Origin of the sequence: Leptotrichia sp. HMT-225 (assembly GCF_030644325.1) — a bacterium.
GTDB lineage: Bacteria > Fusobacteriota > Fusobacteriia > Fusobacteriales > Leptotrichiaceae > Leptotrichia > Leptotrichia massiliensis.
In genome coordinates this window covers 346,029-403,699 of record NZ_CP130323.1, presented here as the reverse complement: position 1 = coordinate 403,699, position 57,671 = coordinate 346,029, and the positions used below count along the sequence as shown (strand labels likewise).

45 protein-coding genes, 9 tRNA genes and 3 rRNA genes (1 of these 57 only partly in view) are annotated in these 57,671 nt (G+C 31.3%); 15 read left to right on the top strand and 42 right to left on the bottom strand.

The window, feature by feature from the left end; translation table 11 throughout:
- Positions 1–97: 97 nt before the first annotated feature.
- From guaA to QU666_RS01965, 3 genes are all read left to right on the top strand, one after another.
- Positions 98–1,642 (top strand): glutamine-hydrolyzing GMP synthase, encoded by a 1,545-nt coding sequence (guaA, locus tag QU666_RS01975; RefSeq protein WP_021768641.1) that lies wholly within the window; start codon positions 98–100, stop codon positions 1,640–1,642.
- 178 nt (positions 1,643–1,820) lie between these two features.
- Complete coding sequence (locus tag QU666_RS01970) at positions 1,821–3,404, top strand: RNA-directed DNA polymerase (protein WP_021768642.1); 1,584 nt, start codon at positions 1,821–1,823, stop codon at positions 3,402–3,404.
- 50 nt (positions 3,405–3,454) lie between these two features.
- Positions 3,455–4,111 carry a hypothetical protein gene (locus tag QU666_RS01965; protein ID WP_021768643.1) on the top strand — a complete coding sequence of 219 codons (657 nt, stop codon included), beginning with the start codon at positions 3,455–3,457 and terminating at the stop codon, positions 4,109–4,111.
- Positions 4,112–4,623: 512 nt separating this feature from the next.
- Here QU666_RS01965 and QU666_RS01960 read toward each other — a convergent pair.
- Positions 4,624–5,031 carry a hypothetical protein gene (locus tag QU666_RS01960; protein WP_232218486.1) on the bottom strand — a complete coding sequence of 136 codons (408 nt, stop codon included), beginning with the start codon at positions 5,029–5,031 and terminating at the stop codon, positions 4,624–4,626.
- A 271-nt stretch (positions 5,032–5,302) separates the two neighbouring features.
- On the opposite strand from QU666_RS01960, the gene QU666_RS01955 reads away from it, so the two are divergent.
- From QU666_RS01955 to cobK, 5 genes are all read left to right on the top strand, one after another.
- The gene (locus QU666_RS01955; protein ID WP_021770132.1) at positions 5,303–5,830 is read left to right on the top strand and encodes a hypothetical protein; all 528 of its coding nucleotides are present in this window, start codon (positions 5,303–5,305) and stop codon (positions 5,828–5,830) included.
- Positions 5,831–5,986: 156 nt separating this feature from the next.
- Positions 5,987–6,637, top strand: a complete 651-nt coding sequence (locus QU666_RS01950; protein WP_021770131.1) for a hypothetical protein — start codon at positions 5,987–5,989, stop codon at positions 6,635–6,637.
- A 132-nt stretch (positions 6,638–6,769) separates the two neighbouring features.
- Positions 6,770–8,611, top strand: coding sequence for an acyltransferase family protein (locus QU666_RS01945; RefSeq protein ID WP_021770130.1), 1,842 nt, complete (start codon positions 6,770–6,772; stop codon positions 8,609–8,611).
- Between the two features lie 1,045 nt (positions 8,612–9,656).
- The gene (locus QU666_RS01940) at positions 9,657–10,283 is read left to right on the top strand and encodes a histidine phosphatase family protein (RefSeq protein WP_021769352.1); all 627 of its coding nucleotides are present in this window, start codon (positions 9,657–9,659) and stop codon (positions 10,281–10,283) included.
- Between the two features lie 214 nt (positions 10,284–10,497).
- Positions 10,498–11,292 (top strand): precorrin-6A reductase, encoded by a 795-nt coding sequence (gene cobK / locus QU666_RS01935; RefSeq protein ID WP_021769351.1) that lies wholly within the window; start codon positions 10,498–10,500, stop codon positions 11,290–11,292.
- A 144-nt stretch (positions 11,293–11,436) separates the two neighbouring features.
- Here cobK and smpB read toward each other — a convergent pair whose 3' ends face one another.
- From smpB to recG, 17 genes are all read right to left on the bottom strand, one after another.
- The gene (smpB, locus tag QU666_RS01930; RefSeq protein ID WP_021769350.1) at positions 11,437–11,886 is read right to left on the bottom strand and encodes an SsrA-binding protein SmpB; all 450 of its coding nucleotides are present in this window, start codon (positions 11,884–11,886) and stop codon (positions 11,437–11,439) included.
- Between the two features lie 26 nt (positions 11,887–11,912).
- A complete protein-coding gene (rnr, locus tag QU666_RS01925) occupies positions 11,913–14,189 on the bottom strand; it encodes a ribonuclease R (protein ID WP_021769349.1) in 2,277 nt (758 codons plus the stop codon).
- Positions 14,190–14,446: 257 nt separating this feature from the next.
- Positions 14,447–15,025 (bottom strand): bis(5'-nucleosyl)-tetraphosphatase (symmetrical) YqeK, encoded by a 579-nt coding sequence (yqeK, locus tag QU666_RS01920; protein ID WP_232218447.1) that lies wholly within the window; start codon positions 15,023–15,025, stop codon positions 14,447–14,449.
- Between the two features lie 432 nt (positions 15,026–15,457).
- Positions 15,458–15,534: transfer RNA gene (locus tag QU666_RS01915), tRNA-Asn, on the bottom strand.
- 15 nt (positions 15,535–15,549) lie between these two features.
- Positions 15,550–15,662 (bottom strand): 5S ribosomal RNA (rrf, locus tag QU666_RS01910).
- A gap of 61 nt (positions 15,663–15,723) precedes the next feature.
- Positions 15,724–18,629, bottom strand: a 23S ribosomal RNA gene (locus QU666_RS01905).
- A 115-nt stretch (positions 18,630–18,744) separates the two neighbouring features.
- Positions 18,745–20,256, bottom strand: a 16S ribosomal RNA gene (locus QU666_RS01900).
- The 16S, 23S and 5S rRNA genes sit together here with 1 tRNA gene alongside, the layout of an rRNA operon.
- 681 nt (positions 20,257–20,937) lie before the next feature.
- Positions 20,938–21,468 carry an adenine phosphoribosyltransferase gene (locus QU666_RS01895; protein WP_036070020.1) on the bottom strand — a complete coding sequence of 177 codons (531 nt, stop codon included), beginning with the start codon at positions 21,466–21,468 and terminating at the stop codon, positions 20,938–20,940.
- Positions 21,469–21,644: 176 nt separating this feature from the next.
- Positions 21,645–22,097 (bottom strand): NUDIX hydrolase, encoded by a 453-nt coding sequence (locus QU666_RS01890; RefSeq protein WP_021768489.1) that lies wholly within the window; start codon positions 22,095–22,097, stop codon positions 21,645–21,647.
- 9 nt (positions 22,098–22,106) lie between these two features.
- On the bottom strand, positions 22,107–23,357 hold the full coding sequence (locus QU666_RS01885; protein ID WP_304984855.1) for a hemolysin family protein: 1,251 nt from the start codon (positions 23,355–23,357) through the stop codon (positions 22,107–22,109).
- 93 nt (positions 23,358–23,450) lie between these two features.
- Positions 23,451–23,924, bottom strand: a complete 474-nt coding sequence (accB, locus tag QU666_RS01880; RefSeq protein WP_021768487.1) for an acetyl-CoA carboxylase biotin carboxyl carrier protein — start codon at positions 23,922–23,924, stop codon at positions 23,451–23,453.
- Positions 23,925–23,964: 40 nt separating this feature from the next.
- Positions 23,965–24,855: a bifunctional methylenetetrahydrofolate dehydrogenase/methenyltetrahydrofolate cyclohydrolase FolD gene (folD, locus tag QU666_RS01875; RefSeq protein WP_021768486.1), complete on the bottom strand. Its 891-nt coding sequence runs from the start codon at positions 24,853–24,855 to the stop codon at positions 23,965–23,967.
- 11 nt (positions 24,856–24,866) lie between these two features.
- On the bottom strand, positions 24,867–25,523 hold the full coding sequence (locus QU666_RS01870) for a redox-sensing transcriptional repressor Rex (RefSeq protein WP_036070016.1): 657 nt from the start codon (positions 25,521–25,523) through the stop codon (positions 24,867–24,869).
- Between the two features lie 46 nt (positions 25,524–25,569).
- Positions 25,570–26,529, bottom strand: coding sequence for a methionyl-tRNA formyltransferase (fmt, locus tag QU666_RS01865; protein WP_021768484.1), 960 nt, complete (start codon positions 26,527–26,529; stop codon positions 25,570–25,572).
- A gap of 25 nt (positions 26,530–26,554) precedes the next feature.
- The gene (def, locus tag QU666_RS01860) at positions 26,555–27,070 is read right to left on the bottom strand and encodes a peptide deformylase (protein ID WP_036070014.1); all 516 of its coding nucleotides are present in this window, start codon (positions 27,068–27,070) and stop codon (positions 26,555–26,557) included.
- Between the two features lie 100 nt (positions 27,071–27,170).
- Positions 27,171–28,055: a DMT family transporter gene (locus QU666_RS01855; protein ID WP_036070013.1), complete on the bottom strand. Its 885-nt coding sequence runs from the start codon at positions 28,053–28,055 to the stop codon at positions 27,171–27,173.
- 108 nt (positions 28,056–28,163) lie between these two features.
- On the bottom strand, positions 28,164–30,233 hold the full coding sequence (gene recG, locus QU666_RS01850; protein ID WP_084410111.1) for an ATP-dependent DNA helicase RecG: 2,070 nt from the start codon (positions 30,231–30,233) through the stop codon (positions 28,164–28,166).
- A gap of 333 nt (positions 30,234–30,566) precedes the next feature.
- On the opposite strand from recG, the gene QU666_RS01845 reads away from it, so the two are divergent.
- The 3 genes from QU666_RS01845 (at position 30,567) to QU666_RS01835 (ending at position 33,576) form a co-directional block, all read left to right on the top strand.
- Positions 30,567–31,457, top strand: a complete 891-nt coding sequence (locus QU666_RS01845) for an alpha/beta fold hydrolase (RefSeq protein WP_021768480.1) — start codon at positions 30,567–30,569, stop codon at positions 31,455–31,457.
- A 95-nt stretch (positions 31,458–31,552) separates the two neighbouring features.
- Complete coding sequence (locus QU666_RS01840) at positions 31,553–32,584, top strand: rod shape-determining protein (protein ID WP_021768479.1); 1,032 nt, start codon at positions 31,553–31,555, stop codon at positions 32,582–32,584.
- A gap of 38 nt (positions 32,585–32,622) precedes the next feature.
- Complete coding sequence (locus tag QU666_RS01835; RefSeq protein WP_021768478.1) at positions 32,623–33,576, top strand: hypothetical protein; 954 nt, start codon at positions 32,623–32,625, stop codon at positions 33,574–33,576.
- Between the two features lie 1,001 nt (positions 33,577–34,577).
- On the opposite strand, the gene QU666_RS01830 is transcribed toward QU666_RS01835, so the two are convergent.
- Positions 34,578–35,444, bottom strand: coding sequence for an AraC family transcriptional regulator (locus QU666_RS01830; RefSeq protein WP_021769777.1), 867 nt, complete (start codon positions 35,442–35,444; stop codon positions 34,578–34,580).
- 79 nt (positions 35,445–35,523) lie between these two features.
- On the bottom strand, positions 35,524–36,342 hold the full coding sequence (locus QU666_RS01825; RefSeq protein WP_021769778.1) for a Cof-type HAD-IIB family hydrolase: 819 nt from the start codon (positions 36,340–36,342) through the stop codon (positions 35,524–35,526).
- A 677-nt stretch (positions 36,343–37,019) separates the two neighbouring features.
- Here QU666_RS01825 and QU666_RS01820 point away from each other — a divergent pair.
- Positions 37,020–37,208 (top strand): hypothetical protein, encoded by a 189-nt coding sequence (locus tag QU666_RS01820; RefSeq protein ID WP_021769780.1) that lies wholly within the window; start codon positions 37,020–37,022, stop codon positions 37,206–37,208.
- Positions 37,209–37,402: 194 nt separating this feature from the next.
- Here the strand turns inward: QU666_RS01820 and QU666_RS01815 are convergent, their stop codons facing one another.
- The 18 genes from QU666_RS01815 to QU666_RS01730 all read right to left on the bottom strand — a co-directional run bounded on the left by QU666_RS01815 (position 37,403) and on the right by QU666_RS01730 (position 50,206).
- A complete protein-coding gene (locus tag QU666_RS01815) occupies positions 37,403–38,110 on the bottom strand; it encodes an ABC transporter ATP-binding protein (protein ID WP_328586155.1) in 708 nt (235 codons plus the stop codon).
- Between the two features lie 49 nt (positions 38,111–38,159).
- Entirely contained in the window at positions 38,160–38,918 is a 759-nt protein-coding gene (locus QU666_RS01810) for an ABC transporter ATP-binding protein (RefSeq protein ID WP_021769783.1), read from the bottom strand.
- Positions 38,919–38,964: 46 nt separating this feature from the next.
- A complete protein-coding gene (locus QU666_RS01805) occupies positions 38,965–40,095 on the bottom strand; it encodes a branched-chain amino acid ABC transporter permease (RefSeq protein ID WP_036071480.1) in 1,131 nt (376 codons plus the stop codon).
- Positions 40,096–40,119: 24 nt separating this feature from the next.
- On the bottom strand, positions 40,120–41,016 hold the full coding sequence (locus QU666_RS01800; protein ID WP_021769785.1) for a branched-chain amino acid ABC transporter permease: 897 nt from the start codon (positions 41,014–41,016) through the stop codon (positions 40,120–40,122).
- 251 nt (positions 41,017–41,267) lie between these two features.
- On the bottom strand, positions 41,268–42,383 hold the full coding sequence (locus QU666_RS01795; RefSeq protein ID WP_021769786.1) for an ABC transporter substrate-binding protein: 1,116 nt from the start codon (positions 42,381–42,383) through the stop codon (positions 41,268–41,270).
- A gap of 56 nt (positions 42,384–42,439) precedes the next feature.
- Positions 42,440–43,552 (bottom strand): ABC transporter substrate-binding protein, encoded by a 1,113-nt coding sequence (locus QU666_RS01790; RefSeq protein WP_021769787.1) that lies wholly within the window; start codon positions 43,550–43,552, stop codon positions 42,440–42,442.
- Positions 43,553–43,788: 236 nt separating this feature from the next.
- The gene (locus QU666_RS01785) at positions 43,789–44,385 is read right to left on the bottom strand and encodes an outer membrane beta-barrel protein (RefSeq protein WP_021769788.1); all 597 of its coding nucleotides are present in this window, start codon (positions 44,383–44,385) and stop codon (positions 43,789–43,791) included.
- Positions 44,386–44,627: 242 nt separating this feature from the next.
- A tRNA-Phe gene (locus tag QU666_RS01780) sits at positions 44,628–44,703 on the bottom strand.
- Between the two features lie 10 nt (positions 44,704–44,713).
- Positions 44,714–44,800 (bottom strand) — tRNA-Ser (locus tag QU666_RS01775).
- Between the two features lie 77 nt (positions 44,801–44,877).
- A tRNA-Glu gene (locus QU666_RS01770) sits at positions 44,878–44,952 on the bottom strand.
- Positions 44,953–44,965: 13 nt separating this feature from the next.
- A tRNA-Ile gene (locus QU666_RS01765) sits at positions 44,966–45,042 on the bottom strand.
- A gap of 3 nt (positions 45,043–45,045) precedes the next feature.
- Positions 45,046–45,122 (bottom strand) — tRNA-Arg (locus QU666_RS01760).
- 16 nt (positions 45,123–45,138) lie between these two features.
- A tRNA-Lys gene (locus QU666_RS01755) sits at positions 45,139–45,214 on the bottom strand.
- A 6-nt stretch (positions 45,215–45,220) separates the two neighbouring features.
- Positions 45,221–45,296: transfer RNA gene (locus tag QU666_RS01750), tRNA-Gly, on the bottom strand.
- A 13-nt stretch (positions 45,297–45,309) separates the two neighbouring features.
- A tRNA-Leu gene (locus tag QU666_RS01745) sits at positions 45,310–45,397 on the bottom strand.
- A 331-nt stretch (positions 45,398–45,728) separates the two neighbouring features.
- Positions 45,729–48,209 (bottom strand): AMP-binding protein, encoded by a 2,481-nt coding sequence (locus QU666_RS01740; RefSeq protein ID WP_036069980.1) that lies wholly within the window; start codon positions 48,207–48,209, stop codon positions 45,729–45,731.
- Between the two features lie 263 nt (positions 48,210–48,472).
- The gene (locus tag QU666_RS01735; protein ID WP_021768430.1) at positions 48,473–48,769 is read right to left on the bottom strand and encodes a YciI family protein; all 297 of its coding nucleotides are present in this window, start codon (positions 48,767–48,769) and stop codon (positions 48,473–48,475) included.
- 183 nt (positions 48,770–48,952) lie between these two features.
- Complete coding sequence (locus QU666_RS01730; RefSeq protein ID WP_021768431.1) at positions 48,953–50,206, bottom strand: Glu/Leu/Phe/Val dehydrogenase; 1,254 nt, start codon at positions 50,204–50,206, stop codon at positions 48,953–48,955.
- Between the two features lie 322 nt (positions 50,207–50,528).
- Here QU666_RS01730 and QU666_RS01725 point away from each other — a divergent pair, with 322 nt between their 5' ends.
- Positions 50,529–50,708 carry a hypothetical protein gene (locus QU666_RS01725; protein WP_021768087.1) on the top strand — a complete coding sequence of 60 codons (180 nt, stop codon included), beginning with the start codon at positions 50,529–50,531 and terminating at the stop codon, positions 50,706–50,708.
- Positions 50,709–51,055: 347 nt separating this feature from the next.
- Here the strand turns inward: QU666_RS01725 and QU666_RS01720 are convergent, their stop codons facing one another.
- From QU666_RS01720 to QU666_RS01705, 4 genes are all read right to left on the bottom strand, one after another.
- The gene (locus QU666_RS01720) at positions 51,056–52,654 is read right to left on the bottom strand and encodes a prolyl oligopeptidase family serine peptidase (protein ID WP_021768086.1); all 1,599 of its coding nucleotides are present in this window, start codon (positions 52,652–52,654) and stop codon (positions 51,056–51,058) included.
- Between the two features lie 71 nt (positions 52,655–52,725).
- On the bottom strand, positions 52,726–54,120 hold the full coding sequence (locus QU666_RS01715) for a sucrose-specific PTS transporter subunit IIBC (RefSeq protein WP_036069708.1): 1,395 nt from the start codon (positions 54,118–54,120) through the stop codon (positions 52,726–52,728).
- A 211-nt stretch (positions 54,121–54,331) separates the two neighbouring features.
- Positions 54,332–55,393 (bottom strand): SIMPL domain-containing protein, encoded by a 1,062-nt coding sequence (locus QU666_RS01710; RefSeq protein ID WP_021768084.1) that lies wholly within the window; start codon positions 55,391–55,393, stop codon positions 54,332–54,334.
- A 77-nt stretch (positions 55,394–55,470) separates the two neighbouring features.
- Entirely contained in the window at positions 55,471–56,604 is a 1,134-nt protein-coding gene (locus tag QU666_RS01705) for an SIMPL domain-containing protein (RefSeq protein ID WP_036069707.1), read from the bottom strand.
- Between the two features lie 332 nt (positions 56,605–56,936).
- Here QU666_RS01705 and QU666_RS01700 point away from each other — a divergent pair, with 332 nt between their 5' ends.
- Complete coding sequence (locus QU666_RS01700) at positions 56,937–57,080, top strand: hypothetical protein (protein ID WP_369750575.1); 144 nt, start codon at positions 56,937–56,939, stop codon at positions 57,078–57,080.
- A gap of 546 nt (positions 57,081–57,626) precedes the next feature.
- Positions 57,627–57,671, top strand: partial view of a PASTA domain-containing protein gene (locus QU666_RS01695; RefSeq protein ID WP_021768080.1) — the beginning only. 909 nt of this gene lie beyond the right edge of the window; only the first 45 of its 954 coding nucleotides appear in the window; its start codon is at positions 57,627–57,629; its stop codon lies beyond the right edge, outside the window.

The following is a 57,671-nucleotide window of genomic DNA, read 5'->3' as shown; positions in this document are numbered from 1 at the left end:
ATTTTATAAAAATATATAGAAAAAACTTAAAAATAATGCTAAAATATTTACATAAAATTATGTTTTATGAAAAAAATTTAATAGATAGAGGTGGAAAGTGAAAGAGAAAATTATTATTATCGATTTTGGTTCACAGTATAGCCAATTAATTGCCCGAAGAATTAGGGAAATGGAAGTTTATTGCGAAATTGTACCTTTAATTGATGTTGAAAAAATAAAAAATGGAGAAGAAAAGGTAAAAGGTATCATCTTTTCAGGAGGCCCTGCTTCAGTTTATGAAAAAGGCGCTCCAACTGTAAATCCTGAAGTATTTAACTTAAATCTTCCTATTTTGGGAATTTGCTACGGAATGCAATTAATTACACACTTAAATGGCGGAAAAGTTGAAAAAGCTGATTCAAGGGAGTTTGGAAAAGCTGTATTAGAAGTAGAAAATAACAATAATCCTTTGTTTACAGGGGTAAAAAAATCTTCTAACATCTGGATGAGCCACAACGATCACATCACAGAATTGCCAACAGGCTTTGAAATAATCGCAAAAACAGATTCATCAATCGCTGCAATTACAAATAACAATGGAATTTACGCACTTCAATTCCATCCAGAAGTAGTACATTCTGAATGTGGAACACAAATTTTGGAAAATTTTGTATTTAACATCTGTAAATGCGAAAGAAACTGGAAAATTTCAAGTTTTATTACTGAAAAAACAAAATCCATCAAGGAAACTGTTGGAGATGAACACGTGCTGCTTGCCCTTTCTGGTGGAGTAGATTCATCAGTTGCCGCAGTTCTGATTAACAATGCAATCGGACACCAGCTTACTTGTATGTTTGTAGATACCGGTCTTCTAAGAAAAGATGAAGGAAAAAAAGTTTTAGAATATTACAAGGAGCATTTTGACTTAAACATTGTTTTTGTTGATGCAAAAGACAGATTTTTAAATAAATTAAAAGGCGTAGATGAGCCTGAAGCCAAGAGAAAAATCATTGGAAACGAATTTATCGAAGTATTTAACGAAGAAATCAGAAAACTTAAAGGACAGGAAGGTGCAAAATTCCTAGCACAAGGAACAATTTACCCAGATGTAATTGAATCTCAGTCTATAAAAGGTCCTTCCCACACAATAAAATCTCACCATAACGTAGGAGGATTGCCAGAAGATTTGCAATTTGAATTACTTGAACCTTTAAAAGAGCTATTTAAAGACGAAGTACGAAAAGTAGGACATGAACTTGGACTACCTGACACAATTATAAAAAGACACCCATTCCCAGGTCCAGGACTTGGAATCAGAGTTATCGGAGAAGTAACCCCTGACAAAGTAAAAATCCTTCAAGAAGCCGACGACATCTTCATCACAGAACTAATGGAAAAAGGACTTTACGACAAAGTAGATCAGGCATTCGTAACATTACTACCTGTAAAAACTGTTGGAGTAATGGGCGATCAAAGAACTTATGAATACGTAGCAGCTATTCGTTCAGTAAATACAATCGATTTTATGACTGCCACATGGTCAAAACTGCCTTACGAATTCCTTGAGGAAGTGTCAAACAAGATTATAAACAAAGTAAACGGAATAAATAGAATTGTGTATGATATTTCTTCTAAGCCGCCAGGAACTATTGAGTGGGAGTAAAGTCTTCATTACTTAAATGAATGAGTATATAACTAATTTAGAAAAGAGCTTTAATATTAGAAAAATAAAAAAAGAAAACAAAAATATTAATATTTAAATTGATAATAAGTTTTAAAATTTTTATACTATTTACAAAAGTAGAACATAGCATTATTTTTAAGGAGATATTTTAAAATTTATGTTAAAAAAAGAGACATTAAGAAAAGCTTGTTTTAGAGCCATAGACAATATATTATATGAAGGAACTACAGATGTAGAATTGTTTAATCGGGCTTTTGAAATTGACTATTTAAAGATTGATAAAGTAAAAAAGGAAATTTGTAGCGAAATTTGTTCCGCTATTCAAGAAAATCATTTTTCACAACTGAAAATCCATAAATTAGGACATGTATTAGTACCTAAAAAAAATTTAGCAGATTATAGAAAATGCGCTTTAATTGATATTTATGATGAAATCGTATATTTAACATTAGTAATTAGTATTGCCAGTGAAATTGAAAAAATGCGAGTAAATAAACGTAGAAGTAGAGTTTTTTCTTATAGATTTGAAAATTTTAAGGGTAAGGGTAGACTTTTTAATAAAAATTTCCACTACACTGCTTTTAAACAAAAAATTTTAGAGAAAAGTACACTTCCTAAGAATAAAATTGTTGTAGAATGTGATATATCAAATTTTTATGATAGATTAAATATCCATAGAATTGAATCTATTTTAAGGTCAAATCCAAAAATTGATGAAAGTATAATTTCTCTTATTAATGAATTATTATTATATTGGGCAAATAGAGATTCTTATGGTCTGCCTGTTGACTCTAATGCTTCACGAATACCTGCAGAAGTTGCACTAATAGAAGTTGATAACTATCTTATATCAAAAAAAATCAACTTCTGTAGATTTGTAGATGATTATAGAATTTTTGCAAAAAATTCATTTGAAGCTCATAATAATCTTGCGCTATTAACACTAAAACTAAGTAAAGAAGGAATGTTTTTAAATACACAAAAAACTAAAATTAAAGATATTTCTAATATCAATAAACAAAAAAATAAAAGTGATGAAAATAATTTTAACTTGAATGGAGATAAAAATTCCAATTTCCCAAAAATAATAAGGGGTTATTCAGGTCTTATTCCTAGCAAATTTAGAAAATTATCTAGTACAGAGACTACGACATTAAAAGAAAATGATTTAGATACTTTGATTAATAATGCTAAAAAAGATATGTTGATAGAAGAAAAGACAATTACAACAGTTATACGTACTATTATTGCAAAAAAAGAATATTATCGACTTAAAGATTTACCTAACATATTAAAAAAATTCCCTCAATTTATACCATATTTTGTTGATACTGTAATAAAATGTGAAAGTATGAAAAAAGAGGATATAATTGAAATTCAAGATAATTTTCAAGAATGGATGGTAAATGTAGACATACCTGAATATATCCAAGTATACTTAGTAAGGTTATATTCAATTCCTATATTTAAAAATAAAGAAATTCTATTAAGTTCTTTTAGAAATTTGAAAAGGAATTCAGGAGATTATATCGGAAGAGCCCTATTAGAATCTTTAGAAGGAAAGTTATCAAGGGGAGAATTACTTGAAATTAAAGATTATTATTATCGTGCAGATAAATGGGAAAAAAGACAAATTCTAAAGATGATTAACAATTGCTTTTCAACAGGCGAAAAAAGAGCTTTTTTCAAAGACATCAAAATTCATGAAGATGATTATTTTATTAATAAAATAATAAAATAAATCAAAATTTCAAGAAACACAAGTATATAATAAAAAAGGAGAATTCTGTAATGAAGGAGCTGGAAATTCTTTTAGAAAACTGGAAAAAACAACATGAAAAAAAGGGATATAGAAAATTTATTTCTGATGGAATTGTTAATTATGATAAATGGAAAAATCAATCTACTCCTAAAGTTTGTTATTTTTTAAAAGAAGCTTATGATACAAATGAAAATGGATTTAATCTTACTAAAATGTTAAAAGAAAAAGAACCTTGGAGTATGTGGAAAAAAGTAGCAATGTGGACTCAAGCTATTTATAATTCATTTTCTGAAAATATTTCTGATTATTCTGATAAAAATTTTCAGACAACGATTCAAAATATAGCTGTTGTTAACATAAAAAAAAGTAATGGAGAAAAAATATCGAATAATGAAGATTTGCAACAATTTATTAACTTGGATAAAGAAAGGATAAAAAAAGAAATAGAACTTATAAATCCTGATATTATTATTTGTGGAAAAACGTTTAAATTTTTGAAACAAATATTAGATGATATGGAAATATATGAGAATTCATTAATTGCTAAATGGAAAAATATTCTTATAATTGATTATTATCATCCAGCTTCTCGTTATCCTAATAAAGTGAACTATTATTCTCTTTTATCAATTGGAAAAATTGCTCAAGAAAAATATGATTTTAAAATTTTAAAAAATAGAATCTAGACTTTAAACATATCATATTTGACAGGTTTAAAAATAAAACTAGATATTTCTAAAGTATCATTAACAAAAAGTATATAGAAAACTATAAATCTAAAAATTATTTTATAAGTTATATTCCTATAATTAAATAGAAAATGAACATTACGAGAACATATTCTCTTTTTTACCTAGTGGCAAATTATATTGTAGAAATAGACAAAATCAATATTATAAAATCTTTTTATTACTACTTTACAAATTTTTTGTTATTATTTAATGTTAATGTGTAAAATACAAATACAATAAAAACAAAATAACATATAATAAAAAATTCAAACTGTTAAAGAAATACAATCTTATCATTAATTTTGAACTAGATAATCATTAGTATATGAAAACATAACCTTTCAAACTTAAATTTAAATTCCCAGTTTGTTAGATTATGTTTTTATTTTTTATTATAATTGTTTAATATATTATACTAATTTTAATATTTAAATAACGCTCTTGCAAATTGTACTCAAAGTTTAATTTTAACCTTCTTCTTCAAAGTACATCATATGTCCGTAAAAATAATCAAGTGCTTTAATTTTTCTTATTCCACTTGGAAATAATTTACAGTTATTAAAATACCAATATCCTACTTCACCAATATATGGATCAGAACCCTCTGGCTGAGAACCTTGTGGAGTATAGTTTCCTCCTTTTTTAATAAGATTTAACAGAGCTTTATTTAAGTCTTGTCTCTTTCCATCATAAATGTCGGGATAATTAACATAAGTTCTTCCTATATTTTGACATATAGAGTTTTTTCCAAATAAGGTAGTAAAATGTCCTCTTATATAAGCTCCTTCACTTTTGGTTATGTTTATATCTTTAGGGTAAGCATAAGTTGTTGTACAGGCACAAATAAAGATAAAACCTAGTAACAATTTTTTCATAACAAATCCTCCTCCTAAATTTTGATACATTAACTAGTATCTTTCATTATAAAGATACCCTATTTAATACAATTGTCAATCTACTTTTTGAATTTATTTTTAAAATTTTTCAAATGAAATTATTATAAGTATTTTATTTTTTTATATTTTTTAAAGCAGTATTTTATTTACTGTCAAAAAAACTTGACACATCAAAAAAAATATTATATAATTCAAATACAACAAAACGGAATTTTGTTTACTTTAAAAATTAGATTTGGAGGAATTAGATATGAAAAAAATTTTTTTACTTATAACAATACTAGCTATAGGTGTACTATCTTGCGGAAATAACGACAAAGAAAATTCTGCCACTGTACCTGAAAATAATACACAAAATGTTCAAAATGTGGAACAACCACAACAAACTGAAAATAAGGAAATATCCAGTAATGAAAATTCAAGTTCAGATGGAGAAGGCAATTACGCAAAAGGGATGGATGAAGAGTATACGACAGATGGTGATTTGCATGAAGACAAGTTTTTGAATAAAATATTTGGTTACACAGACACATCTGAAAGCTTTAAAATTCAAAAGGACAGTCAAGGATATTTTTTAACAAGATATGTAGATGAATCTCCAGAACAGGATAATTCTGGTTCAAGAAAAGAAGAAATAGTAAGATTGAAATTAGAAAGAGGCACAATTCTTCAAGAAGTAAGCAATGAGCCTTTAGCTTATGCTTATGATACAAAATTAAAAAAAATGGTATTTTTAAACCCAGAGAATAATTACAGAATAATAATGGCAACTGATTAGATTGAAATTTTCTCCATATTTTTTACTAAAAAAATCATTTTTAAAAAAATTTGACAAAAGAAAAATAATGTCTTATAATATTATGTTTAAAAGTTTTTTTGAAAAAAAGTTTTATAAACAAAAATTATAGTAAAAAATACAAAAGGGAGAAAGATTATGAAAAAATTATTTTTATTTTTAGTAATATTAGTTTTTGGTTCTGGAATTATCATTGCCAAAGAAATATTTAGTGGGAAAGTACCTGAAAATATTGTATTTGTTGGAGATTCGATAATGAATAGCAGTAAAAAATATATTGGTCCTAACTTCAAAAATCCTTATTTTGATACAAAAATATCACGTCAATTTTCAACACTTCCAGGGATTGTTACTAAATTAGCAGAAGAGGATAAATTAAAAACAGTATTAGTTGTACATCTTGGAACAAACGGAAAATTTACAGATAAAGATTTTGATTATGTTATGGAAATGGCAAAAGGGAAAGATGTATTCTTTATGAATACTGCTCACAAAGACCCTTGGGAACAAGAAGTAAATAACAAATTAAAAGAAAAAGTTGCACAATATAGTAATGCTTACCTAATTGACTGGTACTCTTATGCGAAAGGTAAAAATGAATATTTCTATAAAGACAGAACTCATTTAAATGATAACGGACAAAAATATTATGCAGACTTTCTAACTAACGAAATTAAAAAACATTATCTTGGAGAAACTAGAAAATCTGAATCTGCAAAAGATAATTCTTCAAATATAGCCAAAGCCCAAAATATTCAATTAAATAAAATAACTAATTTGACTAAATAATTTTTATAAAACTACTTTAATTTCAAACTAAAAAAGTTAAGCTGTATTATTTCATACAATTTTAAAAAGTTTGTTTTAAGGTAGTTTTTATTTTACAAAATACAAATTTTAAAGAAAGGAATTTTCTTATTTATGAAAAAAGAAAGAATACAGAGTTTAGATATACTAAGGGCAATTGCACTTATACTTATCTGTGTTTATCATTGGTTTTCCTATAAAGGAACTTACATCGGTGTTGTTATATTTTTTGCACTAAGCGGATATTTGGTTACAAGCGGTCTTCTTTCCAGAGATTTTACAATTTTTTCAGTAATTAACCGAAGGCTAAGAAAAGTTTATCCAAGTTTGTTAATTGTAATTCTAGCTTCAACCATTGCATTATATTTTGTAAACAACGGACTTGAAATGAAATATAAATATAGTGCGATATTTTCCATATTGGGATTAAACAATATTTATCAGATTTTTTCAAAAATGTCCTATTTTGATAATTTTGGGATTATATTACCGTTAACACATATTTGGGCTTTATCATTTTTAATACAAATGTATATATTTTTCCCATTTTTAGTACAAGGACTTAAAAAAATGAAATTAAAAAATAATACAATTGGAATTATTTTTTCAGGAATTGGGATAATTTCTGCTTTAATAATGGCTTTCGTATTTTATACAACTTCAAAATCTCCAGAAGGAGCAGATTTTTCAAGAATATATTATGGAACTGACACGAGAGCCTTTGCATTCTTTTGTCCTGCTGCAATAGCATGTTTTTATACAAATAGGAAAATAAAAAATAATACCGAGAAAAAAATTATATCTGTTTTAGGAATCTTAGGGTTATTTTCATTAATTTTCTTTTGTTTTGGACTAGATTACAGAAGTGCTTACAATTATTATGGACTAATGTTTTTATCAAGTATTTTGATAGGATTTACAATTGTTTTATTCTCAAAACCTGAATTACAAAAATTCAATCTTTCAAAATATAAAAAAATCTTTAATCCAATAATAAGATTAGGACAACATCAATATCAATACTATTTGTGGCAATATCCAGTTATGATATTTGCACGTGAATATTTTAAATGGACAAAACTATCCAACACTCAGCAATTTTTTATTCAAATTATTGTTTTAGTGGCAATTTCGGAATTAAGCTACTTTTTATTTGAGAAAAAAAGTATAAAATATATAAGCTACCCTGTTTTAATTTCTATTTTTGCAATTTTAATATACTCTCCAATTTATGAAAATAAAGATTTGGAGGAAATGAAAGCAGCACAAGCTGCGGCAGCTAACGCAACTGTAGAAGATACTAAACCTTCTCAACCTACAACTACTCCAGCAGCAACACAAACTGGAAATTTAACAATGGACGAACTTCTTAATGCAATAAATACTCCATCAAAAGGTATTGAAGAAGAATCAAAAATTCAAGATGAAATTTTGCAAAAATATCCTAATGATGAAAGGGAAATATTGTTTATCGGAGATTCTGTATTGGATATGACAAAAGTTGACTTAAAGAAAAAATATCCAAACGCAATTATTGAAACAAAAGTTGGACGTCAATTTTATGAATTACCAAAGATGTTAACAAATTATGCTCAGAGTGGAAAATTAAAAAAAATTATAGTAATTGCACTTGGAACAAATGGTACAATTTACGAAAAGGATATGAAATCTGTTTTGGAAACATTGAAGGGACATGATATTTACTTTATAAACACAGTTATGCCTGATCCATGGCAAGATAGTGTTAATGCGGAAATTAAAAAGGCAAGTGCTGAGAATCCAAATATAAAGGTAATTGACTGGTATTCATACTCAAAAGGTAAACAGCAGTATTTCTACAAAGACGGAACACATCCAAAACCTCATGCAGCGAAAAGATATATTAACCTGCTTTACTCTGTACTAAGCAAAGATATTTTAAATTCAACTTCAAATACAAACACAAGTACAAAATAAATAATTTAACAAAAGTTATCTTGTACTAATATTTATTTGAACCAACCTTAAAAAGTCAAATATATAATTTAACTACACAGTAAGGATTGATTTCTGTATAAAGCAGAAGTTAATCCTTTTAATTTTTTCTTTACTCGGATTTAAAAAAAAATATAGTATCTAAAGTTAATTTTAAAAAGTGCTTCTCTTATACATATTTTTATTTTAAATTCGTTATTGTCTTTCTGCTTCTAATTTTTGATATATTTTTATTGTTTACTTTATTTGATTATTTAATAAATTAGTATTATTTCTCGTTTAAAAATAGGAATTAATTTTTATAATAGGCTTGTTTAATAGCTAATTTATAATCATTAAATTATTTTTTAGATATTTTGATTAATAAATATTTTTTCATAATCTTATGTTTTTTCTTCTTATTTTCGTAGGATTGCTCATTGCGACAAAACCTTATCTTGGATTAAAAATTTGGAATAATTTCGTTATTTAAATAGGGTTTAGTATAAATAGTTTTGATATCATTTAAAATTTAATAAACATTGAAATTTTTATTCTTTTTTAAGTGATAATAAAATATAAAGACCTAAACTTAAGCAAAAAATTATTCTAAAATTTTTTTCAATATTATGTTTAAAAAAGAAATAAAAAAGTGTTGAAAAAGTTTATTCAATATGATATAAAGTATTCGTAAATTAAAAATTAAGTTAATTTTTAGAGAATAATATTTTAAATTATACTCGATTTTTTTTATTGAACTAACTTTTTGGATAAAAGCTATCATTAAATCAAATATTTTTGAGATTTGAGTAAAATATCCATAACTTTTGAGTTTAATTTCAAAATATTATTATAATAATTAAAAAGTGTAGAAAGGAGAATACGACTAAAAAAAATTAATACAGCATACTTTTGAAAATAAAAAATTGAAATTATTTAAATGGTTTTAAAATTAAATTTATAAAAACTAGATAAATGTAATATCCCATTTAATATTACAATTTATCTTATAAATAAAAGGTTATTATAATTGGTCGTAAAAAGAGAAATGAAAGAAATATTGAACTTGTATATTGTTAGGCATGGACAAACTGAATGGAATGTGCTGGAGAAATTTCAAGGGCAGTTAAATTCACCTCTTACAGAGAAGGGAAAAGATCAAATTAGAAACACAGCCTTGATTCTTGCAAATATTGACTTTAAAGCCATTTATACAAGTGAACTGGAAAGAACAATTGAAACAGCTAAAATTCTTTTAGAAAATAATAATGTGGAGAAAAAGAAAAATCAACATGAAAAATTGAAATTACAAAAATTGAATGAATTAAATGAAATTTATTTTGGTAAATGGCAAGGGATGAGCTTTAAAGAAATCTTTGTAAAATATCCTGAAGAAGCTCATAATTATTTCTATGATGTAAAAAATTATTGTGCAAAGAATGTCCAAGGGGAAGAGTTGACAGATGGGCTAGAACGATTTTTACAAGGATTGAATAAAATTACAGAGCAAAACAGTAATGGAAATATCTTAGTTATTACACATGGAACTGTTTTGGAATTGTTTTTTAACTATATCGAAAATAAGAAATCACATGCTCTGGATGAAAGAAAATTAATTGGTAATGGAGAATATAAAATTTTTGTTTACAAAAATGGAAAATACACTATGAAGTAATTTTTTAAAATTTATGAAAATAGATTATTTTAACTTTTATGAAAAATACAAAGAAATAGAAATTTTGAAAATTTTATAATACTATAAAAAATATCCTCAAATTCTAATAATATTTGATTTTAATAATCTGATATTAAAGAGTTTGTAAAATAATTTTATAGTATTAAATAAATTCCAAACATACATAAAAAAATTAAGGAGAGAAAATAATACAATGAGAATTTGGATAATTGGTGGAACGAAAGATTCTAGAAATATTTTAGATGAGATTTTAAAAATGAAAGATAAAAAGATTATTATTAGCACTGCAACTGAATATGGAGGAAAACTACTTGAAGATGTAGCTAAAAATGAGAATGTGGAAGTAATTTCAGAAAGATTGAATGTATTGCAAATTGAAGATATGATTTTGGAAAAAAATATTGATTTAATTGTCGATGCGAGTCATCCATACGCACAAAATATTAGTCGTACAGTCATCTCAATGGTAAGTTACTTAAATGAAAGGGCTAATCAAGAGAAAAAAGTAAAATATATAAGATTTGAGCGAAAAATGGTTGATTATGGAAACGAGAATGTATTCAAATTTCAAAATTTACAGGAAGTAATCAAATACTTACAACAATTTGAAAATAAAAATGTGCTTAGTACACTGGGTTCCAATACTTTAGCCGAAATAAACGAAATTAGTGATAAAAATAATTTATTTGTACGAATTTTACCAACAACTTCTTCGATAAAAAGTGCAGAAGAACTTGGATATTTACCTAAAAATATCATTGCTATGCAAGGACCATTTTCAAAAAATATGAACATTGTAATGTTGCAAGACCTAAAAATAGATTACTTAATTACAAAGGAAAGTGGCGAAACTGGAGGAGAACTGCAAAAAGTAGAAGCTTGTCAGGAATGTGGTGTTACAATTTTGGCAATTAAACGTCCTGTTTTAGATTACGGTACAGTTTTTAACACAATTGAGGAATTAACTGAATACTTGGTTAAGCTTTAAAAATTTTAATAGAATTAAAAATTTAGGGATAATTTGAATAAGTAGTTTTTCTTTTTAGTATTTAAAAATAAAAAAGAAAGACAAATCTTATGATAGTCCCTCTTTTTTTATTTTTATAAACTTATTATTTCTTTATCTAAATATTTATCTAGTAAAATTCTTTTGAATTTTCTTCATATCCCTGTCAATATCTTTTCTTTTAAGCGATTCTCTCTTATCGTGCATCTTTTTACCTTTTGCAAGCCCTATTTCCATTTTTACAAGCCTTTGCTTTGTATAAACTGAAATTGGGACAATGGTATAACCCTGTTCCTTAATTTTTTCGCTCCATTTTTTTATTTCACGTCTATTCAAAAGTAATTTTCTCACACGAGATTCTGCTACATTGTTGATATTTCCAAATTCATAAGGTGTAATATGCATATTCATTACAAAAACTTCATCACATATGATTCTTATAAAGCTTTCTTTTATACTCACTTTTCCAGCTTTTACCGATTTTACTTCTGTTCCCACAAGCTCAATCCCTGCTTCCAGCTTGTCTTCTATGAAATAATCGTGAAAAGCCTTTTTATTTCTGGCTAATACTGGCATCTTCCCTCCTTTTGTTACTTTGTTTTTTATTCTTCTTCGGTTTCTTCAATTTTTACTTTTTCTTCCACATAAGGTATAACCTCAATTTCCATTTTTGCATAACTTGCACTTACAATACTCACTTTCATTGTACTTCCCATAGTGTAGGACTCATTATTTCTTTTATCCACAATTTTAAAGTTTTCCTCATCATAAATAAAATTATCACGTGCTGTTGTAACATTGTAAACCACTTCTATGTGATTTTCCAGTTCCATGAATATCTTATTTTTATTCATCCCGCTAAGTCTAGCAATATAAACTTGTCCAATTTTATCCTGCATATACTCAATCAACTTGATTTTTACACTGTCTTCTTCCAGTTTATCCGCTACTCTTTCAGTTCTCGAAATACTTGAGGCAATTGCTTCAAAATTAGCTCCATATTTAGCCTTTTCTTTTTCGTTCATAAATTTTTCAATCGAACGTCCAAGCATTCTATGAACAATTAAGTCAGAATAACGACGTATCGGTGATGTAAAGTGCAAATAATATTTAGAAGCAAGACCAAAATGTCCCAGATTTTTGTTGGCATATCTTGCACGCTGCATTGCCCGTAAAATTAATTTGTGAATCAAATACCCTTCTGGCAGTCCTGTTGTCCTTTCTATTATGTTCTGAAATTTGCCAGGATGCATTTCTTCCAATCCTTTTAAGGAATATCCAAATTTTATCAAAGTTTCATTCAATGCCTGAACTTTTGCCTTGTCAGGATCTTCGTGGACTCTGTAAATTGCTGGAATTTCTTCCCAGAAAAGTTTTTCCGCCACAGTTTCATTTGCAATAACCATAAAATCTTCAATAATTCTTTCTGCTTCCCCTCTAGAACGCAATACGATGTCCTTTACGGCTTTATTCTCATCTAAGACTACCTTTATCTCAGGTAATTCAAAATCAATGCTCCCACGTCTCTTTTTGTTGTTTCTGATAATTTTAGATAATTCCAGCATATTTTTTAGCATTTCATCAATTTTTCTATATTTATCATATAGATTTCGATATTCTTCAGATTCTTCATTTTTTTCCAAAATTGTATTTACATTTTCATAAGTCATTCTGTATTTGGATTTTATAACCGATTTGTAAAAATCATTTCTTACAACTTTACCTTTTTTATCCAAATCCATTTCCACAGTAAAAGTCAGTTTATCCTCATTTGGATTAAGCGAACATAAATTATTTGACAATTTTCTTGGCAACATAGGAATTACCCTGTCTACAAGATAAATTGAGTTTCCACGCTTCAATGCTTCTGTATCAAGCTCGGTATTTTCCCGTACATAGTAAGAAACATCGGCAATGCTTACAAAAAGTTTATACCCATCTTCTGTTTTTTCCACATACACTGCATCATCCAGATCTTTCGCATCAGAGCCGTCAATTGTAATAATATCAAGGTGCCGCAAATCTTTTCGATTTTTTAGTTCTTCCGAAAAATCCTCATCAATTTTGTCCAGTTCCTGCAAAACTTCATTTGGAAATTTCTCCTCAATTCCTTCATTCAAAAGCAATGATGAAATCAATGCTTCCGTATCTTTTGGACTCCCCAGAACGCTTACAATCTCTCCTTCAGGCTTTCTTTCCTCATCTCCCCAGAAATCAACCTTTACAGCTACTAAATCTCCAGTTTTTGCACCTTTTATCAATTTTTTTGGAATATAAATATCCTTTGGAGAATTTCTTGGACGCACAAAGCCAAAACTTAAATTATGCTCAAAAACGCCAACAATAACATCTCGATTTCTTTTTACAACTTTGTAAACTTCTCCTTCACGCTTCTTTCCATCTGAACTTTCCTTCAAAATACGTACTAAAACTGTATCTCCATTCATAGCTGTATTCAAATAAGTTCCGGGAATAAAGACGCTAGCCTCCCCATTAATATCAAGAAATCCAAAATTTCCGCTCGAAATAGAAATTTCACCTTTCACAAACCCTTCCTTCTCAGGCAAGGTATATCTTCCATTCCTTTTCAAATAAATATCGCCACTTTCTTCCCAGGCATTCAAAAGCTGCTTATACATTTTCCGCTTTTTCTGGCTCCATTCCAACAGCTGCAGTATTTCCTGAAAAGTAAACTCATATTCTACAAGAACCTGTCTTAAATACTTTAGTTCTCTCTCTTCCTTAAGTTCCATCTTTTGATTTTTTTCATTTTCTTTTTTTATATTGTAATTTTTTCCACTAATTTTTTTTCCCTTATGAAAATTTTTATCGTTATTTTCAATATTTTTATATTTTTCTTTCTTTTTTTTATTTCCCATATTTTCCCTCTGTCTTTTTCAATGTATCAAATTGTACTATTCCTCATTTAAATAACACATATTTCATAAATTTTGAATTATGCTATTTAACAAGTATTTGAAACTTATTGTAATTATTATAATTTTTTATTTTTAATGAAGTTTAGTATTAATCTAAATTATAAAATTCTAGTAAAATATGCCTAAAACCTGTCAAAGTAATGAGTTTTCAGATATATTTTAAAGCATTTTTTTAGATTAGATCTATTTTTTAAATTTTATGCCTGGTTGGCTATTATTGAATTTCTAAATTTTATAATATTGGGATGAATAATCGAATCCTTTGAAAGTAAATATTTTAATTTTTCCTCAATTTCAAATTTTATTGCTTTATCTAAATCAGTTTTTGCAAGTTCTCTAGCTGTTTCCACACCTTCCCAGCTTCTCCCTTCCTCAATCGCATCTGAAAGATAAACAATCTTAGCAAGAATACTCATATTTTCTTTCCCAATCGTATGATATTTTATCCCATCCAAAATTTCCTCATCATCAATTCCAAACAATTCATAATTTTGCCGTACAAACTCAGCTCCTGCAAATCCATGAAGCACAGCGGTAGATTTCGACATCTTGTCATCTACTTCAGGATATTTCCCCTTCGTTAAGTCAATCATAACTGACAAGTCAAAAAATTTTGCCACATCATGAAGCCAAGCCGAAGCCGCAACTTTTTCCACATCAACATTATAAATCTCTGCAAGCTCTACAGCACATTTTACAACTCTTTCCACATGATTGTATCTTTTTTCATCCAAATATTTTTTTACATTTTTTCTAATTTTATTTATATCTATCATTCTTCTCGCCTCACTTAAAATAATTTTCACTAAATATTCTCATTATTACTATTATACTACACGACAAAGAAAAAAACAACAAATCTAATATATTAGAATAAAATACGAAGAATTAAAATAACCTTTTAATATTAAATCTTATCAATATAATAAATGTATAACTTTTATGCATAGTATTTATATATGCTACTACAATAAAAACTTTTAACTGAAATTATGAAAATATTAGTAAATTTAAGAAAGTTTCAAAATATTTTTACAAAAAAAGACAAAATACTTTTTTCAGAAAGTATCCTGTCCAAGTCATCTATATTTTTCATAATGCTATATTATCTTCATCTTTACAAAACCATTTATTAATATATTGCACATTCTCTATTTCTTTTTACTTTAAAATTTATCTACTTTTTGAATATTTTTAACAAAAAAAAATGGCGTCCCCGGTTGGACTCGAACCAACGACCCTCTGATTAACAGTCAGATGCTCTAACCGGCTGAGCTACGGAGACACACAAAAGAAAAAAGTTTGGCAACTACCTATTTTCCCGGGACGAATCCAAGTATCGTAGGCGTAAACAGACTTAACTGCCGGGTTCGAAATGTAACCGGGTGTATCCCTGCTGCTAACATCACCAAACTTTAAAAACTAAATTGTCAAGTTAAGACAATGAGAAATAAATAGTAGTAGTAAAAGATTAATTAAAAAGCAGATGTAATATTAGTACCAGTCAGCTGAATGCATTGCTGCACTTACACCTCTGGCCTATCAACCATGTGTTCTCCATGGATACTGCGAATACTCATCTCAAAGTCGGTTTCTCGCTTAGATGCTTTCAGCGATTATCCGTTCCAGACGTGACTACCCAGCCATGCCACTGGCGTGACAACTGGTACATCAGAGGTCTGTCCAACCCGGTCCTCTCGTACTAAGGTCAGATCTTTTCAGTATTCAAGCGCCTGCAGTGGATAGGGACCGAACTGTCTCACGACGTTCTGAACCCAGCTCGCGTGCCTCTTTAATGGGCGAACAGCCCAACCCTTGGGACCTTCTCCAGCCCCAGGATGAGACGAGCCGACATCGAGGTGCCAAACACTTCCGTCGATATGGACTCTTGGGAAGTATCAGCCTGTTATCCCCGGGGTAGCTTTTATCCGTTGAGCGACGGTCCTTCCATACGGAACCGCCGGATCACTAACTCCTACTTTCGTACCTGCTCGACCCGTCAGTCTTGCAGTCAAGCTCCCTTATGCGTTTGCACTCTTAGGCTGATTTCCATCCAGCCTGAGGGAACCTTTGAACGCCTCCGTTACTCTTTGGGAGGCGACCGCCCCAGTCAAACTGCCCATCTAGCACTGTCTCCGTTACCAGATTAGAATTTCAACGGCATATGGTTGGTATTCCAACGACGACTCTGTTAAAACTGACGCCTTAACTTCACAGTCTCCCAACTATCCTATACACACACAGCCAAAACCCAATGCCAAACTACAGTAAAGCTCCACGGGGTCTTTCCGTCCTACTGCAGGTAGTCGGTATCTTCACCGACATTACAACTTCACCAGGTCTCCAGCCAAGACAGCTCCCAAATCATTTCACCATTCGTGCAGGTCGGAACTTACCCGACAAGGAATTTCGCTACCTTAGGACCGTTATAGTTACGGCCGCCGTTCACCGGGGCTTCAATTCGAATCTCTCAATCCTCCTCTTAACCTTCCGGCACTGGGCAGGTGTCAGCCCATATACGTCGCCTTTCAGCTTAGCATAGACCTGTGTTTTTGGTAAACAGTTGCTTGGGACTCTTCACTGCGGCCTGTTTCCCCTTGAGGTGTTTCTCCTCTCAAGTATATCAGGCACCCCTTCTCCCGAAGTTACGGGGCTATTTTGCAGAGTTCCTTAGCTAGAGTTATCCTGTCGGCCTTAAGTTTCTCACTCTGTCCACCTGTGTCGGTTTACAGTACGGGCACTATTTCTCATCGATAGAAGTTTTTCTCGGCAGTGTAGGATCTGTGACTTATGCTAATGCACTTCCCCATCAGGTCTCACATTTAGACACGCGGATTTTCCTGCGTGTCCATGCTACGCCCTTAGAAAGACTATTCCGTCAGTCTTCTCACATACCTTCCTGCGTCACTCCGTCTCTCAAGCGATAATAGTGGTACAGGAATATTAACCTGTTTTCCATTCGCCATCACAATTTTGCTTATGCTTAGGTCCCGACTTCCCCAGGGCGGACAAACCTTCCCCTGGAAACCTTGGACTTCCGGCCGGCGGGATTCTCGCCCGCCTTCTCGCTACTCATTCCTGCATTCTCACTTCTGATACCTCCAGAATGGCCTTACGGCATTCCTTCAACGGCCTACAGAACGCTCTCCTACCAGGCGTGTAAACACGCCTCCGCAGCTTCGGTTTATGTCTTAGCCCCGTTACATCTTCGGCGCAGATACTCTCGACCAGTGAGCTATTACGCACTCTTTTAAGGTATGGCTGCTTCTAAGCCAACCTCCTGGTTGTCTGTGAATATCCACCTCCTTTCCCACTTAGACATAATTAGGGACCTTAGCTGGCGGTCTGGGCTGTTCCCCTCTCGTCCGCGGACCTTGTCATCCGCGGACTCACTCCTGACTATTAATATATGGTATTCGAAGTTTGCTTGATTTCGGTAAGCAGTACGCCCCCTAGACCATACAGAGCTCTACCCCCACATATCTTAACGTCAAGGCTGCACCTAAATGCATTTCGGAGAGAACGAGCTATCTCCTAGTTCGATTGGCTTTTCACCCCTAGACCTGCCTCATCTCCCAACTTTTCAACGGCGGTGAGTTCGGCCCTCCACTGAGTCTTACCTCAGCTTCAGCCTGGACAGGCCTAGATCACTAGGTTTCGCGTCTATGACTAGCGACTTAACGCCCTATTAAGACTCGGTTTCCCTTCGGCTCCACTTTATTAACCTTGCCACTAATCATAACTCGCAGGATGATTAACCAAAATCCACGCAGTCACACATAAAGTGCTCCTACCGTTTGTAAGCACACGGTTTCAAATTCTATTTCACTCCCTTGCTCAGGGTTCTTTTCACCTTTCCCTCACGGTACTCTTCACTATCGGTCAACAACAGTATTTAGCCTTGCGTGATATGGTCCACGCTGATTCACGCCAGATTCCTCGTGCCTGACGCTACTCGGGTGCTTCCAGTCACTATATGTATTTTATGTTCTACAGGACTATCACCTTCTTTGGTTCAGCTTCCCAGCTGATTCTACTTACATACATACAGTTTAAACATTATGACAATCCGTTAATGGAAGTCCCACAACCCCGTGCCAGCAATGCTGTCCGCTTGGCACTGGCACGGTTTAGGCTTTTCCCCGTTCGCTCGCCGCTACTTAGGGAATCGTTTTTACTTTCTTTTCCTCCCGTTACTTAGATGTTTCAGTTCACGGGCTTACCGTTTTCACGCATGTCCTCCAGACATGCAGGTTTTCCCATTCGGAAATCTGGGGATTAACGATTATGTGCATCTTCTCCCAGCTTATCGCAGCTTATCACGTCCTTCATCGGCTGTTGTTGCCTAGGCATCCTCCGTGTGCCCTTATTAGCTTTTTATCCAGAATAACTTTTACTCTAGTTTCATTGTAATCTTTTACCTACTATTCATTTCCCATTGTCCTAAAGACTATAAAGATATACGAAGAAGCAGTGTAATGAATTAACTCCTTAGAAAGGAGGTGATCCATCCGCACCTTCCGGTACGGATACCTTGTTACGACTTCACCCCAATCACTATCCACACCTTAGATGCCTTCCTCCTTACGGTTAGACCGGCAGCTTCAGGTGCAAACAACTCTCGTGGTGTGACGGGCGGTGTGTACAAGACCCGAGAACGTATTCACCGCAGCATTGCTGATCTGCGATTACTAGCGATTCCAGCTTCATGAAGTCGAGTTGCAGACTTCAATCCGAACTTGGACCGGCTTTAAAGATTCGCTTGGCGTTGCCGCTTTGCAGCTCTCTGTACCGGCCATTGTAGCACGTGTGTAGCCCAGATCATAAGGGGCATGATGACTTGACGTCATCCCCACCTTCCTCCTGCTCTTCGCAGGCAGTCTCGCTAGAGTCCCCAACTTAATGATGGTAACTAACGATAGGGGTTGCGCTCGTTGCGGGACTTAACCCAACATCTCACGACACGAGCTGTCGACAGCCATGCACCACCTGTCTCTACGTTCCCGAAGGCACTGCCTGTTCTCACAGGCATTCGTAGGATGTCAAGATCTGGTAAGGTTCCTCGCGTTGCGTCGAATTAAACCACATGCTCCACCGCTTGTGCGGGTCCCCGTCAATTCCTTTGAGTTTCAGCCTTGCGGCCGTACTCCCCAGGCGGATTACTTATCGCATTTGCTTCGGCACGGACACTCTTCATGCCCACACCCAGTAATCATCGTTTACAGCTAGGACTACCAGGGTATCTAATCCTGTTCGCTCCCCTAGCTTTCGCACTTCAGCGTCAGTTGCCGTCCAGTGAACTATCTTCATCATCGGCATTCCTGCACATATCTACGAATTTCACCTCTACTCGTGCAGTTCCGTCCACCTCTCCAGCACTCTAGCCAAACAGTTTCCAGGGCAGGCTTGCGGTTGAGCCGCAAGTTTTCACCCCAGACTTGTCTGGCCGCCTAGATGCCCTTTATGCCCAATAATTCCGGATAACGCTTGCGACATACGTATTACCGCGGCTGCTGGCACGTATTTAGCCGTCGCTTCTTCTGCAGGTACCGTCACTTTCTTCTTCCCTGCTGAAAGCACTTTACAATCCGAAAACCTTCTTCGTGCACACAGAATTGCTGGATCAGGGTTGCCCCCATTGTCCAATATTCCCCACTGCTGCCTCCCGTAGGAGTAAGGGCCGTATCTCAGTCCCCTTGTGGCCGTTCACCCTCTCAGGCCGGCTACCTATCATCGCCTTGGTGAGCCGTTACCTCACCAACAAGCTAATAGGACGCAAAGCTCTCCTGCAGCATCTCTTTTCATTGCCAGGCACATGCGTGCCGGCAATTGTATCAGGTGTTATCAGTCGTTTCCGTCTGTTATCCCTGTCTGCAGGGCAAGTTCTTTACGCGTTACTCACCCGTCCGCCTTGGCTAGGCTGTGCAAGCACAGATTTGCCAAAGACTTGCATGTGTTAAGCATTCTGTCAGCGTTCATCCTGAGCCAGGATCAAACTCTTCATTCAATATATTTTACATATATTTAAATTTCACCTTTATCTTGACGAGAATCTTGTTTTACAACAAGAGCTCTTGACTATTATTTATCTTTTACACATTATTGCTTCTTCTATTCTTATCTCAATTGTCCTGCGACACGATTTCGTATCGACAAGATATATATTATCATAACTGAATTTATTTGTCAACTACTTTTTTTCAAAAAATTTGTGTTTTTGAATATTTTTATTCGTAGTCTATTTTTTATTTCTTAGAAAGTGCTTTAAAATTCAATTTTGATTTGTATTCTGTGAAATATTTTATTAGAAAAATCTGAAAACTTAAAATTTCTATTATTATCTATATAGTAAAACTTCTCTAATTTTACACTAAAAAGTTATAATTATTTTGCTCATTCTTTAAATTTATATAATTTTTAGTAGTTTAATTTAAAATAGATTTGAGTATATTTTTTTATTAATTAAAAATGCATAATAGTTTTTATTTTCAATGAATTGTTAAAATTTTATTATTTTGATAGTTGTTAAATAAGCTTTTTAGATATATAGTAAATAGATTTTAAAATTGGAATTATGCATTGTATCTTTTATTTTAATATTTTTTAATTTTCTTTGCTTCAAAATTAAGTGCACAATAAAAAGGAATTTTTCCAATTAATATAACTTGAAAATAATTCCTTTTATAAATTAATATTTTAATTGCGAGTAAACTTCATAACCTTTAAGAAAATCTCTACCTCCTAAATCAGACAATTCTATCATAAAAGCTAATTCATATACTTCTGCTTCTAGTTTTTCTACCAGCTGAGCCATAGCTTTGGCTGTTCCTCCTGTAGCTAGCAAATCATCCACTATTAATATTTTTGAACCTTTTCCAAAGGCATCCTTGTGAATTTCAATGCTATTTTTTCCGTATTCTAATGAATATTCTACACTTTCCACTTCTGCTGGTAATTTTCCAGGTTTTCTTGCAGGAACAAAACCTGCTCCAATATTATAAGCTATTGCAGCTCCGAAAATAAAGCCTCTTGCGTCAGCTCCTACCACATAGTCTATTCCTTTATCTTTATATCTGTCTGTGAAATCTTTTATAACAATTTCTAATCCTTCTTTATCTTTTAATGCTGTTGTAATATCTCTAAAAATTACTCCTTTTTCAGGAAAATCCTTTACTGAACGGATTAATTTTTCTATTTTTTCTTTTTCTTCTATTTTCATTTTCTCTTTTTCCTCTTTTCTAAAATTAATAGCGATATATTTATTATTAGACAAATCTAAAAATATTATCACATTTTACCTGTTTAAAATTCAATCGCTCCACGTTATCCTAATTTTTAGGATTTAAATGTTTGATTAAGCTTTTTTTGTAATAAACTAACTAATATTTACAATCTTTAGTCATTCCATAAACTTCCTAAATAAGTTTCTATTTTTTGGGCGTTCATTAATTTTAACAAATTTTCTTTAATGTCTGGATAAATTATCATCGTTTGTAACTCCTCTTTTGTTACAAATTTTAAATCTGTGAGAATAGCTTCTTCCCCTAATTTAATAACATCATTATTCTTGTTAATTCGGTGTATTTTAAAAAATAAATTTAAAATGTGGCGTTCTTTATTAGGAAATATTGTTTCTGAAAGAAATAAAAATTCATCGACTTCTATGTCCATATTTGTTTCTTCCTTGTATTCTCGTATTAAAGCTTCTTTTGCAGTTTCACCCCAGTCGTTTCCTCCACCAGGAATAAGCCAATATTTTTTATTATTTTTATAATGCTGAATTAATAGAATTTTATTATCTTCTATGAGAATGCCTGCCACACGTATTCGTGGTCTGATTTCTTCCATTTTCTCTCCTTATTTTTCTTTTTCTTCTTCCTGCTCAATAATAATCGCCCTTACTCTTTCGACACGCTTATTATCCATATCTGTAACTTTTAATATAAAATTTTTATCCTTTACCTGATCAAAAACATCGGCAACTTTCCCTAATTTATCTTGGATATATCCTGAAATAGTATCATATTCCTCAGACAAGGGAATTTCTATTTCCAATTTATCGTTTACTTCTTCAATAGGTGTATCTCCTTTTATATCAAATATTTTTTCACGAATTTGCTGAATATTTTCTTCTTCCTGATCAAATTCATCTCTTATTTCTCCCACAATTTCCTCCAGCAAGTCTTCAATCGTTACAATTCCCTGTGTTCCACCATATTCGTCAATAACTATTGCCATATGAAGCTGCTTTAACTTAAATTCTTCTAGCAGCTCAATCAACGATTTTGTAATCGGAACAAAGTAGGCTTCTTTCATGAAATCCTTTATTGGAGGGTTTTCTCCAGTTTGCTTATCATAACGTAGTAAATCTTTCATATGAACTGTTCCTACAATTTTATCAATTGTTTCAGTGTAAATAGGAATACGTGTGAAACCTTGATCCAGAATTTCATTCCATATATCGTCAATCTTGCTTTCTGCTTCAAGTGCAAACACATCTCTTCGAGGTGTAAGTATTTCTTTGACTGTTGTTTCAGAAAATTCAAAAATACTGGTAATCATCTCCTCTTCGCCTTCTTCAAACACACCGCTTTCTGTCCCGGCCTTTAAAAATGTCAAAATTTCATCTTCTGTTATTTCAAACATTTGATCTTTTACTTTTATCTTAAATAATCCGACAATAAACCTTGAAATATATATAAATAGCCTTATTAATGGTTTTAGTGCAATTCGCAATGCATTTAATGGAATTATTAAAGTTTTGGAAACACCGTAAATATTATTTCTGGCTATTAATCTTGGAATCATTTCAGAAAATAAAAGAATAGAAATAATTAACACAAAAAACGAAATTCCGATATAAAGATTGTCTTTATATAGTTTTTTTATTAAATAAGTTCCTGAAAAAACCATAGATGAATATGTGATTGTTTTTATAAATAACAATGTCGTAAGTAATTCATTTGGATTTTCAAGCCAAAATTTTAATAATTCACTTTCTTTCGTTTTCTCCTTTTCCTTTGAATCACTTTTCAAATGAATTTGCTTTAACGATGATAATGCTGATTCAGCCGCAGATAGAAACGATGTAAGAAACAACAAAACCAATAATAGAATAACATCTAACAAAATCCTCTTCTCTTCCAAATTTATCCCTTCTTTATTTTTCAAATTTATAAATTTAAACTTAAATATTTAATTTTATTCAATAATCATCAATGTTTGTCCTTTTTTTATACCATCTTTATCTTTTACCAATATTTTTTTCACTTTTCCTGAAACTGTTGATTTTACTTCATTCATAAGTTTCATTGCTTCAACAATACAAAGTGTTTGTCCTTCTGTTACAGAATCTCCTTCCTTTACGAATGGACCAGCCGTTGGAGATGGTGAGGCATAAAAAGTTCCAACCATTGGGGAAGTAATTTTTGTTCCTGAAATTTCTTCAGGAGTGGCTACTGTTTCAACTGATACAGCTACTTCCTGCGTTTCTGCTTCTTGTTGAACATTTGCCGCTACAGGTTGGGCCATTGTACTGCTAAAAATAACATTTCTTTCTTTTCTTTTTTTTGTTAATGAAACTTCAAAATTGTTATCCTCGTACTTTACTGACTCAATTTTATTTTCATTCATACTTTCAGCTAATTTTTCAATAAATTTAATTTTATCTCTCATTAGTTTTTCTCTCTTTCTTTTTATTTAATAATTTTATTATTTATCTATTTTTTTGTTTATAAGATTTGAATGTATTTTTTATTAACATTGCTATTGTCATTGGACCAACACCGCCAGGAACTGGGGTTATAAATGAGGCTTTTTTAGAAACTTCCTCAAAGTCCACATCCCCACACAATTTTCCATCCACACGATTTATTCCAACATCGATTACAACAACATCTTCTTTTACATCTATTGCCTTTATCAATTTTGGAGAACCTGCAGCTGCTACAACTACATCAGCTTTTTGTAACTTTTCAGACAGATTTTTTGTTTTTGAATTACATACCTGAACTGTTGCACGTTTTTTTATAAGTAAAAGTGTCATTGGTTTTCCTACGATATTGCTTTGTCCAATTACAAGGACATCTTTTCCTTCCAGATCAATGTTGTATTCCTCAAACATGTGAACTACTCCAGCTGGTGTGCAAGGTAAAAATCCTGTTTCATCTCCAATCATCATTTTTCCAATATTTGTTGTGTGAAACCCATCCACATCCTTTTCGGCTGAAATTGCATTTATAATTTTCAATCCGTCAATATGTTTTGGAATCGGTAATTGTACCAAAATTCCATCTATATTGCTATTATTATTCAATTTTTCAATTTCCAAAAGTAAATTTTCTTCTGTAATATTTTCATCAAGCCTAATTGTTTCAGAATGAAATCCTACTTTTTCACATGCTCTTATTTTATTTCTTACATAAATTTGCGAAGCGGGATTTTCTCCTACTATAATTACTGCAAGTCCAGCTTTTCTTCCAACTTTTTTTTCCAGCTCACTATGCTCCTTTTCAATTTCTTTCAAAACCTTTTCTGAAAGTGCCTTTCCGTCAATTATAGTCATAGCTTTTACCACTAAGTCAGTTCTAGCAGTATCTCCTTTCATTTTTCTATTTTTTAATTTGTATTATTTAGTCTCCAAAAATTTAATTCCTGTAATTTTGCAGAAATATCCATATCTACAACTCTCACTTTCTCATTTAGTTCCAATTTGTAAGTAGTCATATTAAGTATCGCACAAATTCCATTTTTTACAAGCCCTTCCGCCGAGATTTGTGCCTGCTCCTTTACAACTGCCAAAATAGCTGTGTCTATCTTTATATTAAACTCTTTTTTCATATTTTTTATAAATTCATCAACATTTTGTATATCCTGAACGATTAAATTATTAGCAGTCGTTTTTCCAATTTTATTCTTATCCTTATCAAATATTCCAACAATTTTAAATCCTTCACCTAGAACATCAAGATTTGAGGAAATCATTTCTCCCATTTTACCATGTCCTACAATTATAACATGATTAATTTTATCAATTCCTAGAATTTTTGTAATAATTTCTATCAAATTATCAATATCATAGCCTTTTCCTCGGACACCAAACTCGCCAAATGTAGATAAATCCTTACGTACCTGAGCAGAAGTGGTGTTCATAATTTTAGCAAGCTCGATTGAATTTATTTCATTATCCTGTTTTCTAGCTTCTTTTAGAATAGATAAATATTCTGTCAATCTTTGTACAACTCTTTCAGAAATTTCCATTTTTTTTAACTTCATATTTCCTCCTATGAAAATTAGAAAATTATAGCCTAGCCTTCTATTCTTATTTTGAACTAGAATTGCTATACAATAATTTTTCTCCAATTACCATTTTACGTCCATTAATAATATCTACTCCCTTTTGAAGTTTTTTCCCTTCAAATTTTGCCTCCAAAATCAATATTCCCCCATTTGCAACTTTTACAACAGGCCCTTTTTTATTGATAATTTCAACAATTGTACCATTTTCTATTTCATCTTCATATTTTTTTTCAATTTTTTCACTTTTGTAAATTTTTATGTTTTCACCTTTTTCGTTGGAAGTATGTGCCGATGGAAATGGGTTTAATCCTCGAATCTGATTGTAAATAACTTCTTTTGTGTTATTCCAGTCGATTTTTGCCTGCTCCTTTGTAATTGGCTTTACTAAAGTGGCTTTGCTATCATCCTGCTTTTCTGCCTGAACTTCTCCATTTTCAATCAGTTTCAATGCTTTTTCAAGTCCAGCTGCTCCCAAATCCTTCAATTTATCATGCAGAGTCCCAAGCGTATCATCTTCTGTAATTTCACAATATTCCTTTAAAATCACATCTCCAGAATCTAGCCCTTCCTCAATATACATTATGCTTACACCTGTTTCTGTATCTCCGTTTAAAATAGCAGAATGAATAGGCGAAGCTCCTCTATATTTCGGTAAAAGTGAAGAATGCACATTTATTATCCCGTATTTTGGAATATCAATTATTTCTTTTGGCAAAATTTTCCCATAAGCCACAACCACGATTAAATCAGGATTTATTTCCTTAATTTTGTTTATAACCTCTTCATCCTTCATTTTTTTTGGCTGAATAATTTCAACATCATTGTCAATTCCAAACTGCTTTACGGGAGAAAATATAATTTTATTTCCTCTGGCATTTATTTTATCCTCTTTTGTAAAAATAAGCTGTAAATCCGTATTTTTAAATACAACTTCCAGACTTGGTGTTGCAAATTCTGGCGTTCCCATAAATATTGTCTTCATTTAATTTCTCACTTTCCTGACTTTATTAGTCCAAGTCTCTGTAAATTCTGCCTTTTGCAAAATCTTTCTTTAGAACATCTAATTTTTTAGCAACTAATCTTTTATTCATAACCGAAAGTTTATCTGTAAACAGGATTCCTTCTATGTGATCAAATTCGTGCTGAAATGCCCTAGCCCACATTTCATCGAGTTCTTCAATGACTTCTTTCCCATTTTCATTCAAATATTTCACTTTAATTTTTGCAGGACGGTTTACTTTCTTAAAAACTCCAGGAATGCTCAAGCATCCTTCCTCCATATCTGCAATTTCTTCAGAAAACTCCAAAATTTCTGGATTAATAACTTTTTTTACAACTCCTTCGTGTTCCAGCACAAAAAATCTTTTGGCAATATCCACCTGATTTGCAGCAAGTCCCACTCCATTGGCTTTTCTCATAAGAGCAACCATTTCATCTAAAATTTCTCTTATATTATCATCAACTACGTCAACTTTTTCTGATTTTTCACGTAAAGTTGGGTGTCCGTATAAAACTATTTTCATTTTTATTTTTTCTCTCCTTATTAAACTCATTATTGTACATTTTATTTTATCATATTATTTGATAAATTTTAATACAAAACATCAATTAATTTTTTATTTATTATTCCTCAATTTTCTTAAATCCCAATTTTGTTTCCGACACAAGCACTGCAAAAAGCACCAGTCCAGCCCCAACTGCCACTCTTAGTGATAATCTTTCACTTAGTATAAAAAATGCAAAAAGTGGAGCAAAAAGCGATTCTGTTGACATTAGTATCGAAGCTCTTGTTGAAGTTGTATATTTTTGGCAGAATGTCTGTAATACTGTTGGTATGGCTGTTGAGAAGATTGTTAAATAAATTATTGCAATTAACATCATTCCAGCAGGCTTTTGAATTTTGCTCGTATCTGAAAAGATAAAAATATTTATCACAAACAATATTCCCGCTACAAACATCTGCATAATGACAAGTTTTAAAGGTTCAACTTTTTTGCTGAAATATCCATTCGTAGCAATTTGCCCTGCAAAAAATATCGCACTTATAATTGTCAAAATATCACCAAAATTAAGATTTGCAAGATTCATCTTCCTGTCAAAACTTATCACAGCAACTCCCATTACACAAATAACCGAAGCCAAAAATGCAAAAATATCAGGGCGCTTTTTGTGCAAAAACCAAAAAATATAAGGCACAATTATAACGTTAATTGATGTAAAGAAGGCATTTTTACTAGCAGTCGTGAGCATTGCCCCATAAGTTTGAAAGGCATATCCAAAAAACTGAAAAATTCCAACAATTACTCCAGCCAAAATATCCTTTTTCGTAAATCTACCAACTTTCCTAAAAAAAATTCCGTAAAGAATAATCCCTCCAACAAGAAATCTAACTGCTGACAAATAGAACGGATCAATTCCTGTATTCAGCCCAATCTTCACAAACACAAATCCAAGTCCCCAAAATATTCCCACAAAAAGCAGTCCAAAATCTGCTAAATACTGTTTCACAAAACTTCTCCTTATCATTTTGAAATTTTTCCAAAAATAAATTAGTAATATTAAATAAATCTAACTTATATTAAACACTGTTTAAAAATAATTTTACAATTCATTTTATTACTTTGTTTCATCGCTAAAAAACTTCTTATAAATATCCATTTTCAAAAATTCATTTTCTATTTTCCCATCATTCTTTTTCAAATATTCCATTACAAAATCACGTACAAATTTGATTTCCTTCACATTTTTTACAATGTCCGTAAAAAGCATATCAGATACTCCACTTTGCCTTGTTCCTAAAATTTCTCCTGAATTACGTAACTTTAAATCTTCTTCTGCAATTTTAAATCCATCTGTTGTTTCTTCCATAACTTCCAGTCTTTTTACTGAAATTTCATTTGTTGTTTCGGATTCTAAAAAGCAGTAGGACTGGTATTTTCCACGGCCAACTCTTCCACGTAGCTGATGAAGTGAAGAAAGTCCAAATCTTTGAGCATCACGGATTACCATAATTGAGGCATTTGGAACGTTTACTCCAACTTCGATTACTGTTGTGGAAACAAGAATATCAAGTTCGTGATTTTTAAACTGTTCCATAACTGTCTGCTTTTCCTTGTAAGTTTGCCGTCCGTGCATAAGTCCGATTTTTCTATTTGGAAAAATTGAAATGTATTCTTCGTATGTTTCCTGTGCTGATTTTACATTCAGGCTCTCACTTTCCTCAATTAATGGCGACACTATGTACACTTGCCGTCCATCTTTCATTTTCTTTTCCATAAAGTTATACATTTTTTGTCTGTCAATTTCATTTTGTATCCATTTTGTCTTAATCGGACTTCTTCCAGCAGGCAACTCATCAATAATTGACACGTCCAAATCTCCATAAATTGTAAGTGCAAGCGAACGTGGAATCGGAGTGGCACTCATAACAATTAAATTGGCAAGATTTCCCTTATCACGTAAAAGTTTTCGCTGTGTTACCCCAAACCTGTGCTGTTCATCAATTACAATCAGCCCAAGATTTTTGAAAATCACATTGTCCTCAATTAGAGAATGTGTTCCGATTACTATGTCAACAAGTCCTTCTTTTATCTCGTTCAGTAATTTTTCCTTTTTCTTTCCCTTCACACTTCCAGTCAAAAGTTCCACTCGTATGTCAAGATTCATAAATTCATCTACAATTCCCAGATAATGCTGTGTGGCAAGAATTTCTGTCGGTGCCATAATTACGCCTTGATAATTATTTTCAACCATATAAAGAAGCATTATGAACGAAACTATAGTCTTTCCAGAACCAACGTCCCCCTGAATCAGCCTATTTACAATCTTTCCAGCCTTTAATTCAGAATAAATCTCCTTTATTACACGCTTCTGTGCTTTTGTCAAATCATAATCCAAACCCTTTATAAATTTGCTCACAAGACTTTTATTGTCCTCAAGTTTGTAAAGATTCTTATTTGCCTTGTCAACACTAAAACGATTTTGCAAAATCCCCATTTCCAGAAGCAAAATTTCCTCCAGCATAAATCTTTTTCGTGCTTTGCTCTGCTTTTCCTCATTTTCTGGAAAATGAATATTTAAAACTGCCTCTTTTCTTCCAAGCAGTTTCTCCTTCTGCAAAAATTCCTTTGGTAAATTTTCCTGCAACAAATATCCGTAATCCATTAGGGCATTTTCCATAACTTTTCTGATTGCCTGCTGTCTAAGCGATTCTGTAGACGGATAAATGGGTAATATCTGTTTTTGTTTCTGCATATCAAAACTAGCCTGCTTGATTTTTTTATACTCAGGATTCACAAGCTGAAATTTTACAGTCTTTCTCACTTTCCCATAAACTGTAATCTCATCGCCAATATGAATCCCGTTTTTCACAAACCTGTTATTAAACCACACAAGCTCAACCATTCCGCTATCATCACTCAAAACTGCCCTAAACATAGTTCTTCCAGCTTTTATATACTGATTAGCCACATTCACAACTGTTCCTTGCAAAATCACAAATTCATCTGCCAAAATTTCTCCTATTTTCTTATGATTACTCCTGTTTTCATAAGCTCTCGGGAAAAAATAAAGCAAATCATAAAGTGTAAAAACTCCCAATTTTCTGAATTTTAGAATATTTGTTTTTGTAACTCCTTTTATTTTCAAATTTTCTAAATTTTCATAAAGCAAGTTATATGTTTTCATAGCCATTTCCGCCTTATTTTAACGTCTCCAAACAAAAAACAATTAATAAATAAAATAATTTTTATGTTTGAATTTTAATAATATTTTTCAATGTTTGTGTTTTTTATTACTGTTTCTTCTATATCATTACTAATAATACCACAATTTATGGAAATTTTCCATATTTTGAAAAATAAATAAAAAATTCAAATTAGATATGTTGTTATTTCTTCACTTCTTTCAAAAAAATTTGTAATTGCAAAAAAAATAATATTATATTATAATGGATGTGTATGTTTATTTAACATTAATAAAAAATCGAGATTTTATAATATTTTTTGAGAAAGGAAAATAATGGAAAAACAGTATTTTGAAAGTTTTGATAATAAAAAAATTCCTTATTTATTTTTTGAATCAAAAAGAGAAAAATATAAAAACAATGTTGTGATATTTCACGGAATGATGGAGCCTGTCGATAGATATACTGAATTTGGGGAATTTTTAGCTTCAAATGGATACAATGTGTTTGTTATGGAAATTCGAGGACATGGTGAATTGAAAGAGGATGAAATTGGAGATTTTGGAAAAAACGGAATAAAAGCTGTCTTTAAAGATATTGATAACTTTTTTGAAAAGATTTTAAGCAAAGTTGGAGCAACTCCAAGTAATACAACAATTTTGGGACATAGCATGGGTACCCTTATTGGAATGCAGTGGGGAATAAAAAATAAATACAAATACTTCATTTTATCAGCTTTCCCTTTAAAAAATCAATTATCAGCCGTTGGTGGAAACCTTGCCACTCTTTTGGAAAGAATTATTTTTAGAAAAATTTCTGCATTTAACAAAATTTTTGAAAAATGGAATTCAGCATTTGAGCCAAATACAACTAAATTTGACTGGTTAACAAGAGATGAAACTGAAAATAAAAAATATGAAGATGACGAACTTTGTGGTTATCCTGTCACACCAAAGTTTTTTTCTGGAATTTTTTCTATGATGGGATTTATCAACAGAAATTACAAAAAATTAGATAATCATGCAAAAATACTCGCCATTTATGGAACTGAGGACAGAGTAGTTGATATTCCATATATTAGTAAAATTTTTAATACATTAAGAAAGAAAAAAAGAAGAATAAATATTCTTGAAAACAAAAACGGGCGACATGAATCGCTTAATGAAACAAATAAGCACGAAATTTATGATGAAATTTTAAAGTGGCTAAATGCAAAAGATTTTTAATTTATACCAAAAAATTTAAAAAATTTACAAAAAATAATAAATTTTTATCAAAAAGTATGATATAATTAAGAAAGTTAATTTTAATAGGAGGAAAAATGGGAGCATTTGATTTTGTAAAAATATTTAGAGTAAATAAAAGTATCTCAATAGATTTGGGAACTGCAAACATATTGATTTATGATAAACAAAGAAAAAAAATAGTCTTAAACGAGCCATCTGTGGTTGCAAGAGATAGAAAAACTGGAAAATTAATTGCAGTTGGAAGAGAAGCTAGAGAAATGTTAGGAAAAACTCCTGACAGCATTCAAGCTATCAAACCTTTACAAGATGGAGTTATTGCCGACATCGATTCAACAAAGGAAATGATTACATACTTCATCCACAAAATTTATGGAAATTCATTATTCAAACCAGAAGTTATGATCTGTGTACCAATTGAAGTAACAAGTGTGGAAAGAAAAGCATTGTTTGATGCAGTAAAAGGTGCTAAAAAGACATATATTATTGAAGAAGGAAGAGCCGCTATTATCGGTTCAGGCGTAAATATTTCACAACCTGAAGGAAGTATGGTAATTGATATAGGTGGAGGTTCTACTGACATTGCAATTCTTTCTCTTGATGAAATTATTGCAAGTAAATCAATCAGAATTGCTGGAAATAAATTTGATGAAGATATCGTAAAATATGTAAAAAGAAAATACAACTTGTTAATTGGAGACAGAACTGCTGAAAAAATTAAAAAAGAAATGGCAACAGCAATAAAGCTACAGTCGCCTGAAGTTATGGAAATAAAAGGTAGAGACTTGGAATCTGGTATTCCTAACACAGTAGAAATTAATGCAAATGAAATTTACGAAGCAATTGAAGATTCTTTATTCCAAATTGTAAACTCTACAAAAGAAGTTCTTGAAAAATGCCCACCTGAATTAGCAGCCGACATTTTAGATAATGGAATTGTAATGACTGGTGGAGGTTCATTGATCCAAAACTTTGTTGACATGATGGAAAAAGAAGTTGGAATCAAAGTGTTCTTATCTCCAAACCCATTGGACTCAGTAGTTTTAGGTGGAGGAGCCGCATTTGATAACAAAAAATTATTAAGAACTCTTCAAATGAAAGAAAATTAATATTTGTTGTTGATTAAAAAAAGAGAAAATGAGAAAAAATGAAATTACAGGAAATAACAGAAAAATTTAAGAACGAAATAAATCAAGATAAAATAAGTGCAAGTTACCTCTTTTACAGTGATAAAAGAGTTGACTTGCTTTCTTATGCACTAATGTTTTCAAAAATGGTTATGACAAAGAATGTACAGAATGACGCTGAAAAAGACAAAATAGAACGGCTTATTAATAATTTCCAGCATCCTGATATTGAAATAATAAATAAAAATAATGAAAACATAAAAATTGACGAAGTGCGGGAAATCATCTATTCGTCAATAGAATCTTCATTTAACTCGCCAAAAAAAATATTTATTCTATGTGGAATCGAAAACTTACGAAAAGAATCTTCAAACGCACTTTTAAAAATTTTAGAAGAGCCCCCACAAAATGTATATTTTATTTTATTATCAAGAACATTAAATATCATTTCCACAATAAAATCCCGTACAATCAAATTTTATCTATCTGGAATGAACAACGAGGAACTGGGAATCAGCAAGGAAATCTACTATTTCTTTGATGGAAATGAAAACGATATTTTAGAATTTAAAAGGCAAAATCTCTCACTTGAGGATATTCAATTTAAAATTAATACAGTGGAAGATATTTTACAAATTATTTTTGAAATGAAAAATTACACAACTGGAGAACTGGCTATAAAAAATAATCTATATTTGACGATAAAATATAATAAAAGTATTGAATTGTTATCACAGCGAATACGTTTCTGGGATATCAAAAATGTATATTTTTTTATAAACGAAATCGAAAGTGAACTAAAAAAGGAAAAGGAATTTCTGATAAATTTCCTTTCAAAAATTATTATAACTGTAAAACATTCTGTCGAAGCAGAAGATTTGAAAAAATTGATAAATTTGAAAAACAGTATTAGAAGCAATGTAAATGTAAAAAGTGTTATTTTTAACTTTTTTGATATTTTACAAAATTCTTGAAAAAGAAGAAATTAACACTATTTCGCATTTAAAGAGCAAAAATCAAAAATTCATGAAATTAAAATCATTTTTTACATATGCTATTATACAATCTATGTAAATATTAAAATATCCTTTAATTAAATTTTATCATTAAGTATCCAACTTAAAGACTTTTATAATTTTATTTATAAGTATTATGATTTATAATAGTTTTTTATATTTTTTTATTCAATTTTTTTAACGTAAGGGCATCAGACGCCATGCCCTTACAACCCCCGCTTAACGCAAAACTTTCTTAATAAAGAAATTTTGCTTATTTAATATTTTCCAAATGCAAAAGCCTAGAATTTAAATATAATAATCTTTATAATTTAATATAGAATGTCGTGATTTTTTTGGAATGAAAACGACTAAACACATTTATGTGTTTCTTTCGTCAAAACCTTTATAGCAAATATATTTTATAGAGTTGTTCTAATATTTATTTGCGAAAGCGAGTGTTAGCGAGTTTCGTTTTCGTAGTAATTCAGGTTTATCCAAATAATAAATGTTTTGACTACTTTCCCAAATAAAATTTGGGAATATTTCAAAAAAATGCTTAGACGAGCCAGGGTTAGTGCGTAGCACTTTCGCTATTCTCTTTAATATGCCATTAGTTAAATATGTTAAAATAACTATTATTGCGAAATGAGGGGAAATGGCGACTGATTTCCCTTGCTTTATGAAAAGAAAAAACATAAGATTGTGAAAAAATATTTATTAATAATAAACAGTTTTTCATAATCTAAATAAAAATCCTTTATATGGATACTTAAAAATTAAATTTAATTTTTTTAATAAAACTATCGAATTACTTATTGTAAAATTTTATTTCTATTATTTAAATGAGGTTTAGTATAATAAAGATAAAATGGGAAATAAACTGTGTAGTCAGAATATCTCCCATTTTTTTATAACATTTAAATAGCAGAAATCAGTTAAAATAATTTTTTAAAAGATTTAGAGAAAATATTATAAATTTAATTTTTATCTTTTACTATCGGAACCCAAAGTTCCATTTCATAGTCAGAATTATACATATCTCCTTCACTATAAACTTCAAAATCAGCTGTTCCAGCGTGTCTATAACCTTGTTCTGGAAAAAATGTCCCTGTCACATATTTCCACCCTTCATGAATACAATTTGGAACAATTCCTTTCAATTTCACCACAGCATATTCAGCTTCAGGGACTTCAAGAATACTTAGTCCTAAATCTGCTGCCTTGTCAATATTTTGAGCATCATATCCAGCCATATAGCTTACTGTATACTTGCTTTCAGAATTTTCTTTTTCATTTTTTTCGATTTCGTAACATGCTCCATAACTTTGTCCATTTCCTAAGCTTTCCAATTTTTTTTCAGATACTTTTTTAAAAAGTTTGTCCCAAACATTAGGAAAATCGCCACCTTCTTCAATTCTTTCTGTCAAGCCTGCAACTTTAAAAGCCGATTTTTTCATAATTTTGATGTCCATGTTTTTTCCTCCTTTAACGCTTAAAGATAATCTTATAGGAGAAAAAATTTGAAACTCACTTCCTTTTCTGACTTCCTTTGGCGTGTGCCCATGGAATTTTTTGAATGCCAAGGAAAATGAATCTTGAGATTCATAGCCGTATTTAAAGGCTATTTCTATTATTTTTTCATCGCTTTCACGTAAATCTATCGCGGCGCAGCTTAACTTTCTAAAGCGAATATACTCGCTTAACGGATAATCCACCATAATTGAGAACATTCTGCTAAACAGCGGATACGAATATCCAGAAAGCAATGCAAACTTTCTCTCGTCAATTCTGTCAGTCATGGTCTCTTCGATATATTTCATCGTTTCATTAAATGCCTTAATCATATATTTTCCCTCCTTACACTAAAAGTATATATGATTTTTCGACTTTTTTCCCGATAATTCCTGTACAAATTTTATAGTTTTAAAATTCAAAAAACTCCTCAATCATAGTTTTCAGCCCATGCTCCACATTTGATGTTGAAATAAATTTAGCTATTTCCTTAATTTCAGGAATAGCATTTTCCACAGCCACAGGCATTCCCACGTACTCCAGCAATGGCTTATCGTTGGCACTGTCACCAACTGCAATCATTTCTTCAGGCTTTATATTTTCAATTTCTCCCAATTTTTTCAATGTTTTTCCTTTATCCACATTTTTGTTGGCAATTTCTAGGAAGATTGGTTTTGAGATGGCGATAAAATAATCGTTTCCGTGAACTTTATTCATATGTTCCTGAGCAATCAATACTTCTTCAGGCTTTCCAATAATCATACATTTTGTAGTTTTATCAATTCCTTTTTTCTCCAAGTCTTCAAGTGTATCGAATTTTTGAAATTTCATCTTGCATTGATCGGCTTCATACATTACTCCATCTGTCGCTTCAGTTCCATAAATTGTATCTCCAACGTATAAAATCATCGGAACATTTATTTCCTTTGAAACTTTATAAACGTTTTCAATATCCTTTTTTCCAAGCCCTTCGTGAAAAATCACTTCGTTTGTCTTCATATCAATTAATTCGCCACCATTAAATGCCAGCACATATCCTTCGTATTTATCCATTTGAAGCTCTTTTGCATATTCAAGCATCGCATAACTTGGTCTTCCACTCGCAAGTACAAATTTAACGCCTTTTTCCTTCTGAACTTTAATAATCGCTTCAACATTTTCCTTTGTTATCCCATGCTCCTCATCTAGCAATGTTCCATCCATATCAGTTGCAATTAATTTGTAATTCATAAAATCCTCTCACTTTCTTTATTTATAATAATTTTATTCAAATTTTTTTCCGTAGTTGCTCAGTTCGTCGACAATCTTATCATTGTGTTATTTTCATCATATTTTCCCCAAAATGAAAAACTGGCACTTTATATCGATGTTATACTTGATATTATACAGGAAATAATGTGGAATGTCTATATAAGTAGAAATTTCTTAAAAAACTAAATTAAAACGTAACTTCTTAATATTCTTACATAAGGTATTGATTTTTAAATTTTTTTGAAGTAAAATTATTATAGGATAGGTTATCTAAAAATTTAGTAAGAAGGAAGGTCTAAATTATGAGAAAATTTATTTTAGGAAGTGTTGCTTTTTCAGAAATAACGGAACAGGAAGCTGACAGCTTTTTTTCTCCAAAGACACAAGTCTATATTTCAAATCAGAAGGACTGATTTTTTGGACAATATCCAGATGATTTTGATGGAGAAAACACTAAATGGGAAAAACATAATTATTTTATCTATGTTCTTCCAGTTGGAAAAAAATATAAAATTGCCTGTACTCCTTTTGAAGAAGTTACTTCTTATGATAAAGAAGGGTATCCTACATTAACTTATACAACAACAACAGGATATGTTGTAAAAAGTAGAAAAAATGAGAAAATACCTGCAGCATCTTCATATAATTATAATATTATGTTTATAGAGATGCGTACTGGTACGGAAATAAAAAATGGGAAAAAATACGAAAGGGATAGTTATCAAATTCTTTCAGAAAGTGAATTAAATGCTCTATTAAAATCTAAAAATGCAAAAAGACTTGATCCTGCTACAGAAAAAAATACCAAAGCATGGCTAGATTGGCTATTACATAACACTAATTAATACTATTAGTTGAATAAAATATCAAGACTCTTGTTAGTAAATTAATATAATTTTATTTCTTAAAAGAGTTCACTCTACTGCGAGAAATCCCAGTTTTTTTTCTATCAAAACTTATCCAAAATAAAAAACCATCCCAAAAAGCTAAAAAACTTTTCAAGACAGTTTTCAAAAACAAATATTCTAATTTTTTATTTTTATCCTCCAAGATAAGCCTTTTTAATCTCAGGATTTGTAAGCAATTCCTTCCCTGTTCCTTCCAGAATGATTTTTCCAGTTTCCAGAACGTAGCCTCTGTCTGCAATTGATAGTGCCATATTGGCATTTTGCTCTACTAACAGCACTGTTACATTTTCTTCTTTATTAATTCTTACAATTATGTTGAAAATTTCCTGCACTAATAATGGTGCTAGTCCCATTGACGGCTCATCTAGCAATAGTAGTGAAGGATTTGACATTAAGGCTCTTGCCATTGCCAACATTTGTTGTTCTCCTCCACTCATTGTTCCTGCCAGCTGTTTTTTACGTTCGGCAAGTCGTGGAAACAGCGAGAACATATGTTCCATATCTTTTTTTATTTGGTCTGTATCATTTCTCGTAAATGCTCCCATTTCCAAGTTTTCCAATACAGTCAATTCTGTAAAGATTCTACGTCCTTCCGGCACGTGTGCCATTCCACGGCTGACAAGCTTGTAAGCATCTATATTGGTCACATTTTCTCCACTTAAGGAAATTTCTCCTGATTTTATTGGTACAAGCCCTGAAATAGCGTGAAGTGTGGAGGTTTTTCCCGCACCATTTGCACCAATTAGAGAAACAATTTCACCTTTTTTTATCTGAAATGAAATGTTTTTTATAGCGTGAATTCCGCCATAATATACATTTAAATCATTTACATTTAAAATATTCACTTTTCCTCCTTTTTGCTAATTTTATTAATTTTCTTCTTAAATTTTATTCTCCCAAATAAGCTGCAATAACTTCTTTGTTATTTTGAATTTCATCAGGCAGACCTGAAGCAATAATTCTTCCAAAATTCAGCACATAAAGTCTTTCACAAATTCCCATTACCAAGTCCATATCATGCTCGATTAGCAGGATTGCAATTTTAAATTTATTTCTTATAAAGCTGATTGTATTCATCAGTTCTCTTGTTTCATTTGGATTCATTCCAGCTGCAGGCTCATCCAGCAGCAATAATTTTGGATTTGTTGCCAAAGCTCTTGCTATCTCCAGTTTTCTTTGCTGTCCATAAGACAGGTTTCCTGCTGTAATATTTGCCATTTCAGCCATATCAAAAATATCCAGTAAATCAAGCGCCTTATCTGTTATTTCCTTTTCTTCCTTCCAAAATCTAGGAAGTCTAAAAATCGCTTCAAAAGTGTTATATTTCATACTGCTGTTAAGTGCCAGCTTTACATTGTCAAGCACTGTTAATTCCTTAAACAGCCTTATATTCTGAAATGTTCTGGCAACTCCCAAAGCAACTATCTGTGGAGTAGTTTTTTTATTTATACTAATCTGATTTATAGAAATATCTCCATCAGTAGGCTTGTAAACGCCTGTCAGCAAGTTAAATATTGTCGTTTTCCCAGCTCCGTTTGGACCAATCAATCCAACCAGTTCCCCTTCTTTAATCTCAATATTTACCTCATCAACAGCTCTTAGCCCGCCAAAAGATATTCCCAAATCTGTCGTTTTTAATAATGACATATTTTTATCTCCTATTTTACTTCATTTTTATATTTATCAAAAATATTTAACTTTCGCTTTTCTCACTCTTATTATTTCTATAATTTCTAATTCTATTAATTCTTCTCTTTGTTCCTGCAAATGTAAATTCCTTCGTACCAAAAATCCCTTTTGGACGGAAAATCATTAATGAAATTAATATGATTGCATAAACTAAGTATCTAAACTGCGAAACATCTCTCAATCTTTCATTTAGAAGTGTCAAAATTGTTGCAGCGATAATTGCTCCCGTAATACTTCCAAGTCCGCCAAGCACTACCATAACAAGAATTTCTATTGAGAATAAAAATCCAAATTTATCTGGCGTCAAAATTCCAATATTATGAGCAAATAACGATCCTCCAACTCCAGCAAAAAATGCTGAAAAAGCAAACCCATAAAGTTTTACACGATTTAATCCTATTCCAATATTTTCTGCCGCAATTTCATCTTCTCTAATTGACAGAATCTCTTTCCCTTTTCGAGAAGTCATCGCCATTGCAATTACAATAATCGAAATAACTACAATGAAATATGTATTTGAAAAATCTAGAATTGTTGGAATATTGTTAAGTCCAGTTGCTCCACCTAAAAAGTCCAGATTTTGAATAATATATTTTATAATTTCTCCAAAGGCAAGTGTTATAATAGCAAGATAATCTCCTCTTAACCTAAGTGTACTTCCACCAACAAAAAATCCAAATACAGCCGCAACCAATCCACCAAACAATGATACTAGTATTAACTGTAAAAATGGAGGCAAATTATAGTTTACAAGTATTTTTGAAATAAATGCCGCTGAATATCCTCCAATTGCGATAAATCCAGCTTGCCCCAAATTAAGCTGTCCCATAAGACCAACTGTTATGTTTAGACTCACTGCAAATAAAACAAAAATTAATATGTTTATATATATTCCTTTTGTATAACTGAAAGCATCATTTGGATCAAAAGTAAAACTTAGGACGATATAAAGTGCAACTATCGAAATAAATGTAACTACATAATTTTTTACATTTAATTTGTTAAAATAATTTAAGTTTTTCCATTTATATTCTTGTACTTCTTTATTTTCTTTGATCTTATTATTCTGTTCGTTTTGATTTTTTTCTGTATTATCTATATTTTTTGTTTTTACATCTGTATTGTTTTTTTCCATATTTTCCATTTTCCTCCCTTCCAATTACACTTTTTCTTTCATATTCTTACCAAATAGTCCATTTGGCCTAAAAATTAGTATTAATATCAGCACACCAAATACTATAGGATTTGCCCAAGTTGTAAGTGATGAGCCTTTTACATACGCTTCAAGAAGTCCTAAGACGTATCCACCAACCATAGCTCCTGGAATACTTCCAATTCCTCCAAATACAGCCGCAATAAACGCCTTCAGTCCTGGCAGCATTCCCATATATGGCTCAATTTGCGGATAAACAATCGCATACAATGCCCCGCCTAATGCCCCAAGTCCAGAACCAATCGCAAATGTTATAGCAATAGTTTTATTTACATTAATTCCCATAAGCTGTGCCGCTCCTGTATCCTGTGAAACTGCTCTTGTCGCTTTTCCTAGTTTTGTATTTTTAATAAACAGGTTCAAAGCAACCATACAAATTAAAGTAACTACAATTACAAATATTGTAAGCATGCTAATTTGCAAGAATCCTAGACTGATTTTGTTATTATTTGATAAAAACGCTGGTATATATTTCTGATCAATAACTTTTGGATTTGCTCCAAATATTATAAGTGCCAGGCTTTCCAGCAAAAAGCTCATTCCAATCGCTGTTATAAGTGCCGAAATTTTAGGTGCATTTCGAATTGGACGATATGCAAAAAAATCAATTACAACTCCCAAAATAGCACATATAACAATTGATAAAATAATAGCCACAATTAATGGCATTCCATGTGACACGGCAATTAAAGTAGCATACGCTCCCACCATAAGTATATCACCATGTGCAAAATTTATAAGTTTAACGATACCATAAACCATTGTATATCCTAACGCAATCAACGCGTAAATACTTCCAGTCTGCAGTCCGTTAATAGTCTGTTCAATAAAACTCTTTAACATATTTAAAAACTCCTCATACTCTTTACTTAAAATACGCTTTATTTTTCATTCATATACTTAAGCAACTTTAAAATCATACTCTTCCCCTGTAATTAAATATAATCTTAAAGCTGCTTACGTATATTTACCCAAATTAATTTTCTTCTTTTTAGATAAAAAAAGTTCCAGACTGTTAGAAGAAAGAAAATTTCTCCTAACAACCGAACTTTATAACAATTATTATTCTCTATATTTTTAGAATTTTTTCTTTCCTAGAATTTTTCCTTCAATGAAAGTTTTCCATCTTTCACTTCAATAAATGTAACTTTTTTCTCAGGATTTCTTTCTGCATCAAATTTTAATGAACCTGTAACCAAAGTACCATCAAATTTTTTAATTGCTTCTTTTATTGCATCTTTAGAAGACAAGTCAGAAACATTTTTTAATGCTGTTTCTAAAATAGTTCCAGTATCATATCCTAAAGCGGCAAAAATAATTGGATCTATTTTATATTCATTTTTGTATGCTGCAATAAATTTTTGAACATTTTGATCAGGGTCATCTGGTGCAAACTGGCTTGCAAAAACTGCTCCATTTGCAACTTTTCCAAAGTTAGTCTGGATTCCATCCCATCCATCTCCACCCATGAATTGAGCGTTTATTCCAAGTTCTTTTGCCTGTGTCAAGATTAGTCCAATTGTGTTGTAATAATCTGGTACGAAAATTACTTCAGAATTGTATCCTTTTACTTTTGTAAGCAATGCTCTAAAATCCTTGTCATCAGCAGTGTATTGTTCTTCTTTTACTTGAATTCCTTCTTTTTTAGCTTGTTCCTTAAATGCGTTTGCAAGCCCTACAGAATAGTCACTTCCAGTATTAGTTAAAACAGTAATGTTTTTATAACCTTTTGCTTTTGCATATTTTGCAACAACGACACCTTGATAAGGATCTGTAAATGTAGTTCTGTAAACAAAATCTTTTCCTTTTGTGATGTCAAATGCAGTTCCAGTTGCTGTAATCATAGGAATTTTTGCTTGTTGCGCAAGCGGTGCAATTGCAAGAGATGGTCCAGATGTAACTTCTCCTACAAAAATATCAATTTTATCTTGTGAAACCATTTTTTTAAACGCATTAATCGCTTCCTGCACATCACCTTTACTGTCTGCTTCCACAATTTCAATTTTTTTACCATTAATTCCACCAGCGGCATTTATTTCTTTTACCTTCAATTTAAATCCGTTTATTGTACTTGTTCCATATTGTGCCACATTTCCAGTTAATGCTCCTATAACACCAACTTTTATAACATCGCTGTCCTTAGACGCCTTTGCTCCACAGCTCAGTACGAATAATGCCAACAATGAAACTAAGAATAATATTTTTTTCATCGTCGTTCTCCTTCACTATTATATTTTTTATAAGTAATTTATTTTGTTTCTTAAATTTAAAATTTTTCTTTTAATGTAAGTTTTCCACCTTTTACTTCAATAAATGTAACTGCTTTTTCAGGGTTTCTGTCAGCATCAAACTTTAACTTTCCAGTTATAAGATCAATTCCGCTAACTGCGTTCATAGCTTCTTTTATAGATGGTCCTGTCAAATCTTTTGAAGATTTTAATGCAGCTTCTACAATTTCCACTGTGTCGTATCCAAGTGCAGCAAACATTATTGGTTCTTTATTAAATTTAGCTTGATAATCTTTCATAAATTTCTGAACATTTTCAGCTTTATCTTCTGGAGAAAATTGGCTTGCAAAAATTGCTCCTTCCGCAACTGCTCCAAAGTTAGTCTGAATTCCGTCCCATCCATCTCCACCAAAATATTGTGCAGTTATTCCCAAATCTTTTGCTTGAGAAATAATTAATCCGATTGTATTGTAATAATCTGGTATAAAGATAGCCTGTGGATTTTGCCCTTTTACTTTTGTCAAAATTGCTTTAAAATCTTTATCATCATTTGTATATTTTTCTTCAGTAATAGTTATTCCATCTTTTTCAGCTTGTTCCTTAAACGCATTTGCAATTCCTACAGAATAATCATTTGAAGAATTTGTTAAAATTGCGATTGATTTTACGCCTTTTGATTTTGCATATTTTGCAGTTGCTGTTCCTTGATAAGGATCTGTAAATGTCGTTCTAAACACGAAATCTTTTCCTTTTGTAACATCAAGGCTTGTAGCAGTTGCCGAAATTAAAGGTACTTTTGCACTTTGAGCAAGTCCTGAAATAGCCTGTGAAGTAGCCGAAACAACTTCTCCAATCACGATATTCACCTTATCTTGTGAAACCATTTTTTTAAATGCATTCACCGATTCTTGAACATCACCTTTACTATCTGCAATAACAAGTTCGATTTTTTTACCATTAATCCCTCCTGCATTATTAATAGCCTCTACTTTCAGTTCAATACCTTCTTTTACTGCAATCCCATATTGTGCATAATTTCCAGTGAGTGGTGCAATAACTCCAATTTTTATAATATTACTATTAGTAGTTTTCTTTCCACAACTAAGAATAAGAATGGTGACTAATAACATTGTTAGAAATAATTTTTTCATACTTTCAACACCCTTTCATTATTAAATTTTCAAAGTATAGTAAATATAAAAATAATCTTTTTTATTGATTAAATATAAACTATAACTTTATTATATGTTTAATATTATATCATAAAAGATAAAGAAATGAAATTATTTTTGAAAAAATTCCAAAAAAAAACTACCACAAATGTGGTAGTAAAAAATATTTTAATTAAACATATTTTTTATATTCAATTCACAAATTACTTTTTATATTAGTTTCCTAAATTAAAGTCATAACCTACACCAAGACTAACTCTTTTGTAGTCAGCATTATATTTAGATTTAACACCTAAAGGTCCTTCGTATTCATATTTTCCTTTGTTTTCTTTGAACATAAGTTCTACGTTTACATTGTTGAAGTTAACTCCTCCACCTACACCGTAGTATGCTCCACCTTTAGCTTTAAATTTACCAACATTACCATAGTCATGATCTCCATTATTGAATGAATATCCTAAATCACCTTTAACATAAGGTTTAACTGCTGTTTGTGTATCAAAAGTATATTTTGCAGTTCCATATACAGGGAATGAATTATAGTTTTTCAAATTTTGTCCAGAAACTTTATCTTTTAAGTCTTTATGGAATTGGAATGCTGTCCCTCCACCTACTTCTAATCCTGGAGTTACTTCGTATCTGTATTCAGCACCAATTTCTCCTGAACTGTTTTTAACTTTTTGATTTTTATAATTCTTTCCATAATGATATTTTCCACCAAGATCTATTCCACCTTTAGCTTCAATTTTTCCAGCATCTGCAAACGAAGCTGCTCCTAAAACTAAAAATAATCCAATTAATGTCTTTTTCATAATCAATCACCTTTCTTTTTCAAAAATCTCCTTCGATTTTTATTTTTTTACATCTGAAAACATATCCGTCTTCTGATGTTACTTAATTATACCCCATAGTTCTTATAAATAAATTTTTATACATTTATATTTATCTTTGAGCAAAAAATTAATAAATATCCGAAAACTTAGCTGAAAAATAAAAAGTGCAACTTATGATAAACACTGAGTTACACTATATATTTAAATTTTAATTGTTTTAATGGTGCCCAGACGCGGAATCGAACCACGGACACAGGGATTTTCAGTCCCTTGCTCTACCGACTGAGCTATCTGGGCATATTATATATGGCGGGTGAACTGGGATTCGAACCCAGACATCTTGCGATTTCGCCGGTTTTCAAGACCGGTCCCTTAGCCGTTCGGACATCCACCCACAACTTTACTAAAATATTAAATACTATTTTTTAAAAAAAATACCACAATTTTAAATTATGGTTCCAAAAAAATAAATGGTACGGCCTAGGGGGATCGAACCCCTGTTACCGGGATGAAAACCCGAGGTCCTAACCACTAGACGAAGGCCGCACAAGTTTTTCAATGGTGGATCCAGCTGGACTTGAACCAGCGACCGCTCGGTTATGAGCCGAGTGCTCTAACCAGCTGAGCTATGGATCCATATGGCGTGCCTGAAGAGATTCGAACTCCTGGCCCACGGCTTAGAAGGCCGTTGCTCTATCCAACTGAGCTACAGGCACATATGGTTAAATTAAATGGTGAGCCATACTGGGATCGAACCAGTGACACCTTGATTAAAAGTCAAGTGCTCTACCGACTGAGCTAATGGCTCATATTTTGGAGCGGGAGACGAGGGTCGAACTCGCGACATTCAGCTTGGAAGGCTGACGCTCTACCAACTGAGCTACTCCCGCATAATATGATTCGTGGTGCCTCGGGCCGGACTTGAACCGGCACGGGATAAATTCCCACAGGATTTTAAGTCCTGTGCGTCTACCGATTTCGCCACCAAGGCATTTGGCATTTATTTGTTATTTCTAACTCACAAGTACTCGATTAGTATATCATAATTAATTTTAGTTGTCAACACTTTTTTTGAATTTTTTTAACATTCTCTTATTTTTCTTATTTTTTCCCCTTACATACTAGTTTTATACAAAATAAAAAAATAAACTTTTTTTGAATTTTTATTCAAAATTTAGTAATTAATAACTAGTATTGTATTTTTTTTAGGTTGTCTCATAAGTTAAAATATTTTTTTATTAAATTGATGTTTTTAAAAATAAAAAATATTTCTTTATCTTATGAGACATTCCTGCATATATAAAAAAATAATTTAAATAAATTTAATTCTCAACATATTCTTTTATAATTTTTTCTGCTTTTTGTGTAATTTCATCATAGCTTCCTTCTGGCGAGAATTTTTCCAACACTGCTACTTCAATTTTTTTCGGTTTTGGGAACTTCATATATCTTGAATATGCTTCAAATGCACCTTTTATTCCAAGACATTGAATATCGACATTCAGTTCCTTTGCAATTATAGCAAATACCTTTTTAAATTGAGCAACTTTTCCATCTTTTGTTCTTGCTCCTTCTGGGAAAATTACAATGCTTTTCCCGCTTTTCAGGTATCCGACTATTTCTTCTACACTTTTTCTAATATTTTTGTTAATATCAATTAAAACGACATTTCCATTTGAAACAAGAAGTTTCATTACACCTTTTTTAAAATACCAGTCAATTGCTAAAAATAATGTATTAAAAACAATTTTATTTGGAAATAGTGATCCTAGAATTAATGGATCTACAAAACTTTGATGATTTGATACAAAAATTTGCGGATTGTCTGTTAATTTTTTCCTGTCAATTTTTTTTACTCTGAAATATAAATCGACAATTGGTTGAAATATTTTTAAAAATTTTGTTACCCAACGGTTTTTATTGTCCTCTATAGGTTTTGTTTCACTTATAATCTGTTTCCAGTCAATATCATTGTCTTCAAATTTTGTAGCTTTTTGATTGATGTATTCAGATAATAATTTTAAATTTGGCATTCCAGCAAACTTTTCTTCATCCAGCTGAATTCCAAAACTGTTTTCTATAAATGCAAAAAATTCTACAATGTCAAGTGAATCCATTCCGATTTCAAGTTCCAGATTTTCTTCTGGCTGTGGCTCAATTCCTTTATTTTTCTTGACATATTCTTTTAATATTTTATATGCTTCATCGGTTGGTTCAGGTATTTTTTCTTTTTTTACAATCTCATTTTTTTCGTATAAGTCCGGCAGCATAAATCTCCGTGTCTTTCCAACTCTAGTTTTTGGCAATTCTTCTTCAAATAACTTGTAATCAAGCACTTTTTCGTAGTTATGCGCCTTTAGGTTATAATCTTCCACTATATTTTTTATATAAGCCTTTGTATTTGTAATTCCACGTTTTCTAAACTCTAATAAATCTGGAACAATTATTGCAGCTAACTTATTTTTGTAATTAAAAATACCAATTTCCTTGATTAATCCATTACTTTGTGCAACCACTCTATTTTCAAGCGTTTCTGGATCAATATTCTTACCATTTGAAAGAACAATCATTGTATTTTTTCTTCCACGAATTGTAACATAGCCTTCTTCATCAATTGTCGCTAAGTCTCCTGTCTTGAACCATCCGTCTTCAGTAATTACTTCCGCCGTCTTATCAGGCTTATTGTAATAGCCTTTCATAACAATCGGACCTTTAACCCACAGTTCTTCATCCACAATCTTTATTTCAATGTTATTAAGTTTTTTCCCAACTGTTCCGATTTTTCTTTCTTTTTTTGAATTTACAGCGATAACCGGTGCAGTTTCGGTAAGCCCATACCCCTCAAGGGCGTAAAATCCTAATGTTTCATAAAACCTTGAAATTTCAGGATCCATTTTTGCTCCACCGACAACGATAAAGTCAAGGTGCCCACCAAATTTTTTATGAACTTTTGCAAAGACTTTTCTTTTTATCTTCAATGATTTGACATTGCTCATCATTTTGTAAATAAATCGTGTAATGAATTTTGCGTCAATTTGCTGCTTTATTCCATCATAAAATAGCTTGAATACTCTTGGAACTCCTATTATTGCAGTTACTCTATTTTTCTCAAGCGCGTCAAATATTTCCTTGCTTGCAATTTTTTCTACAAACACAATTGAAGTCTGATATTTTAACATCAAAAGAACGCTCGCTGTCAAAGGCAGAACATGGTGAAATGGCAATATTGCCAAAATCTGATCCCTGTAATCAAATATCCCTTTTTCGTAAAGTCCTTCCATTTCAGTATTTAAATTATTGAAAGACAGCATTACACCTTTTGGACTTCCAGTTGTACCTGAAGTATAAAGCATAGCCGCTGTTTCATCTCCAGCTGGATTTTCAAGTTCAAACTGCATATTTTTTATAGCATTCATTTTTCCCTGTTCAACTGTAATCTTATCCACATTTATTATTTTTACAGTATTTTTTGAACTATATTTTTCAACTGCTTCAAAAATAGTTTTTTCTGTTTCGTTTGAGCAGAAAATTACGTTTGGATGTGAATCTTCTAGCACGTATAAAATTTCGCCTGAATTGCTATTGGCATCAAGAGCGATTCCAGCTGATTTTTTATCCCATACTGCAAAAAAGCTGTAAATCCATTCTGGACGATTTTCCATAACAATCAGTCCAAACTTCTCCTTTTCCAATTCAACTATATACTCAGAAAAATATTTTATATTATCTATCAAATCAATATAATTAATGTGCTTATTGTCAAAATCAACTAATGCCAGCCGCTCTGTTCTCTCTAAAAACATAATTTTGCCTCCTTTTTTTATTGTTATACTCAAAATTTAGTATATCATAATAAATAAGAAAAGTGAACTATTCATTTTTTTTAATAAATTCAGTTATGCTAAACAACAATTAACACCTGCTATTCCTTAACTTTATAAGCACTTGTATAGTAAAACTGCTTTAAAGCCGAACTAAAATTTTATTCAAACCCTAAATTTGTATAATTTTAGCAGTTTAATTTTAAATAGGTTTGAGTATATGCAAATTTTTCAAGATCGGAAGCCTAATTAGAATATTTTTCAAATTCCTTATCCAGTAACGCAGGTGTAAATTCAGTTATCACGGTTTCTATCAAATTATTTTTGTAATACGGATCTTCCTTTAATATTGTCTCAAGCTCTCCCCTAGTTACATTAAACGCAAGAATAAGCCCGCCAGTTGGAGGATTTTGCCGTCCGCCAGCAATAAATTTTCCAGCATCAATATTTTTTTGAATAAACTCAAAATGCTCCTGCCTGTATTTTCCCACTTCCTCTAATGGTTTTGTATAAGTTGTAGATATAATAAATATTTGCTTCATAAGTTTATTTTCCTCCTAAAATTATTTCTTACTCTATTATTTTACAATACATTTTAAAATAATCAACTTTTTTACTATAAAATTTAAATTATGAAATAAATTTTACAAAAAAAGAACCCATTCTATAATTAAAAATAGAAATAGGTTCTTTATTTAAATATTTAATATCAAAAACTTAAAAAATTAATACCATCCTCTTAATTTCATTGCTTTTGCAATTCTTTCAATACTCTTCATATAAGCAGCATTTCTTAAATCTACCTTGTATTCAGCCGCTAAAGCCCATACATCTTCAAATGCTCCTGATAATAGCACATTTTCCTTTTGTTGAACTTCTTCAAAAGACCAGTAGTAACTTTGCAGGTTTTGTACCCATTCAAAGTATGAAACTACAACTCCACCTGCGTTTGCCAAAATGTCAGGCACAACTAAGATTCCTTTTTTAAATAAGATTTCATCAGCTTCTGGAGTAGTTGGTCCATTTGCTCCTTCTAAAACTGCTTTTGCTTTAATTCTGTCAGCATTTTCAGAAGTAATTTGATTTTCCAAAGCACATGGCGTTAAAACATCAACTTCTAATTCCAATAACTCAGCATTTGTAATATCTTTTCCGTAACCTTTGTTTTCTGAAATACATCCGTTTTCTTTAAAATCTTTGATTACAGCTTCCATATCAATTCCATTTTCATTGTAAATTGCAACATCAACATTTGAGAAAGCTACAATTTTTGCACCATCTTTATGGGCATAATATGCTGTGTAAAAACCTACATTTCCAAATCCTTGTACAGCGTAAGTTGCTCCCTTAACATCAATGTTTAGTTTTTCTAACGCTTTTTTAGCTGCCAAATTAACTCCATATCCAGTTGCTTCTGTTCTTGCAAGAGATCCACCAAATTCTAAAGGTTTTCCTGTGAATACACCTTTTGCTGATTTCCCTTCAATTTCTTCATAAGCGTCAACCATCCAGGACATGATTTGTCCGTTTGTGTTAACGTCTGGAGCTGGTATGTCAACTTTTTCTCCAATAATTGGTGAAATTGCTTTTGCAAAGCCTTTAGAAATTCTTTCTAACTCAGCTTTAGAATAATCTTTAGGATCAATTGCCATTCCACCTTTTCCACCACCATAAGGGATTCCTGCTACTGAACATTTGAATGTCATCCAAGTTGATAATGCTTTTACTTCATCTCTTGTTACGTTTGGATGGAATCTAAGTCCACCTTTGAAAGGCCCTACCGCATTGTTATGTTGAGATCTGTATCCTGTAAATGTTTTAACTGTTCCGTCGTCTAATCTTACTGGGAACGATACTTCCAACACTCTCATTGGATTTTTTAGGATTTCGTACACAGCTGGATCTGCGTTTAACTTATCACAAGCTGATTTTACTTGTTTTTGTGCAATCTCAAATGGATTTAATGTTTCTTTTGCCATCTTTTTTTACCTCTCTTTTCTCTAGTCTATTTTGATTTTTAAACTTGTTAAAAATCTTCTCTACTTTTACATCATACTACAATTTTATATAAAATTGCAAGTATTTTTTATAGAACTTAAAATTTGCCTTTTACCAAAATATTTTAAATTACATTGTATTTTAGATATAACTTTATTTTTTATTAATTTTTTTGCAGAAACATAAAAACAATTTGTATTCCAACTTAAAATATTGTATAATTAAAATATAAAAAGAACATAAATATATAAAATAGAATAAATATTTGACATAGATATTTAAAATAAAAGGAGATGATATGAGATGTTTAAGAAAATTTTTCTCATGGTTATTCTTACTATGGCAGTTGTAGGGTGCAGTGCACATGATATGGCTCTCTGGAAAGAAGCAAGACAGGAAAGAATAGAAGAAGGTAGAAAGTGTTTTAGGAGGGCTAGTGGAACGGCCTACTGCGTAGACAAGTACGGAAATAGGGTATACTAGCTATATGTAAGTATAAACAGAGGATGAGACAGATAAAGATAATTAGGAAAAAAGCGAATATATATTAAAGGCAGGAGTTTCTCATATAGGGAATATTTTCCTGCCTTTTTTGGGGCAAATAAAAGCTCCGTCAATTTGTTAAAATTAAAAAATTTGTTTTGCTAAAGAAAAAATATTTATAGTAAAACTGCTTTAAAACTGAACTCAAAAGCTATAATTATTTTAGTCAAACCCTTAGTTTGCATGATTTTTGATAGTTTAATTTTAAATAAGTTCGAGTGTATTATAAACTTTCAATATTTTAATTATTTGGAAATACTAATTTTTTATCCTTTATTAAAAAAGTTTTATCTCCTATTGCTTTTTTTCTGAAAATTCATCCACTCAAATACATTTTTAAATGTCTTCCCATTTATATTAGCCTTTTCATTCCCGCCTTTTCCAGCGTTACTTGGCTCAAATCCGAAAGTTTCGGTATCTTTGGAATTTTTTATTTTATCCCTGTTCTGCACACCTTCCACCTGATTATTCAAAAAATATATCCACGAAAAATGTCCGGGAAATCTTGAATTCGGCACATCTGTCCCAACTACATTTTCATAGTACGAATACCACGCATTATCGGCTCCAGCCCTTAATAAATCCCTATACGTTGGAAGCGAGAATTTTTTTGGCGTAACAATTCCGTCATCTGCCGCCGCAATGAACCATACTGGTGTTTTTTTCATCTTCTGAATTTTTTCTTTTGTTACCCACAGTTTCTTAGTTTCTACAAATCTTGAAACTGCACTGTTTTTACCCCCTGCCGAAACTTCAATATTATTTGTCTTGTAAGTTCCATCACTATTTCTCGCGTATTCGTGATAAGCATACGCCTCACAAATTGGCACTGCCGCCGCAAAGTAATCTGGATAAGTAATTATCATATTTACAGTCATGTATCCGCCGTTTGAATCTCCAGCAAGGTAAATTCTGTTTGTATCAACATACGGATTATGTTTTACATATTCCTTGATTGTATCCATCAAAATTTGAGTGTATCTTGAATTTCCGCTTCCATTTCCATTAGTCCCATCGCCTTCATCCATCCAGTAAGTTGGCGACTGTACAGCCAGAACAAAAGCACCTTTTGTATCAGTTCCTCCTGCAGTAAAATATTTCTGAATTTCCTCTTTTGCAAGTGCCAAAGTTTCTGTGCCCAGAATATCAATATCAGGATCTGCTCCACCTTCTCCTTGTCCGTGAAGCCATATAATTAAAGGTTTTTTTACTCCCAATTTTAAGTTTTCAGGCTCATAAGCTGCCATTTCCAGTTTTAGATTTTCTATTTTTTTAGTAATTGGGTTTTTATAATTTCCACTAAATGAACTTCTGTAATTAAACAATTCTGTATCATCCGAAACTCTATTATTAATCACATCCTCTTTTTTACTGACCAAATAATCTTTCCCATCAATTGTAGTTTTCCCCTCGATTTCCACAACATATTCTTTTACCCATTCATTAAAAAATTTCTGTCTGTTATAAGCAAAGGGCGAACCTTCATATTTCAAGGTATCAGGGTTAAACTTATTTTCTAATTCAAGTGTAACAATCCCAGTGTCAAAGGCTTTCTCTCCTTTCTTATCTGAAACATGCACATTTGTTACTTTCCTCTCAAACCCATTTGTCCTTACTTTCCAATCATTTTTATCAAGATTTGTAATTCTATAATCAGCCATTTCCAAAATAACTTTGCTCACAGCGGGCCCGCTCTCAAAACCTTGCACAAAAATGTTAATTTTCTTTATCCCATCATAATTTGATAAATCCACAGTTTTCTCACTCACTTTCACATTTCCAATTTTTTTCCTGTTAACTCTCTTTCTATTACCACGCGTCACCGCATTTCCAATTACTCCAGCAATTAGCATAATAAATAAAATTATTACTAGATTTTTTTTCATAAACAGTCACTCTCCTTATTTTTGGTATTTTTCAAAAAAAGCAGGAGTTAAAGACTCCCGCTAAAATTTTATTATTTATCAAGTTTTACCATTGTATATGTTAATGCAAAACTTACTCCTGAAGCTGCTATTATCGAAATTAAGTATAAAGGCATTTGTGCATTTAAGAATAACAACATTCCCGGTACTACTGTAACTGCCATTCCAGAAGCCTTAAGTCCAAAAATTGAAGCTAAAAATCCACCTGTTGCTCCACCAGCAAGACCCATTAAGAAAGGTTTTCCTTTACCTTTAATTAAGTTTACCCCGTAAATTGCTGGTTCTGTAATTCCTAATGCTGCTGACAATGCTGATGGCAATGCCAATGCTTTTAATTTCGCATCTTTTGTCTTAATACCAACTGCTAGAACTGCTCCAAATTGCCCTGCTACAGCTGCTGATAATAATGGATTAAATGGATTGAATCCATCTTTTGCAAGTAATTGAATTTCTAAGAAGTTAAATATATGGTGTACTCCTGTTACAACTATTAATTGCTGAAGTCCTCCAATTATTATTCCTGCTATTCCAAGCGGTAATTTTAAAATCCATTCTGTACCAATTAAAATATAATTTTCTAGACTGTGAAATACTGGACCAATAACAAATAATCCTAATGTACTCATTACCAAAAATACAATAAATGGCGTTAATAATAAATCTAATGCATCTGGGATAACTTTTCTTAATCTTTGTTCTAATTTTGCTCCTATCATACCTACGAATAATGCTGGTAAAACTGTTCCTTGATATCCAACTACTGGAATAAACTTAAAGAACATTATTGGATGTGCATCTCCTGATGCTACTTGATAAGCATTCGGTAAAGAACCGCTAATTAACATAGAACCTAATACAATTCCCAATACAGGTGATCCACCAAATACTTTAAATGCAGACCATGCAACTAACGCTGGTAAAATAATAAATGCTGTATCTGTTAATACTTGTGTATACATTAAGAAATTAGGATTTATACTTTCTGGTGTTGTTCCCATCAATTTTAATAAATTTTCATTTGTTAATAATCCACGAAGCCCCATAAATAAACCAGTTGCAACTAATACTGGTATAATTGGAACAAAAATGTCTCCAAATGTTCTTGAAATTCTTTGAATAACGCTTCCTTGTTTAGCTGCTTCTTTTTTCATATCGGATACTGAAGATTCACTTACTCCTCCAAGTCCTTGAACAGCTTCATAAACTTTATTTACAGTTCCTGTTCCGAATATTACCTGAAACTGCCCTGAATTAAACATTGTTCCTTTTACTTTTTCAATATTATCTACCTTGTCCTTGTCGATTTTATCCTTGTCAACTACCATAATTCTAAGTCTTGTTGCACAATGTGCAAATGAACTTATATTTTCTTTTCCTCCGATAGCTTCTATCACTTCTTTAGCTATTTCTTCATAACTTTTTGCCATTTTTATCTCCTTCACAGTTTTTTGAAAAAATTACATCAATTATACCTCATTTTTTTTAAAAGTCAATACCTATTTGAAAAAAAATATAACTTTATTTGAATTACAATAGTTTATTAATTTTAAAATTATTTCTTTTTAATTTTTTGTTGATTTTTAAGAAAATAAAAACTACTATATTATATAAATACAGCAGTTTTCTTAAATTAGATTTTTAGTTCATTTCAAACTCGATGTAGACAGTTTTTGAAATATTTAATTTCTTTGGAGAAATTACGATGTTTCTTCTTGTAGATTCATCGAGAAGTTCTCTGTCGCTTTTTTTCACTTGCACTAAATTAGTTGCGTAACTGGCTTCGTTGTAGTAATTGTAGTTGTAATCGTAATAAGGCTGGATAACTCCATATGATTTATCTGTGATTGTAACAGGATTTTTTAGGTTTAAATCTGTTTTTCCTAAGATAACTTGGGCTTTTTTCAAGGCTTCCTTGTAGGCATTTTCGTAAAGTTCATTTTCCAACTGCTGCTTATTGTCAATATCGTATTCGATTTGCCCAGTCGTACCGATTCCCAATGTGCTTGCTACATTTATGATGTTTCCAAGATTTTTTAAATCTCTTGTTTCAACTTCTATCTGGTGTGAAACGACTTGGATATTTTTTTTATTGCTTGTTCTTTTTTCAAGGCTCACTTCCTTATTGTCGTATCCTGAGATTTTTACTGAATTTGCGGGAATTCCTGCTTTGCTCAATTTTTGCTGAATATCATTAAATTTTGACATTGCATTCTGGTATGCCTGTTTATTTGTTGCATCCTGAGATTCAACAGTGAAAATATATGTCCCGTTTTTACTTCTGTTCAAGGAATAAATCTTTTCAGCTGCAAGAACACTCATAAAATTTTTCAACGCATCAAGAGAAATTTTGTCAACTTCTACTGAAAGTTTTGTTTTATATTCCTTTTTCCCTTTGTTTTCAATTATCGTATCCCAGTTATATGTTTCATAAGTGGAATATCCTGTCGAATTAATCTTGTTGTATTTTGTCCCAGTCTGAGCAAGCAATCTTTTATATCTTTCTAAAATTTGTGAATTTTCCGCACTTGCCTTATCCAAACTTTCGTTTTCAGTCTGAATTGTAAGGGCAATTTTTGCCGAATTTGGCATAATTTCCTTTTGTGAAACTCCTCTAACTTGTATTCTCTTTCCAGCAACTTCGCCATCTGCAAATGATATTACCGAAAAAATCATTATAAGTATCGCTATTATTTTTTTCATTTTAAAATTCCTTTCTAAAATTTAATTTTGAGTCTTTAAACATAGTCTAGTATAAATATAAAGTTATACTATTTTTGTTATTTCATTTCATACATAACTGATATATTTTGCACAAGTTTTAATGGTTTTGGAGTATAGTCAACTCTTGGCTTTTTGCTATCCATTCGTGAAGACGTTGATACTGAATAAGCTGAAACTTTAGCATTTGAATATTCTGCCATCGGTGCTGGTGCTGCTTCATACTTTACTTCCCAGGCCTGATCAATCCTGTCAATCATTTTTTGCTGAAATTCCACATCTTCACTCACAATAATCGGTGTTCCCAATTTCATTTTACTGGAACGCAAAATGCTTTCTGCCTTTTGTTTTGTCTGATTATAGGCATCTTTGTACATTTCTGACTCAATTCTGTCTTTATCTGACAAGTCAAAGTTAATTGAGCCGTTTATATTTATTCCATTATCATCTGCAATTGAAATTATAGTATTAAGCTCCTTTATATTTTTTGTCGTAAGCACAAACTCGTTTGTAACATAGTAGACATCTTTTCTTGAATTTTTGTTATCTGTTGTATAATTTTCTTTTATCGTATAATCACTCAAAATAATATCACTTTCAGGGATTCCAGCTGAAATCAGCTTTCTTCTTGAAGTATTAAGTTTGTTAAATACTTTATTTAAAGCTTGATCAACAGTTGTTCCGTTTTCATTTATGTTAAATGCAAATGTATTTTCATCAAAATTTTTCTGAATGCTTTGCAAATTATCCCCGTCTTCCAAGTCAATCAATGCTGAAATCTTGTTAAAATCAGTATTTTTTACCAGCATTGACATATTTACATCATAAGAAGTTGGCTTTTTATCAGTCTTTTTGATAGTTTTATTTGGAACAGTTTTCACATCCAGAATATCCTCATCATTCTGATATTCGCTCCCTTTCCTGTTATAAAATGCCTTTGTTTCCAAATTTTCAAGCGATATTTTCCTAGCTCTCAATTCACTTTTAAACTTCTCAATTTTTTTATTAACCTCATTAGTCGTCTGACTCAAGTTACTCCCCTTTTCCTCAATCTTAAAGTTAATCTTTGCTAAGTCTGGCATAACTTCCCTTTCTGCATTACCAGTAACACTTATCTTTCTGACAATATTCTCATTCGCACTAAACGAAAGTATGCTCACCAGTGAAAAAAGTGCAATTGCTATCTTTTTCATATTTCCCTCCATAATTTTTATTTATTATTTTTTAAAATTCCATATCTTTTATACAAGTATAACACACGTATATTAAAAGTAAATGAGGGTTTTTATTTTTATTTCAAAATATTTGAAATTACATTATAATTTAGATATAATTTTATTTTTTAAATTTCCTAAGAAATATAAAAAGCAATTTGTATTCCAGATTAAAATATTGTATAATAAAAATATAAAAAGAACACAAATAACTAATACATAAAATACAATAAATTTTTGCCATAAATATTTAAAATAAAAGGAGATGATATGAAATGTTTAAGAAAATTTTACTCACAATCATACTTGCAATGTCTGTCGTCGGATGTACTGCAGAAGATATAGCTATTTGGAAAGATTCAGATCGTAGAATGGCTGAAAAAGGTATAAGATGTTATAGAAGAAATGATGGTGTTGCCTACTGCGTAGACAAGTACGGAAACAGGACATACTAGCTATATGTAATAAAAGCAGGAGCTTCTCATACAGGGAATGCTTTCCTGCTTTTTTTGAGTAAATATTCTATTTCTATTCTGTCTGATACTATTTCCCATTTAAATAGTAAAAATCAGAAAATTCATGGAATTAACGCATTTTTTATAAGATTACATTATTATATAACCTTATGTAACTATTAAAACATACTTTAATTAAATTTAATTTAATGATTATGAATTAGCTATTAAATAACCTTATTATGAAAATCTTGTATGGATACTTAAAAATTAGATTTACAAAACTACCAAATTAATTTCATCTCTATTTTGCCTGTTACCTTTTTAACATCATTTAATTCTTCGTTATCTTGTATTAGATTAAATTCCATATTTGTATAAACTACGCTTTGTAATATGTCACATAAATTAATTTCTTCTAAGTAAGATTTCTTAAAAAATATAAAAGAAGAATTACAATCTAAAAAAATAAATTTATATCATTTTTTCAATATTTATGATATTATATAGAGTAAAGAATTAACAATAAAAATAACGAGGTGAAAAATGGCCACAAAATATAAATTTAATTATGGAAAATTTTTTAGAACT

Excerpts from the sequence above, each read along its gene's own strand:
- QU666_RS01970 (WP_021768642.1), top strand. The coding sequence starts at position 1,821 with ATGTTAAAAAAAGAGACATTAAGAAAAGCTTGTTTTAGAGCCATAGAC.
- QU666_RS01965 (WP_021768643.1), top strand. The coding sequence starts at position 3,455 with ATGAAGGAGCTGGAAATTCTTTTAGAAAACTGGAAAAAACAACATGAA.
- QU666_RS01960 (WP_232218486.1), bottom strand. The coding sequence starts at position 5,031 with ATGAAAAAATTGTTACTAGGTTTTATCTTTATTTGTGCCTGTACAACA.
- QU666_RS01955 (WP_021770132.1), top strand. The coding sequence starts at position 5,303 with ATGAAAAAAATTTTTTTACTTATAACAATACTAGCTATAGGTGTACTA.
- QU666_RS01950 (WP_021770131.1), top strand. The coding sequence starts at position 5,987 with ATGAAAAAATTATTTTTATTTTTAGTAATATTAGTTTTTGGTTCTGGA.
- QU666_RS01945 (WP_021770130.1), top strand. The coding sequence starts at position 6,770 with ATGAAAAAAGAAAGAATACAGAGTTTAGATATACTAAGGGCAATTGCA.
- QU666_RS01940 (WP_021769352.1), top strand. The coding sequence starts at position 9,657 with ATGAAAGAAATATTGAACTTGTATATTGTTAGGCATGGACAAACTGAA.
- cobK (WP_021769351.1), top strand. The coding sequence starts at position 10,498 with ATGAGAATTTGGATAATTGGTGGAACGAAAGATTCTAGAAATATTTTA.
- smpB (WP_021769350.1), bottom strand. The coding sequence starts at position 11,886 with ATGCCAGTATTAGCCAGAAATAAAAAGGCTTTTCACGATTATTTCATA.
- rnr (WP_021769349.1), bottom strand. The coding sequence starts at position 14,189 with ATGGGAAATAAAAAAAAGAAAGAAAAATATAAAAATATTGAAAATAAC.
- yqeK (WP_232218447.1), bottom strand. The coding sequence starts at position 15,025 with ATGATAGATATAAATAAAATTAGAAAAAATGTAAAAAAATATTTGGAT.
- QU666_RS01895 (WP_036070020.1), bottom strand. The coding sequence starts at position 21,468 with ATGAAAATAGAAGAAAAAGAAAAAATAGAAAAATTAATCCGTTCAGTA.
- QU666_RS01890 (WP_021768489.1), bottom strand. The coding sequence starts at position 22,097 with ATGGAAGAAATCAGACCACGAATACGTGTGGCAGGCATTCTCATAGAA.
- accB (WP_021768487.1), bottom strand. The coding sequence starts at position 23,924 with ATGAGAGATAAAATTAAATTTATTGAAAAATTAGCTGAAAGTATGAAT.
- folD (WP_021768486.1), bottom strand. The coding sequence starts at position 24,855 with ATGAAAGGAGATACTGCTAGAACTGACTTAGTGGTAAAAGCTATGACT.
- QU666_RS01870 (WP_036070016.1), bottom strand. The coding sequence starts at position 25,523 with ATGAAGTTAAAAAAAATGGAAATTTCTGAAAGAGTTGTACAAAGATTG.
- fmt (WP_021768484.1), bottom strand. The coding sequence starts at position 26,529 with ATGAAGACAATATTTATGGGAACGCCAGAATTTGCAACACCAAGTCTG.
- def (WP_036070014.1), bottom strand. The coding sequence starts at position 27,070 with ATGAAAATAGTTTTATACGGACACCCAACTTTACGTGAAAAATCAGAA.
- recG (WP_084410111.1), bottom strand. The coding sequence starts at position 30,233 with ATGAAAACATATAACTTGCTTTATGAAAATTTAGAAAATTTGAAAATA.
- QU666_RS01845 (WP_021768480.1), top strand. The coding sequence starts at position 30,567 with ATGGAAAAACAGTATTTTGAAAGTTTTGATAATAAAAAAATTCCTTAT.
- QU666_RS01840 (WP_021768479.1), top strand. The coding sequence starts at position 31,553 with ATGGGAGCATTTGATTTTGTAAAAATATTTAGAGTAAATAAAAGTATC.
- QU666_RS01835 (WP_021768478.1), top strand. The coding sequence starts at position 32,623 with ATGAAATTACAGGAAATAACAGAAAAATTTAAGAACGAAATAAATCAA.
- QU666_RS01830 (WP_021769777.1), bottom strand. The coding sequence starts at position 35,444 with ATGATTAAGGCATTTAATGAAACGATGAAATATATCGAAGAGACCATG.
- QU666_RS01825 (WP_021769778.1), bottom strand. The coding sequence starts at position 36,342 with ATGAATTACAAATTAATTGCAACTGATATGGATGGAACATTGCTAGAT.
- QU666_RS01820 (WP_021769780.1), top strand. The coding sequence starts at position 37,020 with ATGTTTATAGAGATGCGTACTGGTACGGAAATAAAAAATGGGAAAAAA.
- QU666_RS01810 (WP_021769783.1), bottom strand. The coding sequence starts at position 38,918 with ATGTCATTATTAAAAACGACAGATTTGGGAATATCTTTTGGCGGGCTA.
- QU666_RS01805 (WP_036071480.1), bottom strand. The coding sequence starts at position 40,095 with ATGGAAAAAAACAATACAGATGTAAAAACAAAAAATATAGATAATACA.
- QU666_RS01800 (WP_021769785.1), bottom strand. The coding sequence starts at position 41,016 with ATGTTAAAGAGTTTTATTGAACAGACTATTAACGGACTGCAGACTGGA.
- QU666_RS01795 (WP_021769786.1), bottom strand. The coding sequence starts at position 42,383 with ATGAAAAAAATATTATTCTTAGTTTCATTGTTGGCATTATTCGTACTG.
- QU666_RS01790 (WP_021769787.1), bottom strand. The coding sequence starts at position 43,552 with ATGAAAAAATTATTTCTAACAATGTTATTAGTCACCATTCTTATTCTT.
- QU666_RS01785 (WP_021769788.1), bottom strand. The coding sequence starts at position 44,385 with ATGAAAAAGACATTAATTGGATTATTTTTAGTTTTAGGAGCAGCTTCG.
- QU666_RS01740 (WP_036069980.1), bottom strand. The coding sequence starts at position 48,209 with ATGTTTTTAGAGAGAACAGAGCGGCTGGCATTAGTTGATTTTGACAAT.
- QU666_RS01735 (WP_021768430.1), bottom strand. The coding sequence starts at position 48,769 with ATGAAGCAAATATTTATTATATCTACAACTTATACAAAACCATTAGAG.
- QU666_RS01730 (WP_021768431.1), bottom strand. The coding sequence starts at position 50,206 with ATGGCAAAAGAAACATTAAATCCATTTGAGATTGCACAAAAACAAGTA.
- QU666_RS01725 (WP_021768087.1), top strand. The coding sequence starts at position 50,529 with ATGTTTAAGAAAATTTTTCTCATGGTTATTCTTACTATGGCAGTTGTA.
- QU666_RS01720 (WP_021768086.1), bottom strand. The coding sequence starts at position 52,654 with ATGAAAAAAAATCTAGTAATAATTTTATTTATTATGCTAATTGCTGGA.
- QU666_RS01715 (WP_036069708.1), bottom strand. The coding sequence starts at position 54,120 with ATGGCAAAAAGTTATGAAGAAATAGCTAAAGAAGTGATAGAAGCTATC.
- QU666_RS01710 (WP_021768084.1), bottom strand. The coding sequence starts at position 55,393 with ATGAAAAAAATAATAGCGATACTTATAATGATTTTTTCGGTAATATCA.
- QU666_RS01705 (WP_036069707.1), bottom strand. The coding sequence starts at position 56,604 with ATGAAAAAGATAGCAATTGCACTTTTTTCACTGGTGAGCATACTTTCG.
- QU666_RS01700 (WP_369750575.1), top strand. The coding sequence starts at position 56,937 with ATGTCTGTCGTCGGATGTACTGCAGAAGATATAGCTATTTGGAAAGAT.